The 57,067-nt window shown below is 72.9% G+C and carries 50 protein-coding genes and 1 pseudogene (2 of these 51 cut by a window edge); 21 read left to right on the plus strand and 30 right to left on the minus strand.

The window, feature by feature from the left end:
- Positions 1 to 294 carry the end of a carbohydrate-binding module family 20 domain-containing protein gene (locus ABT084_RS09855; RefSeq protein WP_351040266.1) on the plus strand. It extends 1,413 nt beyond the left edge of the window, so 294 of the gene's 1,707 nt are visible here — the last part of the coding sequence; its start codon lies beyond the left edge, outside the window; it ends in the stop codon at positions 292 to 294.
- A 94-nt stretch (positions 295 to 388) separates the two neighbouring features.
- Complete coding sequence (gene pulA / locus ABT084_RS09860; protein WP_351040269.1) at positions 389 to 5,767, plus strand: pullulanase-type alpha-1,6-glucosidase; 5,379 nt, start codon at positions 389 to 391, stop codon at positions 5,765 to 5,767.
- Between the two features lie 13 nt (positions 5,768 to 5,780).
- On the opposite strand, the gene ABT084_RS09865 is transcribed toward pulA, so the two are convergent.
- Both ABT084_RS09865 and ABT084_RS09870 read right to left on the minus strand, forming a co-directional pair.
- A complete protein-coding gene (locus ABT084_RS09865; protein WP_351040271.1) occupies positions 5,781 to 6,317 on the minus strand; it encodes a GNAT family N-acetyltransferase in 537 nt (178 codons plus the stop codon).
- Positions 6,318 to 6,327: 10 nt separating this feature from the next.
- Positions 6,328 to 7,050: a TetR/AcrR family transcriptional regulator gene (locus ABT084_RS09870; RefSeq protein ID WP_351040274.1), complete on the minus strand. Its 723-nt coding sequence runs from the start codon at positions 7,048 to 7,050 to the stop codon at positions 6,328 to 6,330.
- A 97-nt stretch (positions 7,051 to 7,147) separates the two neighbouring features.
- Between ABT084_RS09870 and ABT084_RS09875 the strand changes: the two genes are divergently transcribed.
- Positions 7,148 to 7,630 (plus strand): hypothetical protein, encoded by a 483-nt coding sequence (locus tag ABT084_RS09875; RefSeq protein WP_351040276.1) that lies wholly within the window; start codon positions 7,148 to 7,150, stop codon positions 7,628 to 7,630.
- A 14-nt stretch (positions 7,631 to 7,644) separates the two neighbouring features.
- On the opposite strand, the gene ABT084_RS09880 is transcribed toward ABT084_RS09875, so the two are convergent.
- The 5 genes from ABT084_RS09880 to ABT084_RS09900 form a co-directional block, all read right to left on the minus strand.
- Entirely contained in the window at positions 7,645 to 8,688 is a 1,044-nt protein-coding gene (locus ABT084_RS09880) for a PDR/VanB family oxidoreductase (protein ID WP_351040279.1), read from the minus strand.
- Positions 8,688 to 9,587 carry a metal-dependent hydrolase gene (locus tag ABT084_RS09885; protein ID WP_351040282.1) on the minus strand — a complete coding sequence of 300 codons (900 nt, stop codon included), beginning with the start codon at positions 9,585 to 9,587 and terminating at the stop codon, positions 8,688 to 8,690. Before ABT084_RS09885 ends, ABT084_RS09880 begins: the two co-directional genes overlap by 1 nt.
- A gap of 133 nt (positions 9,588 to 9,720) precedes the next feature.
- Positions 9,721 to 11,658: a hypothetical protein gene (locus ABT084_RS09890; RefSeq protein ID WP_351040285.1), complete on the minus strand. Its 1,938-nt coding sequence runs from the start codon at positions 11,656 to 11,658 to the stop codon at positions 9,721 to 9,723.
- A 432-nt stretch (positions 11,659 to 12,090) separates the two neighbouring features.
- Positions 12,091 to 12,885, minus strand: a complete 795-nt coding sequence (locus ABT084_RS09895; RefSeq protein ID WP_351040288.1) for a tyrosine-protein phosphatase — start codon at positions 12,883 to 12,885, stop codon at positions 12,091 to 12,093.
- Positions 12,886 to 12,922: 37 nt separating this feature from the next.
- Complete coding sequence (locus ABT084_RS09900) at positions 12,923 to 13,513, minus strand: rhomboid-like protein (protein WP_351040291.1); 591 nt, start codon at positions 13,511 to 13,513, stop codon at positions 12,923 to 12,925.
- Positions 13,514 to 13,690: 177 nt separating this feature from the next.
- Between ABT084_RS09900 and ABT084_RS09905 the strand changes: the two genes are divergently transcribed.
- Both ABT084_RS09905 and ABT084_RS09910 read left to right on the plus strand, forming a co-directional pair.
- A complete protein-coding gene (locus ABT084_RS09905; RefSeq protein ID WP_351040294.1) occupies positions 13,691 to 14,428 on the plus strand; it encodes a hypothetical protein in 738 nt (245 codons plus the stop codon).
- A gap of 62 nt (positions 14,429 to 14,490) precedes the next feature.
- Positions 14,491 to 15,990: a PepSY-associated TM helix domain-containing protein gene (locus ABT084_RS09910; protein ID WP_351040296.1), complete on the plus strand. Its 1,500-nt coding sequence runs from the start codon at positions 14,491 to 14,493 to the stop codon at positions 15,988 to 15,990.
- A gap of 126 nt (positions 15,991 to 16,116) precedes the next feature.
- Here the strand turns inward: ABT084_RS09910 and ABT084_RS09915 are convergent, their stop codons facing one another.
- The 3 genes from ABT084_RS09915 to glnII form a co-directional block, all read right to left on the minus strand.
- Positions 16,117 to 16,761 carry a winged helix-turn-helix domain-containing protein gene (locus ABT084_RS09915; protein ID WP_351040299.1) on the minus strand — a complete coding sequence of 215 codons (645 nt, stop codon included), beginning with the start codon at positions 16,759 to 16,761 and terminating at the stop codon, positions 16,117 to 16,119.
- Positions 16,762 to 17,105: 344 nt separating this feature from the next.
- A complete protein-coding gene (locus tag ABT084_RS09920) occupies positions 17,106 to 18,095 on the minus strand; it encodes a DUF6891 domain-containing protein (RefSeq protein ID WP_351040302.1) in 990 nt (329 codons plus the stop codon).
- Positions 18,096 to 18,245: 150 nt separating this feature from the next.
- Positions 18,246 to 19,265, minus strand: a complete 1,020-nt coding sequence (gene glnII / locus ABT084_RS09925) for a glutamine synthetase (protein WP_351040305.1) — start codon at positions 19,263 to 19,265, stop codon at positions 18,246 to 18,248.
- Between the two features lie 241 nt (positions 19,266 to 19,506).
- On the opposite strand from glnII, the gene ABT084_RS09930 reads away from it, so the two are divergent.
- Positions 19,507 to 20,448 (plus strand): Gfo/Idh/MocA family protein, encoded by a 942-nt coding sequence (locus tag ABT084_RS09930; RefSeq protein WP_351040516.1) that lies wholly within the window; start codon positions 19,507 to 19,509, stop codon positions 20,446 to 20,448.
- A gap of 57 nt (positions 20,449 to 20,505) precedes the next feature.
- Here ABT084_RS09930 and ABT084_RS09935 read toward each other — a convergent pair whose 3' ends face one another.
- From ABT084_RS09935 to ABT084_RS09955, 5 genes are all read right to left on the minus strand, one after another.
- On the minus strand, positions 20,506 to 21,072 hold the full coding sequence (locus ABT084_RS09935; RefSeq protein ID WP_351040307.1) for a hypothetical protein: 567 nt from the start codon (positions 21,070 to 21,072) through the stop codon (positions 20,506 to 20,508).
- Positions 21,073 to 21,187: 115 nt separating this feature from the next.
- Positions 21,188 to 22,210, minus strand: coding sequence for a phosphotransferase family protein (locus ABT084_RS09940; protein WP_351040309.1), 1,023 nt, complete (start codon positions 22,208 to 22,210; stop codon positions 21,188 to 21,190).
- Positions 22,207 to 23,166, minus strand: a complete 960-nt coding sequence (locus ABT084_RS09945; protein ID WP_351040312.1) for an SMP-30/gluconolactonase/LRE family protein — start codon at positions 23,164 to 23,166, stop codon at positions 22,207 to 22,209. Before ABT084_RS09945 ends, ABT084_RS09940 begins: the two co-directional genes overlap by 4 nt.
- Positions 23,167 to 23,308: 142 nt before the next feature.
- On the minus strand, positions 23,309 to 24,814 hold the full coding sequence (gene pdxR, locus ABT084_RS09950) for a MocR-like pyridoxine biosynthesis transcription factor PdxR (protein ID WP_351040315.1): 1,506 nt from the start codon (positions 24,812 to 24,814) through the stop codon (positions 23,309 to 23,311).
- Positions 24,811 to 25,302 (minus strand): MarR family winged helix-turn-helix transcriptional regulator, encoded by a 492-nt coding sequence (locus ABT084_RS09955; protein WP_502968883.1) that lies wholly within the window; start codon positions 25,300 to 25,302, stop codon positions 24,811 to 24,813. Before ABT084_RS09955 ends, pdxR begins: the two co-directional genes overlap by 4 nt.
- A gap of 117 nt (positions 25,303 to 25,419) precedes the next feature.
- On the opposite strand from ABT084_RS09955, the gene ABT084_RS09960 reads away from it, so the two are divergent.
- The gene (locus ABT084_RS09960; protein ID WP_351040318.1) at positions 25,420 to 26,247 is read left to right on the plus strand and encodes an alpha/beta fold hydrolase; all 828 of its coding nucleotides are present in this window, start codon (positions 25,420 to 25,422) and stop codon (positions 26,245 to 26,247) included.
- A 476-nt stretch (positions 26,248 to 26,723) separates the two neighbouring features.
- Here the strand turns inward: ABT084_RS09960 and ABT084_RS09965 are convergent.
- From ABT084_RS09965 to ABT084_RS09975, 3 genes and pseudogenes are all read right to left on the minus strand, one after another.
- Positions 26,724 to 27,260, minus strand: a pseudogene (locus tag ABT084_RS09965) (hypothetical protein); the annotation flags it as partial.
- A gap of 15 nt (positions 27,261 to 27,275) precedes the next feature.
- A complete protein-coding gene (locus ABT084_RS09970; RefSeq protein WP_351040321.1) occupies positions 27,276 to 27,776 on the minus strand; it encodes a GNAT family N-acetyltransferase in 501 nt (166 codons plus the stop codon).
- 77 nt (positions 27,777 to 27,853) lie between these two features.
- Entirely contained in the window at positions 27,854 to 28,225 is a 372-nt protein-coding gene (locus ABT084_RS09975) for an ArsC/Spx/MgsR family protein (protein ID WP_351040324.1), read from the minus strand.
- A 106-nt stretch (positions 28,226 to 28,331) separates the two neighbouring features.
- On the opposite strand from ABT084_RS09975, the gene ABT084_RS09980 reads away from it, so the two are divergent.
- Positions 28,332 to 28,586: a hypothetical protein gene (locus tag ABT084_RS09980; protein WP_351040327.1), complete on the plus strand. Its 255-nt coding sequence runs from the start codon at positions 28,332 to 28,334 to the stop codon at positions 28,584 to 28,586.
- Positions 28,587 to 28,589: 3 nt separating this feature from the next.
- On the opposite strand, the gene ABT084_RS09985 is transcribed toward ABT084_RS09980, so the two are convergent.
- Entirely contained in the window at positions 28,590 to 28,856 is a 267-nt protein-coding gene (locus ABT084_RS09985; protein WP_351040330.1) for a hypothetical protein, read from the minus strand.
- A gap of 112 nt (positions 28,857 to 28,968) precedes the next feature.
- The gene (locus tag ABT084_RS09990) at positions 28,969 to 30,081 is read right to left on the minus strand and encodes a PP2C family protein-serine/threonine phosphatase (protein WP_351040332.1); all 1,113 of its coding nucleotides are present in this window, start codon (positions 30,079 to 30,081) and stop codon (positions 28,969 to 28,971) included.
- A 66-nt stretch (positions 30,082 to 30,147) separates the two neighbouring features.
- Between ABT084_RS09990 and ABT084_RS09995 the strand changes: the two genes are divergently transcribed.
- From ABT084_RS09995 to ABT084_RS10005, 3 genes are all read left to right on the plus strand, one after another.
- Positions 30,148 to 30,849, plus strand: a complete 702-nt coding sequence (locus tag ABT084_RS09995; RefSeq protein ID WP_351040334.1) for a VIT1/CCC1 transporter family protein — start codon at positions 30,148 to 30,150, stop codon at positions 30,847 to 30,849.
- A 365-nt stretch (positions 30,850 to 31,214) separates the two neighbouring features.
- Complete coding sequence (locus tag ABT084_RS10000; RefSeq protein ID WP_351040337.1) at positions 31,215 to 32,114, plus strand: TIGR01777 family oxidoreductase; 900 nt, start codon at positions 31,215 to 31,217, stop codon at positions 32,112 to 32,114.
- A gap of 201 nt (positions 32,115 to 32,315) precedes the next feature.
- The gene (locus tag ABT084_RS10005) at positions 32,316 to 33,572 is read left to right on the plus strand and encodes an FAD-dependent oxidoreductase (RefSeq protein WP_351040340.1); all 1,257 of its coding nucleotides are present in this window, start codon (positions 32,316 to 32,318) and stop codon (positions 33,570 to 33,572) included.
- A 90-nt stretch (positions 33,573 to 33,662) separates the two neighbouring features.
- Here ABT084_RS10005 and ABT084_RS10010 read toward each other — a convergent pair whose 3' ends face one another.
- A complete protein-coding gene (locus ABT084_RS10010; protein WP_351040342.1) occupies positions 33,663 to 35,102 on the minus strand; it encodes an NsdA family TPR-like regulatory protein in 1,440 nt (479 codons plus the stop codon).
- A 172-nt stretch (positions 35,103 to 35,274) separates the two neighbouring features.
- Here ABT084_RS10010 and ABT084_RS10015 point away from each other — a divergent pair, with 172 nt between their 5' ends.
- From ABT084_RS10015 to ABT084_RS10035, 5 genes are all read left to right on the plus strand, one after another.
- Positions 35,275 to 35,580 (plus strand): hypothetical protein, encoded by a 306-nt coding sequence (locus tag ABT084_RS10015; protein WP_351040345.1) that lies wholly within the window; start codon positions 35,275 to 35,277, stop codon positions 35,578 to 35,580.
- Positions 35,581 to 35,676: 96 nt separating this feature from the next.
- Positions 35,677 to 36,474 (plus strand): lipoyl(octanoyl) transferase LipB, encoded by a 798-nt coding sequence (lipB, locus tag ABT084_RS10020; protein WP_351040347.1) that lies wholly within the window; start codon positions 35,677 to 35,679, stop codon positions 36,472 to 36,474.
- Between the two features lie 130 nt (positions 36,475 to 36,604).
- Positions 36,605 to 37,552 (plus strand): lipoyl synthase, encoded by a 948-nt coding sequence (gene lipA / locus ABT084_RS10025; RefSeq protein ID WP_351040350.1) that lies wholly within the window; start codon positions 36,605 to 36,607, stop codon positions 37,550 to 37,552.
- Between the two features lie 266 nt (positions 37,553 to 37,818).
- Entirely contained in the window at positions 37,819 to 38,016 is a 198-nt protein-coding gene (locus ABT084_RS10030; protein WP_214937012.1) for an SCO2195 family GlnR-regulated protein, read from the plus strand.
- Between the two features lie 10 nt (positions 38,017 to 38,026).
- Positions 38,027 to 38,728: a DUF4191 domain-containing protein gene (locus ABT084_RS10035; RefSeq protein ID WP_351040353.1), complete on the plus strand. Its 702-nt coding sequence runs from the start codon at positions 38,027 to 38,029 to the stop codon at positions 38,726 to 38,728.
- 106 nt (positions 38,729 to 38,834) lie between these two features.
- Here the strand turns inward: ABT084_RS10035 and ABT084_RS10040 are convergent, their stop codons facing one another.
- Positions 38,835 to 39,302 (minus strand): RDD family protein, encoded by a 468-nt coding sequence (locus ABT084_RS10040; RefSeq protein ID WP_351040356.1) that lies wholly within the window; start codon positions 39,300 to 39,302, stop codon positions 38,835 to 38,837.
- 188 nt (positions 39,303 to 39,490) lie between these two features.
- Here ABT084_RS10040 and glnA point away from each other — a divergent pair, with 188 nt between their 5' ends.
- Positions 39,491 to 40,900, plus strand: a complete 1,410-nt coding sequence (gene glnA, locus ABT084_RS10045) for a type I glutamate--ammonia ligase (RefSeq protein ID WP_351040359.1) — start codon at positions 39,491 to 39,493, stop codon at positions 40,898 to 40,900.
- Positions 40,901 to 41,265: 365 nt separating this feature from the next.
- Here glnA and ABT084_RS10050 read toward each other — a convergent pair whose 3' ends face one another.
- Positions 41,266 to 41,922, minus strand: a complete 657-nt coding sequence (locus ABT084_RS10050; protein ID WP_351040362.1) for a TetR family transcriptional regulator — start codon at positions 41,920 to 41,922, stop codon at positions 41,266 to 41,268.
- Positions 41,923 to 42,008: 86 nt separating this feature from the next.
- Between ABT084_RS10050 and ABT084_RS10055 the strand changes: the two genes are divergently transcribed.
- Entirely contained in the window at positions 42,009 to 42,779 is a 771-nt protein-coding gene (locus ABT084_RS10055) for an SDR family NAD(P)-dependent oxidoreductase (RefSeq protein WP_351040365.1), read from the plus strand.
- 28 nt (positions 42,780 to 42,807) lie between these two features.
- Here ABT084_RS10055 and ABT084_RS10060 read toward each other — a convergent pair whose 3' ends face one another.
- The 7 genes from ABT084_RS10060 to ABT084_RS10090 form a co-directional block, all read right to left on the minus strand.
- Positions 42,808 to 43,245, minus strand: coding sequence for a cytidine/deoxycytidylate deaminase family protein (locus ABT084_RS10060; RefSeq protein ID WP_351040368.1), 438 nt, complete (start codon positions 43,243 to 43,245; stop codon positions 42,808 to 42,810).
- Between the two features lie 77 nt (positions 43,246 to 43,322).
- Positions 43,323 to 43,841 (minus strand): DUF4240 domain-containing protein, encoded by a 519-nt coding sequence (locus tag ABT084_RS10065; protein ID WP_351040521.1) that lies wholly within the window; start codon positions 43,839 to 43,841, stop codon positions 43,323 to 43,325.
- Between the two features lie 138 nt (positions 43,842 to 43,979).
- On the minus strand, positions 43,980 to 46,664 hold the full coding sequence (aceE, locus tag ABT084_RS10070; RefSeq protein ID WP_351040371.1) for a pyruvate dehydrogenase (acetyl-transferring), homodimeric type: 2,685 nt from the start codon (positions 46,662 to 46,664) through the stop codon (positions 43,980 to 43,982).
- Positions 46,665 to 46,921: 257 nt separating this feature from the next.
- Entirely contained in the window at positions 46,922 to 47,545 is a 624-nt protein-coding gene (locus ABT084_RS10075; RefSeq protein WP_351040524.1) for a GntR family transcriptional regulator, read from the minus strand.
- Positions 47,546 to 47,719: 174 nt separating this feature from the next.
- The gene (gene sucB / locus ABT084_RS10080; protein WP_351040374.1) at positions 47,720 to 49,522 is read right to left on the minus strand and encodes a 2-oxoglutarate dehydrogenase, E2 component, dihydrolipoamide succinyltransferase; all 1,803 of its coding nucleotides are present in this window, start codon (positions 49,520 to 49,522) and stop codon (positions 47,720 to 47,722) included.
- A 57-nt stretch (positions 49,523 to 49,579) separates the two neighbouring features.
- Entirely contained in the window at positions 49,580 to 50,968 is a 1,389-nt protein-coding gene (lpdA, locus tag ABT084_RS10085; RefSeq protein ID WP_330330062.1) for a dihydrolipoyl dehydrogenase, read from the minus strand.
- 311 nt (positions 50,969 to 51,279) lie between these two features.
- Entirely contained in the window at positions 51,280 to 52,809 is a 1,530-nt protein-coding gene (locus tag ABT084_RS10090; RefSeq protein WP_351040378.1) for a leucyl aminopeptidase, read from the minus strand.
- 359 nt (positions 52,810 to 53,168) lie between these two features.
- On the opposite strand from ABT084_RS10090, the gene ABT084_RS10095 reads away from it, so the two are divergent.
- The 3 genes from ABT084_RS10095 to ABT084_RS10105 form a co-directional block, all read left to right on the plus strand.
- Complete coding sequence (locus ABT084_RS10095; protein ID WP_351040381.1) at positions 53,169 to 55,196, plus strand: hypothetical protein; 2,028 nt, start codon at positions 53,169 to 53,171, stop codon at positions 55,194 to 55,196.
- Positions 55,197 to 55,359: 163 nt separating this feature from the next.
- The gene (gene pelF / locus ABT084_RS10100; protein ID WP_351040384.1) at positions 55,360 to 56,886 is read left to right on the plus strand and encodes a GT4 family glycosyltransferase PelF; all 1,527 of its coding nucleotides are present in this window, start codon (positions 55,360 to 55,362) and stop codon (positions 56,884 to 56,886) included.
- Positions 56,883 to 57,067, plus strand: the 5' portion of a protein-coding gene (locus ABT084_RS10105; RefSeq protein WP_351040386.1) for a hypothetical protein. It continues 1,348 nt past the right edge of the window; 185 of the gene's 1,533 nt are visible here — the first part of the coding sequence; the start codon lies at positions 56,883 to 56,885; its stop codon lies beyond the right edge, outside the window. The genes pelF and ABT084_RS10105 overlap by 4 nt, the downstream gene beginning before the upstream one ends.

Consider the following 57,067-nt stretch of genomic DNA (forward strand, 5'->3'; position numbering starts at 1 on the left):
GCGGCCGGGGCCTCCTTCGCCGTCAACGCCACCACCGTGCCCGGCCAGAACATCTACGTCACCGGGGACCAGGCCGCCCTCGGGAACTGGAACGCGGCCTCCGCGCTCAAGCTCGACCCGGCCGCCTACCCGGTCTGGAAGCTCGACGTCACCCTGCCCGCGGGGACCTCCTTCGCCTACAAGTACGTCCGCAAGGACGCCGCCGGCAACGTCACCTGGGAGAGCGGCGCCAACCGCACGGCCACCGTCCCCGCGAGCGGCAAGGTCACGCTGAACGACACCTGGCGCGGCTGACCCGGTCGTCCGCCCCCCCGATCCGGGGCCGCCCGGCGCCTTCATCCCCGCCACCGCCGGGCGGCCCTCACCCCGTACCCGAGGAGACCCCGCCTTGATACGCCCAGCCGCAGGAATCGCCGCCGCCGCCCTGGCCGTGGCCTTCCTGCCCGCCCTGCCCGCGGCGGCCGCCGTCAAGGCTCCCGCCCCGCCCTCGGACGCGCAACTGGCGGCGCGGCCCACCCGGCACGACCTGACCCGGGAGCAGTTCTACTTCGTCCTCCCGGACCGGTTCGCGAACGGCGACCCGCGCAACGACCGCGGCGGCCTGACCGGCAGCCGCTCGCAGACCGGTCTGGACCCGACGGACAAGGGCTTCTACCAGGGCGGTGACCTCAAGGGGCTGACCGACCGGCTCGACTACATCAAGGGGCTGGGCACCACCGCCATCTGGATGGCCCCCGTCTTCAAGAACCAGCCGGTACAGGGCGAGGGGGCGAACCAGTCGGCCGGCTACCACGGTTACTGGATCACCGACTTCACCCAGGTCGACCCGCACTTCGGGACCAACGCCGACCTGGAGCGGCTGATCGACAAGGCCCACGGGAAGGGGATGAAGGTCTTCTTCGACGTCATCACCAACCACACCGCCGATGTCATCAACTACCAGGAGAAGTCCTCCTCCTACCTCTCGAAGGGCGCCTTCCCCTACCTCACCAAGGACGGGGTGCCCTTCGACGACTCCGACTACGCGGCGGGGAAGAAGGGCTTCCCGAAGGTCCGGGCGGCCTCCTTCCCGCGCACTCCGCTCGTGCCCGCGGACCGGCGCGCCGCCAAGGTCCCGGCCTGGCTGAACGACCCCGCGATGTACCACAACCGCGGTGACTCCACCTTCGCGGGCGAGTCCGCCGAGCAGGGCGACTTCTCCGGCCTCGACGACCTGTGGACCGAGCGTCCCGAGGTGGTCGGCGGGATGGAGAAGATCTACGAGAAGTGGGTGCGCGACTTCGAGATCGACGGCTTCCGGATCGACACCGTCAAACACGTCGACCTGCCGTTCTGGACGCAGTGGGCCACCGCCCTCGACGCGTACGCCGCCGCGCACGGGCGCTCGAAGTTCTTCATGTTCGGCGAGGTGTACTCCGCGGACCCGGCCGTCAACTCCCCGTACGTCACCCGGGGCCGGCTGGACGCCACCCTCGACTTCCCGCTCCAGGACGCGATCCGCGCGTACGCCGCCCAGGGCGCCGGAGCCGGGCGGCTCGCCTCCGTCCTCGGCGCCGACTACCGGTACACCAGCGACAAGGCCAACGCCTACGAGCAGGTGACCTTCCTCGGCAACCACGACATGGGGCGCTTCGGCTCCTTCCTGAAGCAGGACCGGCCCGGCGCGGGGGAGCAGGAACTGCTCGACCGCTACCGCCTGGCGAACGAGCTGCTGTTCTTCTCCCGCGGCAACCCGGTGATCTACTACGGCGACGAGCAGGGGTTCACCGGCGCGGGCGGCGACAAGGACGCCCGCCAGTCCCTCTTCGCCTCCAAGACGCCCGACTACCTCGATGACGACCAGCTCGGCACGGCGCGCACCCACGCGAGCGACGCCTACGACCCGGGACACCCGCTCTACCGGCAGATCAGCGCCCTCTCGCAGCTGACCAAGGCCCACCCCGCCCTGCGCGACGGCGTCCAGAGCGAGCGCCTCGCCGACGGCTCCGTCTACGCCTTCGCGCGTACGGACCCCCGCACCCGCACCGAGTACCTGGTCGCCGCCAACAACGGCACCGCCCCGCGCACCGTGGAACTCGACGCTCCGGCGGGCGCCGCCTACCGCGTCCTCTACGGCGGCGGGTCCACCACCACCGTCTGGGCCTCCTCCGCGGGCAAGCTCTCCGTCACCGCCCCCGCCCTCGGCAGCGTGGTCCTCATGGGCACCAGCCCGCTCCCCGCCCCCGCCACCCGGCCCGCCGTGACCCTCACCCCGCCCGCCCCCGGTGCCACCGGCACCGTCGAGCTGTCGGCGGACGTCAGCGGCGGCGGCCTCAACCGCGTCGTCTTCGCCACCCAGAGCGGTGACGAGAAGTGGCAGGTCCTCGGCACCGCCGACCACGCCCCCTACAAGGTCACCCAGCAGGTCACCGCCCCCGCGGGCACCCCGCTGCGCTACAAGGCCGTCGTCGTCGACGCCTCCGGCCGAACCGCGAGCGCCCTCGCCGCCTCCGTCGCCGGGCAGGCCCCGGCCCCCGAGGTCCCCACCGCCACCCAGCGCGACTACGCGGTGGTCCACTACCACCGCCCCGACGGCGACTACACGAACTGGCGCCTCTACGCCTGGGGCGACCTGGCCGAGGGTGAAGCCACCACCTGGCCCGCCGGGCACGACTTCACCGGCCGCGACGCGTACGGCGCCTTCGCGTACGTCAAGCTCAAGCCCGGTGCGAGCAGCGTCGGTTACCTGGTCATCGACAAGGACGGGTCGAAGGACGTCGCCGCCGACCGCACCATCGACGTGACGAAGACCGGCGAGATCTGGCTGGAGCAGGGCAAGGAGCCCGCCCGCACCGACCGCCCCGCCCAGCCGCCGCAGGACCAGTCCAAGGCCGTCCTCCACCTGAAGCGCGCCGACGGCGCCTACGACGGCTGGGGCCTGCACGTGTGGACCGGCGCCGCCACCCCCACCGACTGGTCCAAGCCCCTGCTCCCCACCCGCACCGACTCCTACGGCGCCGTCTACGAGGTCCCGCTCGCCCCGGGCGCCACCTCGCTGAGCTACATCCTGCACAAGGGCGACGAGAAGGACCTCCCCACCGACCAGTCCCTCGACCTCAAGGCCACCGGCCACGAGGCCTGGCTGCTCGCCGGGCAGCAGAAGTACCTGCTGCCGCAGCCCGCAGGATCCGCCGCAGCCCTGGACCTCACCAAGGCCGAGGCCGTGTGGATCGACCGCGACACCCTCGCCTGGAACGCGCCGCCCGCCGCCGCGTCCGTCCAGCTCCTGGCCTCCCGCGAGGGCACCGTCAAGGCCGAGGGGGGCGTCCTCACCGGCGCCGAGCGGGCCGCCTGGCTGCGGCTGACCCCGGGCGCCCTGAGCGCCGTACAGAAGCAGAAGTTCCCGCACCTGGCGGCGTACACCGCCTTCACCGTCGACCCGCGCGACCGCGACCGGGTCCGCGAGGCGCTGCGCGGGCAGCTCGTCGCGAGCGCCCGGAGCGCGAACGGCGCCGTCCTCGCCGCCACCGGGGTCCAGCTGGCGGGCGTCCTCGACGACCTGTACGCGAACACGACCCCGCTCGGCCCCACCTTCTCCGCCCGCGGCCCGAAGCTCGCGCTCTGGGCCCCCACCGCCCAGCAGGTCGCCCTCGAACTCGACGGCGGCGCCCGCACCGTCCCCCTGCACCGCGACGACGCCACCGGCGTCTGGTCGGCCGACGGCGACCGCTCCTGGACCGGCAAGCGCTACCGCTACGCGGTGACCGTCTGGGCCCCCAGCGTCCAGCGGGTCGTCCGCAACCTGGTCACCGACCCCTACTCCACCGGCCTGACCACCGACTCGACGTACAGCCTGGTCACCGACCTGGCCGCGGCCGCGCTCCAGCCGCCCGGCTGGCGCGACCTGCGCAAGCCCGCCGCCGTCCCCTTCACCTCGGCCCAGATCCAGGAACTCCACATCCGGGACTTCTCCGTCGCCGACCCCACGAGCAAGCACCCCGGCCAGTACCTGGCCTTCACGGACACCGACTCGGCCGGCATGAAGCACCTGCGCTCCCTCGCCGCCGCCGGCACCTCCTACGTCCACCTCCTGCCGGCCTTCGACATCGCCACCATCCCGGAGAACCCCGCCGACCGCACCACCCCCGCCTGCGACCTCAAGGTCTACGCCCCCGACTCCCCGGAGCAGCAGGCCTGCGTCGCGGCCGCCGCCGCGAAGGACGCCTACAACTGGGGCTACGACCCGCTGCACTACACCGTCCCGGAGGGCTCGTACGCCAGCGACCCGAACGGCACCGCCCGCACCGTGGAGTTCCGCCGCATGGTCCAGTCCCTCAACGGCGCGGGCCTGCGCACCGTGATGGACGTCGTCTACAACCACACCGCGGCCTCCGGCCAGTCGGACCTGTCCGTCCTGGACCGCGTGGTGCCCGGCTACTACCAGCGCCTGCTCGCCGACGGCTCCGTCGCCACCAGCAGCTGCTGCTCCAACACCGCCACCGAGAACGCCATGATGGGCCGCCTCGTCGTGGACTCCGTGGTCACCTGGGCCAAGGAGTACAAGGTCGACGGCTTCCGCTTCGACCTGATGGGCCACCAGCCCAAGGCGAACATCCTGGCCGTGCGCGCGGCCCTGGACCGGCTGACCCCCGCCAAGGACGGGGTCGACGGAAAGAAGATCATCCTCTACGGCGAGGGCTGGAACTTCGGCGAGGTCGCCGACGACGCCCGCTTCGTCCAGGCCACGCAGAAGAACATGGCGGGCACCGGCATCGCCACCTTCTCCGACCGGGCCCGCGACGCGGTCCGCGGCGGCGGCCCCTTCGACGAGGACCCGCGCGTCCAGGGCTTCGCCTCCGGCCTGTACACCGACCCCAATACGGCCACCGCGAACGGCACGCCCGAGCAGCAGCTGGCCCGGCTCCGGCACGCCCAGGACCTGATCAAGGTCGGGCTCACCGGCAACCTGGCGGGCTACACCTTCACCGACGCCACGGGCCGTACGGTCACGGGCGCGCAGCTCGACTACAACGGCCAGGGCGCCGGTTACGCGGCGGCGCCGGGCGACGCCCTCGCCTACGCGGACGCCCACGACAACGAATCGCTGTACGACGCCCTCAAGTACAAGCTCCCGCCCGCCACTTCCCCCGCGGACCAGGCCCGGATGCAGGTCCTGGCGATGGCGACGGCCACCCTCTCCCAGGGCCCGTCCCTCTCCCAGGCCGGGACGGACCTGCTGCGCTCCAAGTCCCTGGACCGCAACTCCTTCGACAGTGGCGACTGGTTCAACGCCATCCACTGGACCTGCGCGGACGCCACCGGCAGCGGCAACGGCTTCGGCCGGGGCCTGCCGCCCGCCGCCGACAACCGCGCGAAGTGGCCGTACGCCACTCCGCTGCTGACCACCCCCGGCCCGTCCTGCACCGACATGACCGGCGCCTCGGCCGCCTACCGGGACCTGCTGGGCATCCGCACCACGGAACCCTCCTTCGCCCTGACCAGCACGGCCGCGGTCCAGGCGCGGCTGGCCTTCCCGCTCGCGGGCCCGGCGGAGACCCCCGGGGTCATCACCATGACCCTCGGCGACCTGGTCGTGGTCTTCAACGCCACGCCCACCGCGCAGCACCAGCGCGTCGCCTCCCTGGCGGGGCGGCCGTACGCCCTGCACCCGCGCCAGGCCGCGGGCGCCGACCCGGTGGCCAAGTCCTCGGCGTACGAGGCCACGACCGGCGAATTCACGGTGCCGGGGCGCACGGTGGCCGTCTTCACCGCGAAGGGAGCCCGCTGAGCCCTCCGGGGGATCACACCACGGTGAGGCGGTCGAGCCGCTTCTCCAGCAGGATCACCCCGTACACCCGCCCGTCCGCGCTCTGCTTGGACGGGAACTCCCCGACCACCCGGTAGCCCGCGTCCTGGTAGTACGCGAGCAGCCGGGGGTTGGTGGAGACGCAGTCCAGCCGCGCCCGCTCCAAGCCGGCCCGGGCGATGCGCCGCTCCGCGTGTTCGAGCAGCCGCCGCCCGGCCCCGGCGGGCGCGGCTTCGCGTTCCACCATCAGCCGGTGCACGTACCCCGCGACCGGCGGCTGTACGCCCCAGGCCTCCTCGTCGGACCACCACAGTTCGTACGCCCCGCACACCCGCCCGTCGGCGTCGGCGCCGATCCACACCTCGCCGTCGCGCATCCGGGCACGGAAGTGCGCGGTGTCCTTCTCGCCCGGCTTCCACTGGTCGATGCCCTGCGCCCGCATCCACGCGGCGGCCTGGTCGTACAGGGCCACCAGCGTGCCGGCGTCCTTCTCCTCGGCCTGCCGGAACAAGATCCCGTCGTCAATGATCACGCGGTCATTATCACCGCGGGCGGGGCACCTGCTGGTCCGGCAGCGCGGGCACGAACGCCGCGAGCCGGTACACCAGTTGACCGAACGGACCGTCCGCGGGCTCGTCCGCGAGGATCCGCATCAGAAGGTCGGCCATCTCCTCGTCGTAGGCGGCGCTCACGGCGGCCAGCGCCGCGAAATCGTGCACCAGCTGGAGCTCCAGCTCGGCGCGCGGGATCCGGCGGCCGTCGAGCCAGATCAGCGCGGTGGACTCGGCGAGCGAGACCCACGAGCGCACGACCAGCTCCAGCCGCGCGGGCGGCCGCTGGACGCGCAGGTGGCTGAGGATCTGCTCGTACGCGGCCTGGCGGACCTCGTCGATCATCGCGTTCGTGCGGGTGGAGCCGACCGCGGGACCGCCGCGCATCAGGGCGGAGAAGCCGGGCCCGTGCTCCTCGACGAAGGCGAAGTACCGGCCCATGACCCGCAGCAGCCGGGCGCCCAGGGGCCCTTCCTGCGGCTCGGTGAAGCGCGCGGCCAACTCGTCGGCGGCCCGCCGCAGCGCGGCCTCGTACAGGCTCAACTTGCCCGGAAAGTAGTGGTAGACGAGCGGCCGCGATATCCCGGCGGCCGCCGCGATCTCGTCGATGGACACGTCGTCGGGCGACCGGTGGCTGAACAGGTCGAGCGCCACCCCGATCAGCTGCTGCCGCCGCTCCTCGACACCCATCCTGCGTCGCACCCCGGTTGTCATGCCAACACCCTACGGGTAGTGCGCGCCTGGCGGCATCCGCTATGTTGAACGCGTTCAACTGAACGTGTTCAACAATCAGGGGCAGGGGGGTGCGGCGATGACCGGCATGTCGGAGGCCGTGACGAGGTTCTGGTACGTCGGAAGGTTCCGCCACCTGCGCCGGCCGCGGCACTCCACCGACCGGATCCACTGGCTGCAGCGGGCGTTGGCCCTCGCCGCCGCGCTGGAGGCGCTCCTCGTCGTCGTGAGCGTGCTGCGCCTGGCCGAGTGGGGCCAGGCCTACACCTGGGCCACCCTGGTGACGGCCGCTGCGGTCGTGGCGCCTGCCTTCCTCGGCGGCCGCCGCGAGGCCTTCGTCGGCACCTGCCTGGCCCTCACCGCCGCCCTCGTCGCGTGGGCCGTGGCGGGCTGCGCGCTGGGCGGGATCTTCTTCCTGCCCGCGGCGCTGCTCCTGCTGTTCGCGGCGCTCGCCGATCCGCGCCGCCGCCCGGTCGGGGCGTGGGTGGCCTGCGTTCCCGGCGTCCTGCTGACGGCGCTCGTGCTCTGCGCCGCCAAGTACCTCCTCCTCGACTGGCGGTAGGCGCGGGCGCGGCGCTACAGGTCCAGGGTCAGGTGCCCGCCCCGGGCCCGGGACACGCACAGCAGCATCGACGTCTCGCGCTCCTCGTCCGTGAGCAGATCGTCGCGGTGGTCCACCTCGCCCGCCAGTACCCCGTGCCGACAGGTGCCGCAGAAACCCTGCTCACAGGAGTACGGGGTGTCCGGCAGCTCCCGGCGGACCGCCGCCAGCGTCGTACTGTCCGCCGGGACCCCGATCGTGCGGCCCGAGCGCCCCAGGGTCACCGTGAACGGCTCCCCGCCCGCCACCCCCGCGGGGGCGAACCGCTCCAGCCGGACCTCCACCCCGGGCGGGGCCACCGCCGTCACCGCCGCCATCAGCGGTTCGGGGCCGCAGCAGTAGACGAGGGTGCCCGCCGGGGCGTGGGAGAGCGGCGTCAGGCCGGGCAGCCCCGCCTCGTCCTCGGGGACCACCGTGACCCGCTCCCCGTACGCGGCCAGTTCCTTCAGGAACGGCATCGACGCCCGCGTCCGCCCGCCGTAGAGCAGGGACCACCGGGCCCCCGCCGCCTCGGCCGCGCGCAGCATCGGCAGGATCGGCGTGATCCCGATCCCGCCCGCGACGAAGACGTACGACGGCGCCGGGAGCAGCGCGAACCGGTTGCGCGGCGGCCGCAGTTCCAGCTCCGCGCCCTCCGCCAGCCGCGCGTGCGCCTCGCGCGAACCGCCGCGCCCGTCCTCGACCAGCCGGATCGCGATCGAGTAGCGGCCGGGGACCGCCGGGTCCCCGCACAGCGAGTACGAGCGCACCAGCCCCGACGGCAGCGTGATGTCGATGTGCGCGCCCGGGGCCCAGGCGGGCAGCTCCGCCGATTCCAGGACCAGTTGGAGCACCCCCTCGGCCGGCTCCGTACGCGAGACGATCACCGCGCGCAGGCTCCGGCGCGGCGAATACCCGGACACCGGGTGCTCCAGAGCCGGCAGCGGCCACAGCGGCGAGCGCTCGATCCGGCGCCGCAGAGCCCGCCGGGCCAGCCAGGCGGCGCCGGCCGCGGCGGTCACCGTGGCCGCGCGCCGCATCACCGGGCACCGCCGTTCGCGCCCGGCGAGGAGGCCAGGTATGCCGCGGCCTGGGCCGTCGAACCCTCCTGCGAGGGGTGGTACGTACGGGACAGATAGGAGGGGATCGACTTCAGCATCGCGCCCGTCGAGGGCAGGACGCCCTGCTGTCCGGCCCGGAAGAACTGGCCGAAGGAGGCCTTGGCGCGCGGCAGGGCGGGGTCGTTCTCCATGAAGAAGCGGGCGCCGCGCTGCCACAGGAACACCAGTGCGGTGAAGGCCGTCGCCCAGGTCCTGGCCCGGCGCCGGTAGCCGCCGTCGATGTGCATGAACAGCTCGAAGGCCACCGCCCGGTGCTCGACCTCCTCCGCGCCGTGCCAGCGCAGCAGGTCCAGCATCACCGGGTCCGCGCCCCGCCGGTCCAGCTCGTCGGCGTTGAGGATCCAGTTGCCGAGGAAGGCGGTGTAGTGCTCGATCGCCGCGATCGTCGCCACCCGCTCCTTGAGCCACCACTCGCGGGCCCGGCCCGGCGGCAGCGTGCGGTCCCCGAGCAGCTTCTCGAAGAGCCAGTCCACCTGCGCGGTGTAGGGGGTGGGGTCCAGGCCGAGCCGCTTGAGGTGGGGGAGCACGTCGTCGTGGGCGGCCGCGTGCATCGCCTCCTGGCCGATGAAGCCGATCACGTCCGCCCGCAGCCGCTCGTCCGTGATGTACGGGAGCACCTGCTTGTACACGTGTACGAACCAGCGTTCGCCCGCCGGGAGCAGCAGGTGCAGCACGTTCATGGTGTGCCCGGCGAACGGGTCGCCCGGCAGCCAGTGGAGCGGGGTGTTCTCCCAGGAGAAGGACACGTTCCGGGCCTTGAGCGGTATGTGCTCCGACGCCACGGGTGCGGGTGCAGGTGCGGACGGCGTATTAGACATGGCGTCAATGTACTGATGGGTAGTGCCCGCGCAACACCCCCGTGCACCACCCCGGTGCACCGATTCCACCGCAGCGCGCGCCGGGGCTGCCACCGCGGCGCGCGCCGGGCCACCGGCGCCGCTCGTGCCGGGGCTACCGCAGGACACCCGCCTTCGTGCCGTCCGTCAGCTTTCCGGACAGCTCCACCTGCGCCCCCTCCGGCGCCTTCACCGCCAGCCGGTTCCCGGTCGCCGACCCCGTGGCCCCGCCCGACACCGACAGGGACGCGAACTGCGCGGTGCCCGCGGCCAGGACGTACCAGTGGCCGCCCTGCGACTTCCACAGCACGCCCGCCAGCACCCGCGGCTCCCGCGGCCCGCACGCCGGGGAGCCCTCCGCCTTGGCCGCCTGCGCCGCCACCGGCGCGCCCGGCGCCAGGAACTGCGCCTGCACCCGGTCCGCCGCGCCCCGCCAGGTCTCGGCCCGGGTGCACAGCCACTCCGCCGTACCGTTGTTCTCGGGCAGCGGCTGGCGCGCGTACGCCCACGAGTTGACCGTACGCACCCCGTGCGAGCGGACCGCCGGGAGCAGGCACGCGATCCGCGACCACTCGCTCAGCTCCGCCGCCTGCGTCACGTCCCGCGCCGCGCCCGGGGCGCCCGACGTCAGCCGGGCCGGGGTCAGTTCACCCAGGTCCGTCACCAGCCGGGGCCCGGCGGCCGTCTCCAGCGACAGCGCGTTCCAGGCGGTACAGGAACCCCCCGGAGCCGGACCCGCCACCGGGGCGGTCATCCCCTCCGGGGTCAGCCGCAGCGGGGTCGGCGCGTCGGCGGGCTTGAGCAGGTCCCGTACGGACGCCCCCGTCACCCAGGGCGCCGTCAGGTACCGGACGTTGCCGTCGACCCGGCTCAGCACCAGCGCGGTCGCCGACTCCGCCGCCGCCCCGTCGGTCCGGGCGAAGTCCAGGGCCGCACCGGCGGTGCCGGACAGCGGCTCCGCGTACCGCACCACGCGCAGCCCGTCGTACATCAGCACCACGACCGCCTGGTCCACCGCGCCCGCGAACAGCAGCTGCGGCGGGCCCATCGGCGGGCCCGACGGGGTGCCCGGGGTCGCCGAGACCACCACGGACGCGCCGGGGCGGGCCCACACGGCCAGCGCGCGGCGCAGCAGCTCCGTGTCCTGCGTGCGGTCGCCCCGCGCGGGCCAGACCGCGAAGTCGGCGCGGTCGGCGCTGCGCCAGTCCGCGGCGCCCGCCCGGGTCACCTTCGCCGGGTCCAGGGCCTGCTCGGCGGCCGCGTTACGGGCATACGCGGGGGCGGCGGCGCCATCGGAACCCCAGCCTCCGCCCGGCAGCCCGAGCAGCGCCCCGCACACCAGCAGCGCGGCGCCCGCGGCGAGGGAGCCCCGCACCCAGCGGCGGCGGCGCAGCAGGTCCGTGGGGCGGGCCTGCAGCACGCAAGGATCGAACTCCGGGGAGGCGAACAGGGCGTCGTTCTCCGGCCCCCCGGCACCGGCGAGCGCGGCCTCCGGGTCCACCACCCCGGCCTCGGTCAGCACCAGCACCACCTCCGAGCCGTCCAGCCGCTCCAGCGCGCGCAGCGCACAGGCGGCGCGGGCGGGGCCGTCGAGGGTGGCCAGCCACTGGTCCAGCGCCAGCTCCTCGGCGCCGCCGGAGCGCGGGAACAGCCGCAGCCCCCAGACCTGCGGCAGCGCGGGGGGCAGCTGCGCGCGGCGCGGCAGGGACCGGAAGGTCAGCGGCAGCCCGGCCTCCAGCGCGGCGCGCAGCACCCGCAGCCGGACGTAGGCGTACCCGGCGTCGGTGCCCGCGTCGGCGTCCTGGCCGCCGCGCTGGAACGGTACGAGGCCCTGCGCGCCGGAGGCCTCCCGGCCGCGCGGCAGAGCCCGCTGGACCAGTGCGTGCGCGGTCAGCACCCGGCGGTTGCGCCCGAGCGCGGGCGGCAGCACGAGGTAGGCGAGGCGCACCAGCCGTGGATAGTGCTCGACGATGGCGGCCTCGGCGCGCTCGACGTCGACCCCGGCGTCGAGGGGGTGCGGGCGGGGGCGGGTGGCGGTGTCCGGCGCAGTCACGTTCAGCAGAACGAGCGAATCCCCGTATGGTCACCCGCCCACCCGGCCCAACCCGCCCCGCAGGCCCGGCCCGGGGCCGGCCATCCCAGCCCCGCCGACGTGTGAGGCCCCTCGGGCGGGGCCATCTCAGCCTCGCCGGCGTTTGAGGCCCCCCGGGCGGGGCCGCCCCAGCCTCGCCGGCGTGTGAGGCCCCTCGGGCGGGGCCATCTCAGCCTCGCCGGCGTGTGAGGCCCCTCGGGCGGGGCCATCCCAGCCTCGCCGGCGTGTGAGGCCCCTCGGGCGGAGCCATCCCGGCCCCGCCGACGTGTGGGGCGACCCCCTGGGCGGGGCCATCTCAGCCTCGCCGGCGTTTGAGGCGCGGGTCTGGGCGGAGCCCAGGGGGTGGCTACGGCCTCGTCGGCGTTTGAGGCGGGCCACCGGGCGGGGGGCGGGTCAGGTGGTGAGGCGGGTGCGGAGGGCGGAGACCGTGTCGTCGGAGACGCCCAGGCCTTCGCGGACGTACTTCTCCATCGACCCGTACCGCACCGCCACCTCATCCAACGCCGCCGCCAGGTACTCCGGCACGACCCCGATCAGCGCCAGCGCGATCTCCGGGTCGCCACCCGCCGCGGTGAAGCCCTCGATCAGCGGAGCGAAGGCGGCCCGCACGGCCGGGTTGACCGAGAGGTACTCCGCCATCAGCGTCTCCTCGTCCGCCCCGAGCAGCGAGAGGACCACCGTCGCCCCCCACCCGGTCCGGTCCTTGCCCGCCGTGCAGTGGAACAGCAGCGGCCCCGACTCCTCGTCCGCCAGCGCCGTCAGCAGCATCCGGTACGCCGCCTGCCCCGAGGAGGAGCTGACGAAGGAGCGGTAGGTCTCGGCGAACAGGGCCTGCGCCTTGCCGCCGCCCAGGTGCTTCTCCGCCACCGCCGGGTCGGACAGCAGGTCCTTGAGCTGCGCGGCGGCCGGCATGCGACCCGAGTTCACCTTGTCGGCCAGTACGTCGCCCACCAGCATCCGCACCCCCTCCGGCACCACGTCCGGGTGGTCGGCGCGCTCCGCGTCGGTGCGGAAGTCGATGACCGTCCGCAGCCCCAGGGCCGCCACCGCGGGATCCGCGGCGAGGTCGAGCCGGTCGAGCTGGCCGGAGCGCAGCACCAGACCGGGCCGCACCGTGCGGCCACCGGCTGTGCGGGTGCCGCCGAGATCGCGGAGGTTGGCGACGGTGGTGGACTGGGTGACGGACATCGTGGGCAACTCCAACGTGGGACGGGCGACTGGATTCTTAGCCTATTTTCGGATGTTTTGGGCGTGAAAGGTAATCGTCGGCCAGCGAGAGCCCGACCCCGATGCCCAGCGCCGCCAGGTGCCCGGCGTCCGTGAAGGTCCGCTCGCGCCGCAGCACCGGCCGCAGGCCCAGCGCCAGCAGCCCCGCCCGGGCGACGCCGCGCACGGCCCCGCGCGGCAGCGCCGAGGTGAGGGCCCCCAGGACCGCGTTGAAGCCGTAGCTGGTCCCCACGTCCACCGCCCCCCGGGCCTGCGGCCCGGCCCGGCGCACCCGCAGCGTTCCGTAAACGAGCAGCGTGGCCCCGGCGTGCCCGAGCAGGAACACCCCAGCGGTCCACCAGACCCCGTACGCGTACTCGGCGTACCCGAGGACGGCGAGCAGCAGCAGCGCGTAGGGGAGCGGCATCGGCTCCTCCACGACGAAGGCACTGCTCAGCAGGGTCTCCCAGCGCCCGGCGGCGAGATTGTCGACATTGGTCGAGCAGCCCCGCAGCACCCGCTCGCGCTCCCGCTCGTCCAGGCGCTCCAGCGCGTACGCGCCGAGCTGCACCCCGCCGGCGTAGACCGGCCCCAGCAGTAGTGGATTCACCCGATCATGATCGGCCATGGGTGCGTGGCCCGCACAGCCGGTACCGGCGTTCCCCGCCCGCCGGCCGGGTGGGAACATGTTCGGACCATGTCACCTGCTCCCGCGCCGATGCGCCGTACGCGGGCCGCGATGTTCGCGGCGGTGTGTGTGGCATTGGCTGCTCTGGGGCATTCGTACATGTCTGGCCATGACATCCCGCTTCCGGGGCTTCTGACCGCTTTCGGGGTGACCGGCGCCCTCGCCTGGCTGGGCGCCGGGCGGCGCCGCGGGGGCGTGGCCATCGGGGGCGCGCTGATCGCCGTCCAGGGCGTGCTCCACCTCCTCTTCTCCGCGATGGGCGAGCCGCACCGGACCCCCACGGCGACTCCGGCGCAGGCCCACGGGCACGCGGACATGGCCGGGATGACCTCCCTGGCCGATATGCCGTCCATGCCGTCCATGCCGTCCATGCCGTCCATGCCGTCCATGCCGGAGATGCCCGGGATGGCCTCCATGGCCGACATGGATCACGGTGCCGGCGCGGACGCCATGTCAGGCATGGCGTCCATGCCCGGGATGCCCGGGATGCCCGGCATGGACGCCATGGCCGGGCACGGCGGGCTCGGCATGATCGCCGCCCACGTGCTCGCCGCACTGTTCTGCGCGGTCTGGCTCGCCTGGGGCGAGGCCGCCGTCTTCCGGCTCGCCCGCGCCCTGGGGGCGCTCGCCGTGGTCGCGGCCGCGCCGCTGCGCCGGGCGCTGGGGCTCGTACGGGCGCACCGCCCCCACACGCCCGCCCGCCTCGCGCGCCCCCGCACTCCCGAGCCGCCGCGCGCGCTGCGCGGGGCCGTCCACGCCTTTGACGCCGTCAGGCGGGGACCGCCCGGGCCTTCGTTCACCCGCGCCACGGCCCCCGGCCGTCCTGCCTGCGCCTGACCGGCGATCCGGCGAGACCTGGGGCCGGTTTCCCCATGTCTTCGCCAACCCCTAGGACCGTCATGTCCATTGAGGAAATCAGGGACAGCCATGTCCCTGCACCCGCCACCACCGCCCCTGCACCCGCCACCACCGCCACTGCTCCGGCCGCCGAGCCCGGCCCCACCCCCGGGACCCGCCGGCGCGGCGCCTGGGCGGCCGTGCGCCCGCTCGTGCTGCGCATGCACTTCTACGCCGGGCTGCTGATAGCACCGCTGCTCTTCGTCGCCGCCGCGACCGGGCTGATGTACGCCCTCTCCTTCCAGGCGGAGAAGGTCGTCTACTCCGACGAGCTGACCGTCGCCCACGTCGGCGAGCGCGTACTGCCGCTCAGCGAGCAGATCGGCGCCGCCAAGGAGGCCGCGCCCCGGGGCGAGGTCACCGCGGTCTGGCCCGCACCCGAGGCGGACGCCACCACCCGGGTCATCATGAAGAGCCCGGGGCTCGCGGACGGCGAGACGCTCACCGTCTTCGTCGACCCCTACACCGGTGAGGTGCGCGGCCGGCTGACCACGGCCGGGGACGCGCTGCCGCTGCGGGCCTGGCTCAGCGAGTTCCACTCCAACCTCCAGCTCGGCGAGACCGGGCGCAACTACAGCGAGCTCGCCGCGAGCTGGCTCTGGGTCGTCGCGCTCGGCGGGCTGGCGCTGTGGACAGGCCGGGCGCGCAAGCGTCGGGCGGACCTCGTCCGTCCGGACCGCAAGGCCACCGGGCGACGCCGGACGCTGTCGTGGCACGGCACCGTCGGCCTGTGGGCCGTGGTGGGTCTGGTGGCCCTGTCGGCGACCGGTCTGACCTGGTCGAAGTACGCCGGTGAGAACATCGGGCAGCTCCAGGACCGGCTCGGCGGCGCCACCCCGTCCGTGTCCGCGAAGCTCAAGGGCGGCGCCGACGACGGCGGTGACGAGCACGCCCAGCACCAGATCGACGCCAACGGCCAGATGATCATGCCGGTCGGCCCGGACGTCGGGATCGACAAGGCCGTCGAGGCCGCCCGCGCGGCCGGGGTCACCGAACAGCTCCAGGTGACCCTGCCCGCCCAGGGCAAGGGGTACGTCATCAAGGAGCGGGACCGCACGGTCCCGGTCCACCTCGACGCGGTCTCCGTCGACCCCGCCAACGGCGCGGTGATGGACGAACTGCGGTTCGCGGACTACCCGTTGCTCGCCAAGCTGACCCGGTTCGGCATCGACGGGCACATGGGGCTGCTGTTCGGCCTGGTCAACCAGCTCGCGCTCGCGGCGCTCGCCCTCGCGCTGATGTTCCTGGTCTTCTGGGGCTACCGCATGTGGTGGCTGCGCCGGCCGACCAAGGACCGCGCGCTGTCCGTGGGCCGTGCCCAGCCGCGCGGGGCCTGGCGGAAGGCGCCGGTGACGGTGCTGCTGCCGCTGGCCGCCGTCACGGCCGTGGTCGGCTGGTTCGTGCCGCTGCTCGGGATCAGCCTGCTGGGGTTCCTGGCGGTGGACATGGTGCTCGGCGCCCTGGCCCGCCGGAAGGCGCCCGCCACCGCTGACCCGGCCTAGCCGAGGCCTGGCCGAGGCCTGGCCGTCTGGCGCACGACGAACGGTGGACCCGTGCCTCCCCTCGCGAAGCACGGGCCCACCGTCGGTACCAGTCTCAGTTCACTTGCGCCGACCGCGCACGAGCGCTCAGGGGGCGTACTTGTAGCCCACCCGGCGCACGGTCTGGATGGCGCCGCGGTGCGCCGTGCCCAGCTTGCGGCGCAGCCGGGCGATGTGGACGTCCACGGTCCGGCCGTCGCCGACATGGCCGTAGCCCCACACGGTGGTGACCAGCTGGTCACGGCTGTGCACCCGGTGCGGATGCGCCACCAGGTGCGCCAGCAGCTCGAATTCCAGGTACGTCAGGTCCAGCACCTCGCCGTCGACCTCCGCCGTGCGCTGCTCGGAGTCGATCCGGACGAGCGCGTCGCCGGTGATCGCCGAAGCCGCGGCCGGGACGCCCGGGCCGTAGGAGGCCGGCGCGAAGGGAGCCGTGCCGAAGGGAGGCGCGCCGAGGGGGGAGGGCGCGAGGGCGAGCTGCGGCTGCTGGTGATCGGCCGGTACGAGCACCAGGTAGCCCACCATCGGCGGCTGGCCCGGCAGCGTCGGCACGGTGTGCTGGGGCGCGGGCAGCCAGGTCGCGCCGGGCGGCAGGAAGTCCACCACGCGGGCGACCTCGTCCCGGTCGACGGCGCGCAGCCGGTGGCGGGCGGCGGGAGCCGTACTGGGCGGGTAGGGGCGGTGCGCGGTCGCGGTGGAGGCAGCGGTGGAGAAGGAACGGGTGCTCGTCATGAGTGGTCAGCTCTTTCACGCGGGGAGTCGGCAGGAGACGTGCGTCGTCGTACCGCGCAGACCGAAGGCCTTCGGGAAGGTCTGGTGCAGAGGTTCCGGAAGGCTTTAGAGGGCCGGCGCGTTCTTCGCGCGGCAACACACCCGGTCGAAGTCGTGATCCTGACGGGAAGGCCAGAACGGCTCGAGGTCGCTGCGACCTGTCGAGGAGTTGTGCGGGTAGCCGGCCATGCGGCCATTCAAGCAGATGTCGCGGGCCCGGGGCAGGTCCCGTCTCACTTGCTGGATCGGAATCTCAAATTCCGCGATCATGGCCGCACAGCACCCGCCCAATACCGGACAAACAGTCAGCGCGTCAGCCGCTTCCGCCAGTCCAGCCCGGTCACGCGTATCGCATCCTGGGCGGATCCTTCCCAGCGCCACTCCAGCCCCACCGCGTCCAGAGCGGCGGTCACCTCCCGGCCCACGGCCACGGTGAGCTCGCCGCTCTCCTCCTCGCCCTCATCGCTCTTCCCGCTCTCCTCGCCCTCCGGAGCGAAGCCCCCGTACAGCAGGAAGAGGTCCCCGCCCTGCGCCGCGCCCTCGGTGCACTGGCTGTGGAAGAACACGAACCCCCGCGCGTCCTCGGCCCCGTCCCCCCGGATCTCGGCCAGACCGCAGCCACGGCAGCAGGCGAAGTTCTCCCGGGCCGTGATCCCCGAGGCCTCCAGCGCCGCGAACGCCCGGGACACCCGGTCGGGATCGGTCTCGCCCTCCCAGTCCACCTGCTCCGCGAGCCGCTCCCGCCACAGCCGCACCGCCAGGGCCTGGGCCTGCGCGGCGGAGACCGGGCGGACCTGGTCCGCGCCCCTGCCGGTCACCAGGTAGTCCTCGGCCAGCTCGGCCAGTTCCTCCCGCCCGGCATAGCCGCAGCGCAGCGACAGCCGGAGCCGCTCCTCCAACTGCTCGCGCACGGCGGCGTCGAGCGGCGGCGGCGGCTCCTCCGCGGGGAAGGACACCCGCTCCCACCGCGCACCCAGCTCCCACCCCTCGTCCTCGCGGGCCCAGCCCGTCATCACCGCGGCGACCTCGGCGGCGGTGCGCGGATGGGCGCGGAAGTGCCGGTCGGCGGAGCCGTCCCGGTACTCCAACTGGTAGGCCTCGGGACCGCCGTCCTCCCCCTCGTGCCAGACCTGTATGTAGACGTCGGGGTCGCTCGGGATCCGCTCGACGATGAGGAAGTGGTCCCCCTCCGCGCCGATGCGCTCCGCCAGCCGCGCCAACTCCCCGGGCACGGGCCGCACATAGGCCTCGCCGCGCTCGGTCTCGATCCTGATCGCCATCGCTGTCCCCGTCATGAGAACCACCGTGGCACAGCCCACTGACAACGGCGCCGCCGGGCCCGGGAGGGCTCGGCGGCGCCGTTGTCAGTGCTCGTCTGGTGCGGGGCGGGCCCGGACCGGACCGGTCCGTCGGACCGGACCGTCGGGTCGGACCGGTCCGTCGGATCAGATCAGGCCGTCCTTCTCCAGGGCGGTGCAGCAGGTGTCCACGATCAGGCGGGTCACGACGTACGGGTCGACGTTCGCGTTCGGACGGCGGTCCTCGATGTAGCCCTTGCCGTCCTTCTCCACCTGCCACGGGATGCGGACCGACGCGCCGCGGTCGGAGACGCCGTAGCTGTACTCGTTCCACGGGGCGGTCTCGTGCAGGCCGGTCAGCCGCTCGTCGATGCCCGCGCCGTAGTGCTTGACGTGGTCCAGCGGCTTGGAGCCCTCGCCCAGGGACTCGCACGCGCAGATGATCGCGGCGTACTCCTCGCGCATCTTCTTCGTCGAGAAGTTGGTGTGCGCGCCCGCGCCGTTCCAGTCGCCCTTGACCGGCTTCGGGTTGAGGGTCGCCGAGACGTTGAAGTCCTCGGCCGTGCGGTAGAGCAGCCAGCGCGCGATCCACAGCTGGTCGGAGACCTCCAGCGGACCGACGGGGCCGACCTGGAACTCCCACTGGCCGGGCATGACCTCGGCGTTGATGCCGGAGATGCTCAGGCCCGCCGCGAGGCAGTGATCGAGGTGCTTCTCGACGATCTCGCGGCCGAAGATCTCGTCCGCGCCCACGCCGCAGTAGTAACCGCCCTGGGCGGCGGGGAAACCCCCGACGGGGAAGCCGAGCGGGCGGATCCCGTCGAAGAAGGTGTACTCCTGCTCGATGCCGAAGATCGGCTCCTGCGCGGCGTGGGCCTCGGCGACCGGGCGCAGCAGGGCGCGGGTGTTCGACTCGTGGGGAGTCATGTCGATGTTCAGTACCTCGCACAGGACGAGGAGGTTGTCACCGCCGCGGATCGGGTCCGGGCACGAGAAGACCGGCTGGAGCACCCGGTCGGAGGCGTGGCCCTCGGCCTGGTTCGTGCTCGATCCGTCGAAGCCCCAGATCGGCAGGTCGTCGCCGTCCGACATGATCTTCGTCTTGGAGCGAAGCTTGGCCGTCGGCTCGGTGCCGTCGATCCAGATGTACTCAGCCTTGTAGCTCACGGGACCGTCCTCAGACTCTGCGGGCACTGCGATGACTGCGGTGATGACCGCAGCGTGCCCGCTCGCGATTTCCCTTCCGTTGCCCGTGTGTGAACCCCGTGTTACCGGCGTTTACGGCGCTGGTCGGGCGGGCTGTGCGGGCTGTGCGGGCGCGACGTACGGGCGGGGGTGACGCGCGCGGGGGTGTGGCGACGGGGTTCGTCCGGGCGGCGGCCGCGTGGGGCAGACTGGGCGCGTGAGCATTTCGTATGATTTGACTTCCGCAAGCGGCGACTCCGGCCTGCCCGGCGGGCGCCTTCCCCGAGTGGGCCTCCTCGGTACGGGCCCCTGGGCCCACCGCACCCACGCCCCCGCCCTCGCCGCGCACACCGGTTCCGAGTTCGCCGGAGTGTGGGGCAGGCGCCCCGAGGCCGCCGCCGAACTGGCGGACCGGTTCGGGGTGAAGGTGTACGAAGACCCCGACGCGCTGTTCGCTGACTGTGACGCCGTGGCCTTCGCCCTGCCCCCCGACGTCCAGGCCCCGCTCGCCGTCCGGGCCGCGGCCGCCGGATGCCACCTGCTCCTCGACAAACCGGTCGCCACCGACGTGGACCAGGCCCGCGCCGTCGCCGACGCGGCCGCCCGGCACCAGGTCGCCTCCATCGTCTTCCTCACCCTGCGCTTCGCCCAGCCGACGGCGCGGTGGGTCGACGAACAGGCCGCCCGCGACGGCTGGTTCACCGCCAGCGCCCACTGGCTCGGTGCGGTCTTCCCGCCCGACGGCACGCCCAGCGCCTACGCCGACTCGCCCTGGCGCAAGGAGAAGGGCGGCCTGTGGGACGTCGGCCCGCACGCCCTGTCCGTCCTCATTCCGGTCCTGGGCGACGTGGTCCACATCAGCGCCACCCGCGGCCCCTCCGACGTCGTCCAGCTGGCCCTGCGCCACACCTCCGGCGCGGCCAGCACGGCCACCCTCAGCCTGGGCGCCCCCACCGCCGCCGCCGGGGTGGGCCTGGAGCTGCGCGGCGCGGCCGGGGTCCACGGCCTCCCGGACTGGAGCGACGTACCGGGTGCGTACGGTCGCGCCCTGGACGCCCTCCTGGACTCGGCGCGCACGGGGGTCCCCGACTCCCGGGACGCGGCCTTCGGGGCCCGGCTGACGGAGATCCTGGCGGAGGCGGAGGCGCAGACGGGCCCGGAGTAGGCGGGCCCGGGGGAGGCGGGCCCGGGGGAGGTGCAGCCCTGGCCCGAGTACTCCCGGCTACTTGATGAGCGCGTTCGCCACGATGATCACCAGCCCGATCGTGGCGTCCGCTGCTCCGATCAGCATCGCCGAGGCCAGCCGGTAGCCGACCCGGAGCGCGACCAGCGACCCCCACGCGAACAGCAGCGCCGTGTTCAGCCCGAGCCCGACCGCCGTCACCCCGTACGAGTCCCAGTGGGTCGCCCCGGACAGCACCAGCAGGAGCACGGTGGGCAGGGTGGCCGCGATCATCGGCCACTCGTGGAACAGCGCCAGGCCCAGCAGCCGCCAGCGGTGGCCGGCCGAGCCGTCCTGGTGGGTGGTCATGTGGTGCGAGTACCCGTGCGCGAGAGCGGCGGTCGCGGCGGTCACGAGCACCCAGCTGGCGTCGTAGTACGGGGTGTACGTGCCCCCCTTCTGGTCCAGCGCGGCCAGCAGCCCACTGGCCAGCACCGTCCCGTACACCCCGCCGAACATCCAGTCGGCGCCCCGGCGGGGGCGGGGGAGCGGCGGCGGGGACGCGGGCCCGGGCTCGGCGGAGGGCGGCGGCGGAGGCGAGGGCGGGGGCGCGGCAATGTCGCTCATGGTGGTCCTTTTGTGGGTAGAGGTCCCCTTTGTGGTGGTCAGCGTACGAGGTCGGGCGTAGGGAACGGATGGGTGCGGCCGGGCTGCGGCCGGGCTGCGGCCGGGTTGCGGCCGCCTAGCCGTACCGGTCGAAGAGGGCCCGGAGGTACCCCTCCAGCCGCCCCGTCAGTACCGCCGGCGTCAGATCGGTGCGGCCCAGCTCCCGCCAGGGCACGGCCACCTTCTCGGCGTCCGGCGCGAAGGCCAGCGCGTCCAGCAGCCGCCAGTAGAGGTGCGCGGCGCGGTCCTCGGCCAGGGCGCCTCCCGCCGCCGTGTACCGGTCGGCGAAGGCGAGGCCCGCCGGGACGCCGTGCAGCAGGGCCAGGGCCGTCGAACAGTGGGCCACGTCCAGGTCGGCCGGCCCCCAGGAGGTCTCCACCCAGTCGACGACCCCGCTGATCCGCGTCCGCGCGCCGCTCCCCGTGAAGAGGACGTTCCCGGGGTGGAAGTCCCGGTGCAGGAAGCAGGACCGGTGCTCCGGCGGGTCCCGGCGGATGACGTCCACGGCCCGCTCCCACAGGTCCGGCCGCCGGGTGTCCTCGGGCGTCCGCACCCGCTCGGGAGCGGTCCACGCCTCGTAGGCGCGGGGCCGCGCCGCCGCCGTCACCGGCAGGCGGTGGACGCGCACCAGCTGACGGGCCAGCAGCCCGGCACGCCGGTCGGCGTCCGCGTCGTCCATGCGGACGGTCCCGGGCAGCAGGGTCATCAGCAGGGACGGGTGGTCGCAGTGGCGCGCCGTCGCGTCCACGGCCACGAGCCGGGCCGCGGGGACGTCCGTACCCTCCAGCAGGCGCAGGACGTCCGCCTCGCGTCGCAGCAGGCCCTCCGCGTGCCGGACGTAGAACGGCTTGACGAAGGAGCGCAGCACGAGCGTGCGCCGCCCGCCGGGCCCGACGACGTCGACTCGGCGCATGTCCGAGGTCCAGCCGCCGCGCAGCCGCCCGGCCGCCTCGATGCGCTCGCCCTCGGACAGCGCACCGGCCACCCAGGCCCGGGTGGCGTCCCAGTCCGGTCCGCCCGGGGTACCGCCGGTCCGCTCGGTCCGCCCGCCAGGCCCGCTCGGCTCGGTCTGCTCGGTCCGCCCGCTCTCCGAGGTCATCGCGCGTGCGCGTCCAGCCAGGGGCGGTGGCCCGGGCCGGTCGGGTGGGTGCCGGTCACGGCCATGACCACCGAGTAGAGGCTGGTCTCCGCCGTGATGAAGAGACGGTTGCGCTTGGCCCCGCCCCAGGCGATGTTGGACACCGGCTCGGGGATGTTGAGGCGCCCGATCCGGGTGCCGTCGGGGTCGTAGCAGTGCACCCCGTCGCTCATCGCCGCCGCCCAGAGCCGGCCGCCGTCGTCGAAGCGGAGGTTGTCGAAACGGGCCTTGCCGTCGGCCCCGGCCTCGGCGAAGACCTTGCCGTCCGAGAGGGTCCCGTCCTCGCGCACGTCGAAGACCCGGATGAAGCCCGCGCGGGTGTCGGAGACGAAGAGCCGCGTCTCGTCGGGCGAGAAGACGAGGCCGTTCGGGGCACCGAAGCCGTCGGCGGCCAGGCGGACTTCGCCGGTGACGGGATCGATCCGGTAGACGTTGTTCGCGCCGATCTCGCTCTCGGCGCGGTGGCCCTCGTAGTCGCTGGTGATGCCGAAGTCCGGGTCGGAGAACCAGATGGAGCCGTCGGAGCGCACCGTCGCGTCGTTCGGGCTGTTCAGGCGCTTGCCCTGCCAGCGGTCGGCCAGGACGGTGATCGTGCCGTCGTGTTCGGTCCGGGTCACCCGGCGGTTGCCCTGCTCGCAGGTGATCAGGCGGCCCTCGCGGTCGAGGGTGTTGCCGTTGGTGTGCCCGGCGGAGCGGCGGAAGACGCTGACGTCGCCGGTCTCCTCGTCCCAGCGCAGCATCCGGTCGTTGGGGATGTCGCTCCAGACCAACTGCCGCCAGGCGGGCAGGTAGAGGGGCCCCTCGGCCCAGCGGCAGCCGGTGTACAGGACTTCCAGGCCGTCATCGCCGTTCATGCACCTGCCGGTACGGAACCGCTCGTCGAACATCTCGTACAGCGCGGGGCGCTCGCTGGTCATGTGCGTCCATCCCATCCTGGCGCGGGGGCTGAATATTCTTCGGTGATGGAGCAAGATTGCAGGATGGGGTGCGGCCTCCGCAAGATCAATTCGAATGTGAGTGGTGAATGTGTGAGTGGTGAATGGTGGATCGATTCATGGGTCACAGGCCTCGATGGAGGGTGGACAGCGTGGCGGCCAGAACCTCCACCGCCTCCCCGAACCCCCGGTCGCCCAGGCCCGCATAGCCCACGACCAGGCCTTCCCGGGAGTCCTCGGCGGCCGAGGGGTGGCGGTACTCCGACAGCCCGTCCAGCAGGAGTCCCGCCTTCCGCGCGGCCGCGAGGGTCACGGCCTCGGTCCCCGGGGGGAGTTCGAGGACCGCGTGCAGGCCCGCCGCGATGCCCGTGACCCGGACCCCCGGGGCGCGCCGCGCCACGGCGGTGGCCAGGTGGTCGCGGCGGGCGCGGTAGCGCTGGCGCATGCGGCGGACGTGGCGGTCGTACGCGCCCGAGTCCAGGAAGTCGGCGAAGGTCAGCTGGTCCACCGCGCTCGTCCACGACTCCCGCAGCCCCTTCGCCGCCACCACCTGCGCGGCCAGGGCGTCGGGCAGCACCAGCCAGCCCAGCCGGAGCGCGGGGGAGAGGCTCTTGCTCAGCGAGCCCGCGTAGACCACCTGGTCCGGGGCCAGGCCCTGGAGGGCGCCGACGGGCTTGCGGTCGTAGCGGAACTCCCCGTCGTAGTCGTCCTCCAGGATCACGCCCCCGGTGGCCCGCGCCCACTCGACGGCGGCCGTCCGGCGGCCCGGGAGCAGGGGGCCGCCGGTCGGGAACTGGTGGGCCGGGGTGAGCAGGGCCGTACGCGCCCGGGCCGGGAGGGCGTCCGTGCGGGCGCCGTCCTCGTCGATGGGGACGGCGTGCGGACGCACGCCCGCGGCGGCCAGGATCCCGTGGTGGAACGGCAGCCCGTACGCCTCCACCGCCCAGTCCCGGGGCCGCAGCCCCGCGAGCAGCCGCAGGCCGTTGGCGAAGCCCGCGCAGACGACGATGTGCTCCGCGTCGGTACGCACCCCACGCGCCCGGGCCAGGTACTCGGCCAGCGCCCGCCGCAGCTCGGGGCGCCCGCGCGGATCACCGGGCCCGAAGGCCTCGGCCGGGGCCCCGGCCAAGGCCCGGCGGGCACTCGCGGACCAGGCGCCCCGCGGGAACGATGCCGGGTCCGGCTTGCCCTGGGTCAGGTCGAACCGGTGCGCCCGGGGCGCGGCCGACGGCCCGGGCGCGGGACGCGCGGGGCGCACCGGCATCCCCTCCGCGACCCGGGTGCCGGAGCCCTGCCGGGCGGTGAACCACCCCTCGGCCACCAGCTCGGCGTACGCGTCGGCGACCGTGCCCCGGGCCACCCCGAGGTCGGCGGCGAGCGACCGGTACGGCGGCAGCCGCGTCCCGGCCGCGAGCCGCCCGCCCCGCACGGCCTCGCGCAACGCCTGGGCGAGCGCGGTACGGCGGGACCCGTGCGGGGGGAGGTCCAGGTGGAGGTCGGTGCCGGTGGGGTGGGTGGGGGTGGGGGCCGCCGGGTGTGTGGGTGCATGGTCGGTCGGGCGGGTGGGTGCGTGGTCGGTCGGGTGGGTGGGTGCGTGGTCGTTCGGGTGGTCGGTCGGGTGGCCGGTCATGGGGTGAGTGCCGTTCGGGCGGTGGTCAGGAAGTGGCGGACGGTGGCGCGTTCGGCGGGAGTGAAGGTGCCGATCAGTTCGACCAGGCCGTCGAGCAGCGGGCCGAAGAAGGCCCGGCCCAGCCGGACGGCCTCGGGGGAGACCCGGACCAGCACCCGGCGCCGGTCGGCGTCGTCGCGGGTCCGGGTGACATGGCCGAGCTGCTCGAGACGGTCGATCACGGCGGTCGTACCGGCCGAGTGGAGACCGAGCCGGGCGGACAGCAGCCCGGCGGTGGCGTTCTCCCCCGCGCGCGCCGCGTCGAGCAGGCAGATGAGGGCCCGGACGTCGGTCGGGTGCATGCCGTGAGCGGCAGCGAACTCCGCTTGCCGCAGCCCGAATTCGACAGAGGCGGCACGGAGCAGGTGCACCAGGTCGAGGGGGTCGGAGGGTTCGGGAGAGTCGTGGGCCGCGGGGGTGGAGCTCGGACCGCCGGGGTTGTCGCGCACATCGCCTCCGTCTAGGGTCCGGGCCGGTTGCAGATCTCTTGTGCATCGAGATTATCGCTCAGCGAGATAAGTGCTGGGCGAGATAAGTGCTGGGCGAGATGGGGAGAGTTGATCGGGATGCCTGCTCCTTCCGCCTTCTATGCCGCTTACCAAGAGGCACTCCGCAGCTGGCCCGATCCGGTCGACGTACGCATGATCGCGACGCCGTACGGCCTCACCCGCGTCAACAGCACCGGCCCCGAGGGCGCTCCGCCGCTGGTGCTGCTGCCCGGGGGCGGGACCTCGTCGCTGGTGTGGGGCGTCTGCCTGCGGGCGGGGCTCGCGCGGGAACGGCGGGTGCATGCGGTGGACCTGGTGGGGGAGCCGGGGATGAGCGTCGCGGCCGAAGGGCGTGCGCTACGGACCCCCGCGGACCTGGCCGCATGGCTCGACGCGGTCCTCGACGGGCTGGTGGAGGGGGCCGTGGAGCTGGGCGGGTACTCCTACGGCGGCTGGATCGCCGCGCACTACGCGGCCCTGCGGCCCGAACGCCTGCGGCGGCTGGTGCTGCTCGACCCCACCCAGGTGTGCGCGGGGCTGCGCCCGGGCTACGTGGTGCGGGCCGTGCCCATGCTGCTGCGCCCCACGCCCGAGCGGATCCGCTCCTTCCTGGCGTGGGAGACGGGCGGCGCCGTACTCGATCAGGCCTGGCTGCGCCTGCGCGCAGCGGCGGCCGCACTTCCCACCGCGCGCCCCGTGACGGGCGCCCGGCCGGTACTGGGACCGGAGGTCCCGCTGCTGGCACTGTTCGCCGGCGCGGCCAGGTGCCACGACCCCGCCCGCGCGGCCCGAGCGGCCGCGCAGGCGGCGCCGGGCGCCGTGGTCGCCGTACTCCCGTCGGTCTCGCACCACGCCCTGCTGTTCGCGGGGGCGGGGGAGGTGGTGGGGTGGGTGGCGGGGGAGTAGGGGCCCGGCTGCGCCGGGTGCGGCTTCGCCGCAGGGGCTTGGGCTTCGAGCGCCCGGGGTCGGTGAGGTGCCCGGGGGCTGCCCGTCAGTTCAACTGTCTCTTCGCGCCGAGCCGCACTGTCAAGGGCGCTCCCTGCGGTCGCGTCGCTGCGCGATGGCCTGCGGCCACCCTTGACAGCACGACTCGACCCGAAAAGCCAAGAACTGTCGGGCGGCCCCCGGGGGAAGGCAGGGGGGAGGGTCCCCGAAGGCCCGGGTCCTGGGCGAGTGGCCAGGAGCCCTGGTCCGGCGAAGCCGCGCCCTCCGGGCGGAAAGGCCACAGACGACAAGCGACAAGAACGCCGGCAGATCGCTACGCGCTTCTCTGGGATCGGCGTCTGCGGCCTGTTCGGGGCTGTCCAGGACCTCAACTACGGCGAGACGGGCATGGAGACGGGTCAAGCGGCCGTCCGACCCATCAACCGGGTCTCAAATGGTCACAAAAGGGGCGTCTTGGTGGGGTGTTGGGTGTCGAGTCCGCCTTGATCCGACTCCATGCTCATGAGGGCGACTTTCCACCCTCCCGAACCGCCCATCAGGCACAAACAGGCCGCAGACGCCTGCCGGTCGCGGCTGTGTAGCGATCTGGCGCGTGTCTGTCGCTTGTGGCTTGTGGCTTGTGGGCTCTTCGCCCGGAGGGCGCGGCTTCGCCGGACCAGGGCCCCTGGCCACTCGCCCGGAACTCTGGGCCATGGTCGGCATGCCCCCTGCCGTTCCTCCGGGGGCCGCCCGACAGTTCTTGGCTTTTCGTGTCGAGTCGTGCTGTCAAGGGTGGCCGCAGGCCATCGCGCAGCGACGCGACCGCAGGGAGCGCCCTTGACAGTGCGGCTCGGCGCGAAGAGACAGTTGAACTGGCGGGCAGCCCCCGGAAGCCTCCCCGACCCCGGATGCTCGGAGCGCGGGCCTTCGCGGCGAAGCCGCGCCCGGCGAAGCCGCGCCCGGCGAAGCCGCGCCCGGCGAAGCCGCGCCCGGCGAAGCCGGGTTGCTCCTCACCGCCCTCGGCGCAGCACCCGCGTTGTGCCTCCGTTGTCCTCCTTGACGTCCCTGGTGTGGGTGAAGCCCAGGCGGGTCAGGAGGCGCAGGGAGGCGTCGTTTTCGGCGGCGACCGTGGCGTGGACTTCGGTGAGGCCGAGGGTGGTGAAACCGTGCGCGATGATCGCCTCGGCGATTTCCGTGCCGAGGCCCGACCCCCAGGCCTCGGGGGCCAGTGCGTAGATGATCTCGTGGCCGCCGGTCTCGGGGGTCGGTTTGATCTCCGCGTGCCCGACGAGCCGGCCATCCTGGCGGACGGCCCAGACGTCGAACAGCCCCTGGGCGTAGACCTTCGTGAAGATCCGCCCGAACAGGGCGCGGTCCTCGGCTTCCGGTGTCGGTCCGTCGCCCATCCACCGCGACACCCGCTCGTCCTGGAAGAGGGCGACGAAGTCGTCTTCGTCCTCGGGCGCGTACGGGTCCAGGGCCAGGCGGTCGGTGCGCAGGGAAGGTGTCATGTGCACGGACGTTACTGCTCGGGCGGGCGCGGCCGCCCGAGGTTTTCGGGCCCCCGGGCCCCCCGGCCGCCCGCGGGCTACGCCTTGCGGGAGAGGGCCTCGCGGACGGCCTCGTCCGTGCGGGCCACCACGGCCGTGCCGTCGTCGGCCGTGATGATCGGGCGCTGGATGAGCTTCGGGTGCGCGGCGAGGTGGCTGATCCAGCGGGCCCGGTCCGTGTCGGTCGCCTCGCGCGGCAGCTCCCGTACGCCGGTCTCCTTGGCGAGCGGGTCGGACGTACGCGTGATGTCCCAGGGCTCCAGGCCGAGGCGCTCGAGCACCGCGCGGATCTCGTCCTCGGACGGTACGTCGTCCAGGTAGCGGCGGACCGTGTAGTCGGCGCCCTCGGCGTCGAGCAGGGTGAGCGCGCTGCGGCACTTCGAGCAGGCGGGGTTGATCCAGATCTCCATGCGTTCCAGCCTAGCGAGGCCTGTCTGGCCAGGGGCTTTTGTCAGTGGTCCCCAGTAAAATCGAGGGAGCACGACAGGAAGCCAACTACCGTTTGGGAGGCTGTAGATGGCCGCTGCCGCGATCATTTCGATGCCCAAGAAGAAGCCACTGCCCGCGGGTCTGCCCCGTGAGTGGTACGAGAGCCACAACCGCCGTCTCAAGGCGATGCGGCTGGCGATATCCCTGCTCGACACGGGGACGTATGACGCCCAGCGGGCGACGAACCGGAAGATCCGGACGATGGCGGCGCGGGTGGGCATCCACCGGCCGTCCAACGTCACCTGCAAGATGGTCCGTTCCTTCATCCGCGCGGCGGGCTGAGCGTCACCCCGCCTCGGCGGTCGCGGGGGCCCCGGGGGTCGCGGGGCCCCCGGCGGCCCTGGCGATCCCGGTGTTCCGGGGGGTGAAGGCGCCGCCCGGGGCTTCGATGACCGAGGCGTTGGCGCCGGAGCCGCCCGGGCGGCCCGTCGCACCGTCACCGTCGCCACCCTCGTCCGTACCGAGGTACACCGCGCCCGTGAGCAGCGCGATGGCGGCGGCGGTCGCCGTGATGGCGCCGATGCGCCTGGTGTGCTTCTGCGGCGCCCGCATGGTCGGTCCCCGGCTTTCGGTTCGGTAGTGGGTGATCACCACCGACGGAAGCATGAGAATGCTGCCAAATGGGTGGTTGTCGTCGTTTGGTCACATGATCAGGACCGAGTGGTCATCGCCCTGGTGCGGAGCCCCCGGCCGGGCCCGGTACGGACAGGGTGAGCAGGGCCACGTCGTCCCGCGGGCCGCCGTCGGTGAAGCGGAGGAGGTCCCGCCACACCGCTTCCGCCAGGCCCGCGAGGTCCGCCGGGCCGCCCGCCAGGAGCGCCGGTACGCGGTCGGCCAGCGGGTAGAACGCGCCGATCGCGTCCCGGGCCTCCGTCACCCCGTCGGTGTACAGCAGCAGCCGGTCGCCGGGGCGCAGGGCCGTGACGGCGACCGTGGGCGGGGCCACGCCCGCGAGCCCCAGGCCCAGCGGAGGGCCCGGCTCCGCCTCCAGTTCCGTGACCGTGCCGTGGCGCAGCAGCAGGGCCGGGGGGTGGCCGCAGGAGACGATGCGTACGAGGTCCAGGGCGGGCGGGAACTCCAGCAGCAGGGCGGTGGCGAACACCTCGGCGTCCGCCGCGTTCTCCGCGTCGGTGCGCAGGCGGCGGTCCAGGCGGGCCGCGACCGCCGCCAGCCCGGCGTCGTCGAGCACCGCCTCGCGGAACGCGCCGAGCAGCGCCGCCACCGTGCCGACGGCGGCCAGGCCGTGGCCCTGGACGTCCCCGACGAGGGCGCGGACCCCGTGCGGGCCCGCCCGTACGTCGTACAGGTCGCCGCCGACCAGGGTCCCGCGCTGGGCCGCGCGGTACAGGCCTGCGCAGCGCACCGGGCCCACCTGGGGCGGTACGGGCGGGAGCACGGCGAGCTGGGCGGCCTCGGCCACCGTCCGTACGCTGACCAGCTGGGCGTCCCGGCGTTTTCGCACCCAGGCGATGACCACGCTGAGCAGCCCGATCGCGGCCACCGTCGCGAGGTCGGTGCCCCGGGCGTGGCCGACGCCGAGGCCCGGCAGGCCGAGCAGGGCCAGGACGAGGCCGGCGAAGAAGGCGGTGCCGGTCGCCCCGTACGAGAACGCCGCGACCGGGGGGAGCCCGGCCAGGAAGAACCCCAGCTCCACGTTGCCCGGGGTGAGGCCCTGGGCGGCCACCAGCGCCACCAGGGCCACGGCCGGCGCGAACCGGGCCCAGCGCGGCGGGGGCTCCCCGCGCAGCCAGCCCGGTTCCTCGCGTCCGCGTCTCACCACTCCACCCTCGTCCCAGGGGCGTGGGCGCGCACGCCGGGCCGTGGCGTGCCCGAGAGTGGACCCGTGACGGACAACGACGAGGGATCGCAGAGCGGGGCCATCAGCACCCGCCTCAACTGGCTGCGGGCCGGGGTGCTCGGTGCCAATGACGGGATCATCTCCACGGCCGGGCTGGTGGTGGGTGTGGCGGGGGCGACGACGAGCCGCTCGGCGATCCTGACGGCCGGGGTCGCCGGGCTGCTGGCGGGCTCGCTGTCGATGGCGGCCGGGGAGTACGTGTCCGTCAGCTCCCAGCGGGACTCGGAGCGGGCCGCGCTGGAGCTGGAGCGGCGGGAGCTCGCGGAGGAGCCGGAAGCGGAGCTCGCCGAGCTGGCGGGGCTGCTGGAGGCGCGGGGACTGAGCGGGGAGGTGGCCCTGGAGGCGGCGCGGCAGCTGACGGAACGGGACGCGCTGCGGGCTCATGCGCGGGTGGAGCTGGGGATCAACCCCGACGAGCTGGCGAACCCGTGGCACGCGGCGTTGGCGAGCCTGGTGGCGTTCACGGTCGGGGCGGTGCTGCCGCTGCTGGCGATCGTGCTGCCGGGGGCGGGGTGGCGCGTGCCGGTGACGGTGGGGGCGGTGCTGTGTGCGCTGGCGCTGTGCGGGTGGGTGAGTGCGAGGCTGGGGGCGGCGGGGGTGGGCCGTGCGGTGATCCGGAACGTGGGGGGTGGGGCCGTGGCCATGGCCGTCACCTACGCGGTGGGCACCTGGCTGGGCTCCACGTAACCCCGGCCCTGGCGGCGCCCTTGGCCGGGGCGGCTGGGGCCGGGCATCTCCAGCCTCGCCGGCGTTTGAGGCGCGGGTGGCGTGGGGGCGGCCTCCGGAACCCGGCCATCTCCAGCCTCGCCGGCGTTTGAGGCGCGGCGGCTGGGGCGGGGCTCCGGAACGCCGCCATCTCCAGCCCCGCTGGCGTTTGAGGCGCGGGGTCTGGGGCGGAGCCCCAGGGGCCCCGCAGGGGACAACGGCCCTGGCGGGCCGCATCGGGCTCTGCCCGGACCCGCGCCTCAAACGCCGGCGGGGCTGGAATGGCCCCCGGACTGAGGGTCGTGCCGGTGGCGGGGGTCGCGGCGGCGGGGAGGCAGGATGGGGGGATGCGGATCGTGGTTACCGGCTCGGCCGGGCTCATTGGGGCGGCGCTCGTTCGGTCTTTGCGGGCGGACGGGCACGACATCGTGCGCCTCGTCCGCCACACCCCCACCGCCGCGGACGAGGCGGAGTGGGACCCCCGGCGCGGCTACGTCGCCCCCGACGCCCTGACCGGCTGCGAAGCCGTCGTGCACCTCGCCGGGGCAGGGGTCGGCGACCACCGGTGGTCGCCGGCGTACAAGCGGGAGATCCGGGACAGCCGCGTCCTCGGTACCGCCGCCATCGCCACCGCCGTGGCGGAGATGGAGCGGCCGCCCGCGGTCCTGGTCTGCGGGTCGGCCATCGGCTACTACGGTGACACCGGGCAGCGCGCCGTGGACGAGAGCGCCCCGCCGGGCCACGGCTTCCTGCCCTCCGTCTGCGTCGAGTGGGAGGCGGCCGCCGCCCCCGCCCGGGAGGCCGGCGTACGGACCGTCTTCGCCCGTACCGGCCTCGTCGTCGCGGCCGAGGGCGGCGCCTGGGGCAAGCTCTTCCCGGTGTTCCGGGCCGGCATCGGCGGCCGCCTCGGCAACGGCCGCCAGTACTGGTCGTACATCTCGATGCACGACGAGATCGCGGCCCTGCGCCACCTGATCGTCACCCCGGAGCTGTCGGGCCCGGTGAACCTGACCGCCCCGGAGCCCCTGACCAACCGTGAGGTCACCGCGGCCATGGGGCGCGTACTGCGGCGGCCGACGCTGTGCGCCGTACCGGCTCCGGCGATGCGGCTGGTGCTGGGGGAGTTCGCCGGGGACGTGCTGGGCAGTCAGCGGGTGCTTCCCGCGCGGCTGCTGGAGTCCGGATTCGTCTTCCGCCACCCCGGGATCGACGAGTCGATCCGGGCGGCGCTGGCGGGCGGCCGCTGATCCCTGGCGGCGGGGGCGCGCCGGCGGGCGGACGGGCCGCGCCGTGCGACCGTTTGTGACCCACATGCGACCCGCGCGTGTCCGGAGTGCGACCTGTATGCAACCAGAACCGATCGAAAATGCGCGTCCAACTCGGGTTCTGCTGGAGCTGGTTGGGGGAAGGAGGACCAGACAAGCCGCGCCGACCTCGGGGAGGGGCACGTGCTCAGCAGCGCACACCATGCGGACGTAGTCATCGTAGGAGCCGGAGTCTCAGGACTCGCGGCGGCACACCATTTGATCGCAGCGGGGGTCAGCGTCACCGTCCTGGAGGCCGCCGGTGATCCCGGCGGCCGGATGGCCACCGAGCGGAGCGACGGATTCCGGCTGGACCGGGTCGGTCAGCTCCTCAACACCTCATACCCGGAACTCGCCCGTACACCCGGTCTGGAGGGCCTGGTCCTGCGGCCCTTCGCCCCCGGCGTCCTCGTCCACAGCGAGGGCAAACAGCTCCGGGCCGGAGCCCTCACCCCGGCCCGCGCCCTCGCCAGCGGCTCGCTCGACCAGGCCCGGCTCAGCGCCGCGCTCGGCCGCCTCGCGGCCCTGCCCGAGGAACGGATCCTGGCCCGGCCCGAGCGCACCGCGCTCGCCGCGCTGCGCACCCGGACCCTGCCCCCGCGCACGGTCGCCGGAGTGCTGCGGCCCCTGCTCGCCACCCTGCTCTGCGACCCGGACCTCGGCACCTCGAGCCGGGTCGCCGACCTCGCGCTGCGCCGCTTCGCCCGCGGCCGCCTCGCGGTGCCCGAGGGCGGGGCCGCGGCCCTGCCCGCGCTCCTCGCGGCCGGGCTGCCACCCGGCACCGTGCGCACCGGCGTGCGCGTGCGCTCGGTGGCCACCAACCTGGTGACCACCGAGGAGCACGGAGACTTCGCCTGCCGCTCCGTCCTGCTCGCCACCGGCGCCCGCGCCGCGGCCGAGCTGCTGCCCGGTCTGCGGGTGCCCCGCTTCCACCAGATCACCGTCATCCACCACGCCACCGCCGGCGCACTGCCCTGGGACGGCTCGCTCCTGCTCGACGGCGACCCCAGGTGGCCCGTCGCCCACACCACGGTGATGAGCGCCGTCGACCCGAGCCGCGCCCCGGCCGGGCGTTCGCTCGTCAGCACCACGGTCCTCGGACCGCCGCCGCCCGCCCGGACGGTGGCCTCCCGCCTCGCCCGGCTCTACGAGACCTCCACCCGGGACTGGGAGCTGCTCGCCGTCCACCACACGCCCGAAGCCGTCCCCGCCATGCCCGCGCCCTACGACACGCGACGCACGGTCCGCGTGCTGGCCGGTCTGTACGTCTGCGGCGACCACCGCGACACCAACACCGTGCAGGGCGCCCTGCACTCGGCGCGCCGCGCCACCACCGCCGTCCTGCGCGACTTCGGCATCCCGGTGCCGGCCGCGGCGCCCGTCCTGCCGGCGGCGGCCTGAAACCACCCAGTGCGGGGCCCGGTTCCCTTTGGGGAGCCGGGCCCCCGGTGCGTCCGGGGGCGCCGGAGCCCGACACGCCGATCCGGGGGCTCACGCCAGCGACGCCACCCGGTCCCGGTAGGTCCGTACGGCCGCCGCGTCCCGGTAGGGCTCCAGCCGCCGCTCGAAGTCCCGTACGTACTCCACCGCCCGCGCCGAGCGCATCTCCATCGCCTGCTGCGCCGCCTCCGCGCCGAGCGCGCACGCCTGGTCCAGCTCGCCCAGCCCCAGCCGGGCCGTGGCCAGCACCACCCGGCAGAACAGCCGGGAGCGCGCGAAAGCCGGGGCGCGCAGCTGGAGCGAGCGCTCCGCGTGCTGCGCCGAGGCCCGGTACTGCTGCAGATCGCGGTGGCAGTGCCCGAAGTCGTCGGCCAGCTCGGCCTCGTCGAAGGTGCGGGCCCAGTGCGGTACGTCGTCCCCGGGGCGCGCCGCACCGAGCGCGCGTTCCGCCCGGACGAGGGAGGCCGTGGCGGCCCGTACCTCGCCCAGCACCGCGTGCCCCCGGGCCTCCGCCGCGTGCAGCAGCCCCTGGACGACCTGGGGCGGCCCCGAGCCGACGCCCTGCTGGGCCACCCGCGCCAGCTGCACGGCCTCGCGGCCGTGGCCGAGGTAGACGGCCTGGCGGCTCATGGTGATCAGGACGTAGGCGCCGTAGGTCCGGTCCCCGGCGGCCTGGGCCAGGCGCAGGGCCTGGACGAAGTAGCGCTGGGCCAGCCCGTGGGCGGCGATGTCGTACGAGGTCCAGCCCGCCAGCCGGGTCAGGTCGGCGGCGGCCGCGAAGAGCCGCCGCCCGGAGCTCTCGCCGTAGGTGCCGCGCAGCATCGGCTCGGCCTCGTGCTCCAGGTAGCGCACCAGGGCCTGGCGGGCGTGCCCGCCGCCGTAGGCGTGGTCCAGGGCCCGGAAGAGTTCGCCGACCGATCTGAGCGCGGCGATGTCGCCGGCGGTGACCCGCTGGCCGGGCCCCCGGTCGAGCTGGCGCTGGCGGGGCACGGTGGCCGCGCCCTGGACCGGGATCCGGGAGGCCGCGGCGTCCGGGCCCCGGCCGACCCGCTCGTCGGCCCGGCCGATCAGCCAGTCCCGGCTGGGAACGACGAGCCCGGCCGGGGTGAAGGCGATCTTCCGCAGCTCGGCGTGCGAACCGGAGTCCTTGCGCCACAGCCCGCTCGCGATGTCCACGGCCTCTTCGGGGGTGGCCGCGAACTCCAGGCCCGCGTAGACCGGAGCGCAGGCGTCCAGCCCGAGGTCCTGGGCCGAGAGCCGCCGCCCGAGCCGCCGCGTGAACACCTCGGCGATCAGCGCGGGGGTGGTTCCGCGGGGCTGCTGCCCGCGCAGCCACCGGGTGACCGAGGTTTTGTCGTACCGCAGATCGAGACCGTGCTCCAGCCCGAGCTGGTCGACGCGGCGGGCGAGCCCGGCATTGGAGAACCCGGCCTCGGCGATCAGTGCCGCGAGCTGGCGGTTGGGCACGCGTTGGGCAGGTCGTTCCGTCATCGGCTCCACGGTCTCCTGACGTGACGGACCGGGGTCCCGGCCCTGTGAACGGCGTGAATGTAGCGGCGAACTTCGCCCGGACCGCCCGCTCTGTCCCACATTCATCCGATCGTGCGAAGAACCGGGCAGCCGCTTTACGGATGGGCCCCCTTACCCCGCATAAGCTGCGGGGATGACCCGCTGGCCCCACGAGGCGCATTCCGCACCGGAGCCCGCCCCGGACGCCGACCCGCGGGCGGGCGCGGAGTGCCCCACCGCCCCGCTCCCCGCGCCCGAGATCACCGAGGCCGAGTGCCGGAGGTGCGGCACGCTCATCGCCGGGCTCGACGGGCGGTATGCCTGCGGGGTGTGCGGCTGGGTGAACGACCACTCCGAGGGCCATCGGCGGCTGCCGAGGGCCGACGAGGACCCGGACCGGCCGCCGAAGGGCCGCAAGCAGCCCCGCCGACTCCCGGCCCCGCCACCGCCGCCCGCGTAGGGGCCCTGCCGGGCGGTCGCGGGGGCGCCGTACGCTGGGTGGGTGCGATATGGGTGCGATATGCACGCACAGCGGGTTCAACGAGGAGGCGCTGCGGTGGCTGAGCTGCGGTTTGTCCATCTGGGCTTCGGGCCGGATGCCGTCGAGTACACCGAGGCCTGGGAAGAGCAGCGGCGGGTCCACGCCGCGCGCTTCGCCGACGAGACCGTGGACACCTGTCTGCTGCTGGAGCACCCGCCGGTCTACACGGCGGGACGGCGCACGGCCGACAGCGAGCGCCCCCTCGACGGCACCCCGGTGGTCGACGTGGACCGCGGCGGGAAGATCACCTGGCACGGCCCCGGCCAGCTCGTCGGCTACCCGATCATGAAGCTGCCCCGGCCGGTCGACGTGGTCGCCCACGTCCGGCGGCTGGAGGACGCGCTGATCCGCACCGCCGCCGACTTCGGCCTGGAGACCACCCGGGTCGAGGGCCGCTCCGGCGTCTGGGTGCTCGGTGACCCCGTCGAGGACCGGCCGAAGGTCGGCGGCCTGTCGCTGGACTTCGACCCGCGGCTGGCGGACGAGGAGTTCGACCCCCGGCTGAACGGGCCGGAGTACGCGCCCTCCAACGCCGGGCAGCGCCGCGAGGACCGCAAGCTCGCCGCCATCGGCATCCGCGTCGCCAAGGGCGTCACGATGCACGGCTTCGCGATCAACGTGAACCCGGACAACACCTGGTTCGACCGGATCGTCCCCTGCGGCATCCGCGACGCCGGTGTGACCTCGCTCTCGTACGAACTGGGCCGCGAGATCACCATCGCCGACGTGCTGCCGGTCATCGAGGGCCACCTGAGGGACGTCCTGGAAGGCGCCGAGCCGCGAGCCCGCGTCATAGAGCCCGCGGCGCCGTAGGCGCGTGCCCCGGCGGGGAACCGTGCGGGGAATGCGTCCGGCCGCCCGCAGGTTGGCCGACGTAAGAACGTATGAAATTACGGGCGTACCCTGGTGGGCGCCGAAGAATCGAAGTCACAGGGAGCCGGTCGTGTCCGCAGTCGCACCCGACGGACGCAAGATGCTGCGCCTTGAGGTCCGTAACGCCCAGACGCCCATCGAGCGCAAGCCCGAGTGGATCAAGACCCGGGCGAAGATGGGCCCCGAGTACACCAAGATGCAGGCCCTGGTGAAGGGCGAAGGACTGCACACGGTGTGCCAGGAAGCGGGCTGTCCGAACATCTACGAATGCTGGGAGGACCGCGAGGCCACCTTCCTCATCGGTGGCGACCAGTGCACCCGGCGCTGCGACTTCTGCCAGATCGACACGGGCAAGCCCGAGGCCCTCGACCGCGACGAGCCGCGCCGCGTGGGCGAGTCCGTGGTCACCATGGACCTGAACTACGCGACCATCACCGGTGTCGCCCGCGACGACCTGCCGGACGGCGGTGCGTGGCTGTACGCCGAGACCGTGCGCCAGATCCACCAGCAGACGGCCGGCCGCGAGGGCGGCCACACCAAGGTCGAGCTGCTCGCCCCGGACTTCAACGCCGTCCCGGAGCTGCTGGAGGAGGTCTTCGCCTCCCGCCCCGAGGTCTTCGCGCACAACGTCGAGACGGTCCCGCGGATCTTCAAGCGGATCCGGCCCGGCTTCCGCTACGAGCGCTCGCTCGAGGTCATCACCAAGGCCCGCGAGTACGGCCTGGTCACCAAGTCGAACCTGATCCTCGGCATGGGCGAGGAGCGCGAGGAAGTCACCCAGGCGCTCAAGGACCTGCACGGCGCGGGTTGCGAACTCATCACGATCACCCAGTACCTGCGGCCCTCGCCGCGGCACCACCCCGTGGAGCGCTGGGTGAAGCCGGCCGAGTTCGTGGAGCTGGCGAAGGAGGCCGAGGACATCGGCTTCTCCGGTGTGATGTCGGGTCCGCTGGTGCGTTCCTCGTACCGCGCGGGCCGGCTGTACCAGCAGGCGATGGACCACCGGACGACTGTGTGAATTCGCGCACAAAGTCTTACTAGGCAGTAATACCACGGCGACGCGGCCCCTAGGCTCTCTCAAGGGAGACACCTGGCGGGCCGCGTCAATGTTTCATCACCGTTTGACCAGTCGGTCATGCCCTGGTAACACCAATCAGTGACGCTGGGTCCACACACCGCACACGCACCGCGCGTGCGGCGCACGCGCGGGCCCACGCCACACCACGCAGAACCCACGCAGAACCCACGCAGCTCCACCGACGAGAGCACCAGAGAGGGATCGACATGCAGGCCGCGCCCGTTCGCGCCATCGCCATCCCGTCGTTCACCGATGCCTTCCGGGGCATCGAGTCGCTGCTCATGAGCGGCGCCCGTCGCAACGCCTGGACGGCGGTCCTGGAAGACCGTCGCAGGGCGAAGGACCGGGTCGAAACCGAGCACGTACTCGAGGCCGCGGCGACCCGGACCCCGCAGGCCACGTAAACTTCGCTGCATGGCGAGGAAGTCAAACGCAGAGACTGCTGCGAACCCCGGGCGACTGAAGCAGATCGCCCTCACGTACAAGATGACCCGTAAGGCCGACCCCAAGGTCGGTCTCATCGTCGCGGGCGTGGGAATCGTCACCCTTGGCGTCTTCCTCGGGATCGGCTTCCTGATCGGTCACCCGGTCTATGTGGGCATCCTGGGTCTCCTGGTGGCGTTCCTGGCGATGGCGATCATCTTCGGACGGCGCGCCGAGGCCGCCGCCTTCGGGCAGATGGAGGGCCAGCCGGGCGCCGCCGCGGCGGTACTGGACAACGTGGGGCGGGGCTGGACCACCACCCCCGCCATCGCGATGAGCCGCCAGCAGGACATCGTGCACCGCGCGGTCGGCAAGGCCGGCGTCGTGCTGGTGGCCGAGGGCAACCCGAACCGGGTCAAGAGCCTGCTCGCCGCCGAGAAGAAGAAGCTGGCGCGCATCATGCCGGACATCCCGGTGCACGACATCATCGTCGGCACGGGCGAGGGCGAGGTACCGCTCAAGAAGGTGCGGACGACGCTCCTCAAGCTCCCGCGCGTCCTGCAGGGCCCGCAGATCACCGCGGTGAACGACAAGCTCCGCGCCATGGGTGACCTGATGAGCAACATGCCCATCCCCAAGGGTCCCATCCCCGGCCGCGGCGCCCGGGGCGGTCAGCGGCCGCCGCGCGGCTGACCCGCGACGCGTATTGCATACAAGACATACAAGTGGGGCGCCCCCGGTCATCGACCGGGGGCGCCCCACTTGTATGCCGCGTCGTACGGCTCGTGTGCGGTGGCGCTCAGATGCGGACCTGGACCGCGCGGGAGAGGCGGTCGTGCAGGCCGCGGGCGTCGCGGTCCCAGATGACCGCCGGGACGACCAGGGCCAGCAGCAGGGTGCGCAGCACCACGCGGCCGAAGCCGAGGCGGCCGCCGTTCTCCGAGATCACCCGGAGGCCGAGGATCCGCTTGCCGGGGGTGAAGCCCACGGTGCCCACCGTCAGGATGGCCAGGGCCACGAAGAGCCCCAGGGTCCAGTTGCCCGTCGCGGTCATGTCACCCCGCGCGATCAGCCCGTACGCGATGACCTGGCAGCCGAACCAGTCGATGGCCACGGCGCCCAGCCTGCGGCCGAAGCGGGCCACGGAACCCGGGCCCTCCTTGGGGAGGCCGAGCTGCTGGCCCGGGTACCCGAAGTCGGCGCCCATGTCCTCGGCGGCCGCGCGCGGGCCGGAGAGCCACGATCCGATTGCTTGCCTGTTGTCCACCCGACCACGGTACCCGTGGTGTTCCCGCGGGCTTCGACGGGACCCTGGTTAACTTGTGCGAAACAAATGGGTCATGCTTGAGAAATCCCGTTTGCTTATGGTCGGGACCAGCGTGCGCCACCGCACTGGACGCACCACGAGCTATGCAGCCCGCCCCTGCCCGGGGGGTCGGGAGTAGGAGGAGTTGGATGTTCCAGAACGCCGACGAAGTGAAGAAGTACATCGCAGACAACGACGTCAAGATGGTCGACGTCCGTTTCTGTGACCTGCCCGGCGTGATGCAGCACTTCACGATCCCGGCCGGAGTCTTCAACCCGGACGATGAACTGGCGTTCGACGGCTCTTCGATCCGCGGCTTCCAGGCGATCCACGAGTCCGACATGGCGCTGCGCGCCGACCTGTCGACGGCCCGTCTGGACCCGTTCCGCAAGGACAAGACGCTCAACATCAACTTCTTCATCCACGACCCGATCACGGGCGAGGCCTACTCGCGCGACCCGCGCAACATCGCGAAGAAGGCCGAGGCGTACCTCGCCTCCACCGGCATCGCCGACACCGCGTACTTCGGCCCCGAGGCCGAGTTCTACGTGTTCGACAACGTGCGCTTCGCGACCTCCGCGAACGAGAGCTTCTACCACATCGACTCCGAGGCCGGCGCCTGGAACACGGGCTCGACCGAGAACAACCGCGGCTACAAGGTCCGCTACAAGGGCGGTTACTTCCCCGTCGCCCCGGTCGACCACTTCGCCGACCTGCGCGCCGAGATCTCCCTCGAGCTGGACGCCCAGGGCCTCCAGGTCGAGCGCCAGCACCACGAGGTCGGCACCGGCGGCCAGGCCGAGATCAACTACAAGTTCAACACGCTGCTCGCCGCGGCCGACGACCTGATGCTCTTCAAGTACATCGTGAAGAACGTCGCCTGGCGCAACGGCAAGACCGCGACCTTCATGCCGAAGCCGATCTTCGGCGACAACGGCTCGGGCATGCACGTGCACCAGTCGCTGTGGGCGAACGGCGACCCGCTGTTCTACGACGAGGCCGGCTACGCGGGCCTCTCGGACACCGCCCGCTACTACATCGGCGGCATCCTCAAGCACGCCCCGTCGCTCCTCGCCTTCACCAACCCGACGGTGAACTCCTACCACCGCCTGGTGCCCGGCTTCGAGGCCCCGGTCAACATGGTCTACTCGCAGCGCAACCGCTCCGCGGCCATGCGCATCCCGATCACGGGCTCGAACCCGAAGGCCAAGCGCGTCGAGTTCCGCGCCCCGGACCCGTCGTCCAACCCGTACCTCGCCTTCTCGGCGCTGCTCCTCGCGGGCCTCGACGGTGTGAAGAACAAGATCGAGCCGATGGAGCCGATCGACAAGGACCTCTACGAGCTGTCGCCCGACGAGCACGCGAGCGTCCCGCAGGTCCCGACCTCGCTCGACGCCGTGCTGCGCGCGCTGGAGGAGGACAACGAGTACCTCCAGGCCGGCGGCGTCTTCACGTCCGACCTGATCGAGACCTGGATCGACTACAAGCGCACCAACGAGATCGCCCCGATCGCGCTGCGCCCGCACCCGCACGAGTTCGAGCTGTACTTCGACCTCTAAGCCGTAGGTCAACCAGCCAGGGCCGCCACCCCGCACGGGGTGGCGGCCCTGGCCCGTTTCCCGTGGTACCGCAGGGCTCGTGCGGCGCTGGTGGCCGCGCGGGACGAAGGGCCCGAGGCGTTGCTCGCCTTCGTGGCCGTCGCCTCGGACGTGGACCTCCCGTGGGCCGGCGGGTCCGCCTTCACCCTGCGGGCGCGGTCCGAAGCGGTGGCGGAATTCGTTCGGCAGGTGGACGGCCGGGTCTGGTTCACCGCGGAGGTGACGCGTGAGCAGGGCCGGCGCGCGGCCCTGCTCCACCGGGCCTCCTCGGCCGCGTTCATGGCCCGCGGCCACTTCGGTATTGAGTCCGGGCCGTCGGCCCGCGCTCAGTGCAGCAGCGGCATGCCGCTCGTGAGGTCGTGGAGGCAGCGCAGGGCCAGGGCGGCGGGGGAGGCGGGGCCCTCGGTGGGGCCGTCGGTCGTGGACCAGACCTCCAGGGCGACCCGGATCGCGTCCGTGGCCGCCGCGGCGAGGAGGCGTACCGACAGGGCGTCCGCGTCCGGGCCGGCCAGCCGGGCGATCAGCGGGACCAGCTGTTCCTCGGACTCCTGGTTCACCCGGTACCAGACGGCCCGCAGGGCGGGGTCGCCCGCCGCCGCGCGCAGCAGGCCCCGGGTCACCTCCAGGCCCTCGCCGACGGAGAGCAGGTCGGTGAGGGAGCGGGTGACGGCGCGCTCCAGGGCCTCCGCGAGCGGGGTGCCGGGGCTCTCCTCGGCGAGCAGGGCCCGCCACTCGTCGCCGCCGCCCGCGAGCAGGGGCGCCACGGCCTCCTGTTTGTTGCGGAAGTAGCGGTAGAACGTGCGCAGCGCCACACCCGCGCGGTGCGCGATGTCCTCGGCGGTGGTGCCGTCGGGGCCGTGTTCGGCGAAGAGTTCGCAGGCGGCGCGGGCGATGTCCAGCTGGGTGGCGGCCTTGCGCCGTTCGGTCAGCGACTGCGCTCCGGGGCCGGGCTGCTGGGGAGAGTACGGACGGGGAGATCTCACCCTCGAAGCCTACCCGTGACCGTCGACCCGTGTGGCATTCATTGCCGTGCTGGCAAAACGTGTCATGGGGTCGTACGCTCGCTCCCATGAACCGTTACGAAGGACGTCGCGTCCTCATCACCGGCGGTGGCTCCGGCATCGGCCAGGCCACCGTCCACCGCATCCTGTCCGAAGGCGGCCGGGTCCACACCGTGGACGTCAACGAAGCCGGCCTGAAGGCCACCGCCGAGCGGGCCGAAGCCGACGGGCACGCGGCACGGCTCACCACCGCCGTCCTCGACATATCCGACGAAGCCGCCGTGCGGGCGGGCGTGGCCGCCGCCGTCGCGGGCCTCGGGGGTCTCGACGTACTCGTCAACGCCGCCGGGATCCTGCGCTCCGCGCACACCCACCAGACCACCCTCGACTTCTGGAACAAGGTCATCACGGTCAACCTGACCGGCACGTTCCTGATGATCCGTGAGGCCATCGGGGCCCTGATCGAGGGCGACCAGCCGGTCGTCGTCAACTTCAGCTCCACCTCGGCGTCCTTCGCCCACCCCTACATGGCCGCCTACGCGGCGAGCAAGGGCGGCATCCAGTCGATGACCCACGCCCTCGCCGCCGAATACAGCAAGCAGGGCGTGCGCTTCGTCGCCGTCGCCCCCGGCTCCATCGAGAGCGGGATGACCACCGGCAACGGCCCGGGCCTGCCCGAGGACACCGACTGGAGCCTGTTCGCCAAGCTGGCCCCGGCCCTCGGCCAGGGCTTCGCCGGTCCGCAGACCGTCGCGGGCGTCGTGGCGATGCTCGGCTCGGAGGACGGCGCCTTCATCACCGGTACGGAGATCCGCATCGACGGCGGTACGCACTACTGAGCCCGGGGCGTCCGCACCGGGCGGGGGGTCAGTCCGTGCCCAGCGGCGCGCCCTGCCCGGCGTCGAGCTGGTGGTCGGCCCAGACGTAGCTCTCCGGGAGCAGTTCGGCGACGGGCACGGCCCGCAGGCCGTCCTTCGCCCCGACGATGACCCGCACGGCGGGGAAGTAGTCGAGCAGGACCTGGCGGCACCGGCCGCACGGCGGGACGACGCCCCGGTCCCGGTCGCCCACGGCGACGATCGTCTCCAGGTCGTACGCGCCCTGCGCGGCCGCCGTGCCGATGAGGACCAGCTCGGCGCAGGGGCCGCCGGTGAAGTGGTAGGCGTTCACCGCGGTGACGATCCGGCCGTCGCGGGCCCGGGCGGCGGCCGCCATGGTGTGGTTGTCACCCCGGCACCGCGTGCGGGCGACGTGGGCCGCGGCCTCGATGAGTTCGTGGTCGACGGGGTGGCTGTGCGTGGTCATCTTCTGCTCTGCCTGCCTTCGTGAGGTGTCAGGCGAGACTGCCCGGGGCGACGACCGCGCGCAAGCGGCCCGGTCCGTCACCCGCCGAAGCGCTCCCACAGCCGGGGGAAGTGCTCCGCCAGCGCGGCCTCGTCCTCGAGGTCGATCACGGTGCCCGCCGGCTCCGCCGCCTGCTGGGGGACGCCCAGGTCCGGCGGCTCCGCGCCGGTGAGCTGCTCGTACGCCTCGTCCGCCGCGTACCCCAGCTCCTCGCCGTCCCCGTCGATCTCCTCGTCGAAGTCGTCGAGCAGCTCGGCGAGGTGGTCCGGGTCGTGCACCGCGCCCTCGAAGACCTCCCGGCCCTGGCCGATCAGCCAGCAGCGGAAGAAGTCGAAGGCGTCGTCGCTCGCCCCGTTCAGCAGGATGGCGGCGGCGCCCCACAGGTCCCAGGTGTACGCCCGGTTGTACCGGGACTCGAAGTGCCGGGCGAAGTCCAGTACGGAGTCCGGGTCGTGCCGCGTCAGCCGCTCCACGAGCAGGTCGGCGTGCTCCTCGGGGTCGCCGTCGGCGGCCGCGCGGGTGCTGTCGACGATCTCCCAGAACTCCGTCTCGTCCATCACGGATCCAGCATCCAGGCTGCGACCCCCACCCGCCACCGCGCGTACGGCGAAAGGCCGGTGTCCGCCCCTTCCGGGGCCGGACACCGGCCTTATGGCTCAGCGCGCGAGGGGCAGGAGGCTGGGCGCCCCTGGTGCTCAGAGGCCGTAGCGCTCGCGGGCTTCCTTCACGGACGAGGCCGGGACCTCGCCGCGGCGGGCCAGCTGGGCCAGCGCGGCGACCACGATCGACTGGGCGTCGACACCGAAGTGGCGGCGCGCGCCCTCACGGGTGTCGGAGAGGCCGAAGCCGTCCGTGCCCAGCGAGGTGTAGTCCTGCTCGACCCACTGGCTGATCTGGTCCGGGACCTGACGCATCCAGTCGGAGACGGCCAGGACCGGGCCCTGGGCGCCTTCCAGCGCGCGGGTGACGTACGGGGTGCGCACCTCGCCGCGCAGCAGCGCCTCGTCGCACTCCAGCGCGTCGCGGCGCAGCTCGCCCCACGAGGTGGCGGACCAGACGTCGGCGGAGACGTTCCAGTCGGCGGCGAGGAGCTTCTGCGCCTCCAGGATCCAGTGGATCGCGGTGCCGGACGCCATGAGCTGGATCTTCGGCGCGTCGGCGGCCGGGGCCGCCTCCGCCAGGTCGGCCGCCGTGTTGAAGCGGTAGAGGCCGCGCAGGATGCCCTCTTCCACGCCCTCCGGCATGGCGGGCTGCACCTTCGGCTCGTTGTAGACCGTCAGGTAGTAGAAGACGTCCTCGGGCTTCTCGCCGTACATCCGGCGCAGACCGTCCTTGACGATCACCGCGATCTCGAACGCGAAGGCCGGGTCGTAGTTGAGCGACGCCGGGTTCGTGGACGCGATCAGGTGCGAGTGACCGTCCGCGTGCTGGAGGCCTTCACCGGTCAGGGTGGTGCGGCCGGCGGTGGCGCCGACGATGAAGCCCTTGCCGAGCTGGTCGGCGAGCTGCCACATCTGGTCGGCGGTGCGCTGCCAGCCGAACATCGAGTAGAAGATGTAGAACGGGATCATCGGCTCGCCGTGCGTCGCGTACGACGTGCAGGCGGCGATGAAGTCGGCCATGGCGCCGGCCTCGGTGATCCCCTCGTTGAGGATCTGGCCGTCCTTGGCTTCCTTGTAGTACATGAGCTGGTCGCGGTCGACCGGCTCGTACGTCTGGCCCAGCGGCGAGTAGATGCCGGCCGACGGGAAGAGGGACTCCATACCGAAGGTGCGGGCCTCGTCGGGGACGATCGGCACCCAGCGCTTGCCGGTCTCCTTGTCGCGCATCAGGTCCTTGACGAGCCGGACGAAGGCCATGGTGGTGGCCATCTCCTGCTTGCCGGAGCCCTTGAGCAGCGGGGCGAAGGAACGGTCCGCCGGGGCGGGCAGCGCCACGTGCTCGACGTTGCGGGCCGGGGCCGGGCCGCCGAGCGCCGCGCGGCGCTCGTTCAGGTACCGGACCTCGGGGCTGTCCGCGCCCGGGTGGCCGTAGGGCACGACCCCGTCGGCGAAGGCGCTGTCCGGGATCGGGAGGCCAAGGAGGTCACGCATGTCCTTGAACTCGTCGATCGTCAGCTTCTTCATCTGGTGGTTCGCGTTCTTCGACTCGAACCCGGCGCCCAGCGTGTAGCCCTTGACGGTCTGCGCGAGGATGACCGTCGGCGCGCCCTTGTGCTCCAGGGCGGCCTTGTACGCGGCGTAGACCTTGCGGGGCTCGTGGCCGCCGCGGGAGCTGTGGAAGCACTCGGCGATCTTCGCGTCGGAGAGTACGGCCGCCAGCTGCACCAGGTCGGCGTTCGCGCCGAAGAAGTGGTCGCGGATGTAGGCCACGTCGCGGGTCGCGTACGTCTGGAACTGCGCGTCGGGTACCTCGCGCAGGCGGCGTACCAGGGCGCCCGTGGTGTCGAGCTGGAAGAGCTCGTCCCAGGCGGAGCCCCACAGGGACTTGATGACGTTCCAGCCGGCGCCGCGGAACTGGGCTTCCAGCTCCTGGACGACGCGGAAGTTCGCGCGGACCGGACCGTCGAGGCGCTGCAGGTTGCAGTTGATGACGAAGGTCAGGTTGTCGAGCTGCTCGCGCGAGGCCAGGGCCAGGGCGGCGGTCGACTCGGGCTCGTCCATCTCGCCGTCGCCCAGGAAGGCCCAGACGTGCGAGTTGGCGGTGTCCTTGATGCTCCGGTTGTGCAGGTAGCGGTTGAAGCGCGCCTGGTAGATCGCGGAGAGCGGGCCGAGGCCCATGGAGACCGTGGGGAACTCCCACAGCCACGGCAGGCGCCGCGGGTGCGGGTAGGACGGGAGGCCGTTGCCGCCCGACTCCTGCCGGAAGTTGTCGAGCTGCTGCTCGGAGATCCGGCCGTCGAGGAAGGCGCGGGCGTAGATGCCGGGGGAGGCGTGGCCCTGGATGTAGAGCTGGTCGCCCGATCCGTCGGCCTCCTTCCCGCGGAAGAAGTGCTGGAAGCCGGTCTCGTAGAGCCAGGCCGCCGAGGCGAAGGTGGCGATGTGGCCGCCGACGCCGTGCTTGGAGCCGCGGGTCACCATGGCGGCCGCGTTCCAGCGGTTCCAGGCGGTGATCCGGGCTTCCATCGCCTCGTCACCGGGGAACTCCGGCTCCGCGGCGGTGGGGATGGTGTTGACGTAGTCCGTCTCCAGCAGCTTCGGCAGCGCGAGGCCGGCGGCCTCGGCGTGCTGCAGGGTGCGGCGGAGCAGGTATTCGGCGCGGCGCGTACCGGCGGCCTGTGCGACGGCGTCGAGGGAGGCCGCCCATTCGGCGGTCTCCTCGGTGTCGCGGTCCGGGAGCTGGTCGAGCTCGCTCGGAAGCTTTCCTACGGGGTCGGACATCGGAATGCGCCGCCTTCCGGACAAGGAGAGGTGGTGGAGAAAAAATCCCTGACGGGCAGGACAGGGTCGTGTGGACCCGGTTGGGGTCCGCGGACGACTGTAAAGCGCTGATCGATGATCGATCAAACAAAAGTGGCGAAAAAATGGCCGTAAGACAAAAGTCGGCACTGCGTGCCAATGAACAAGGCACGCAGTGCCGATCAAAGCGGGATGAATCGGTCGGCTGTCGGGGGGTGTCAGGCCGGTGCCGGGCGGCGTCAGGCGCGCGGAGCGCACCCCAGGACGTGCCGCTTCACCAGCAGACCGATCTCCGGATCGCGGTTGCGGAAGGCCTCGACGAGTGAGGCGTGCTCCTCGGCGTACGACTTCTGTACGGTCCCCAGCCAACGGATCGACAGGGCCGTGAACACCTCGATGCCCAGGCTCTCCCAGGTGTGCAGCAGCACGCTGTTCCCGGCGGCCCGCACCATCTCGCGGTGGAAGCCCACCGTGTGCCGCACCTGGGCCGTACCGTCCTCGACCCGGTCGGCCTCCCACAGGGCCGCCACGTGGGGCTCCAGGGCCGTGCAGTCGGCCGCCAGGCGGGGCGCCGCCAGCTCGGCGGCGATCTGCTCCAGGCCCGCGCGGACCGGGTAGATCTCCTCCAGGTCCGCGGCGGAGAGGTTGCGCACCCGCACGCCCTTGTTGGGCGCCGACTCGATCAGCCGGAGGATCTCCAGCTCGCGCAGGGCCTCGCGGACCGGCGTCTGGCTGACCTCCAGCTCGACGGCGATCCGGCGCTCCACGATGCGCTCGCCGGGCTTCCAGCGCCCGCTGACGATACCCTCCACGATGTGCTCGCGGATCTGCTCGCGCAGCGAGTGCACCACGGGTGGCGTGATCATCGGGTCTTCATCTCCTGATGGGTGTGCAGGGCCGTGCGGACCGGACTCGGGCGCCCGGGGCGGGCGGGCACCTGATGCCTAGACAATACGGCGGCGCCCCCGCCCGGAAGTATTCCGGACGGGGGCGCCGACGGTGAGGCTCGTTACAACAACGGGCCCGCAACGGCACTGCTAGAGGCCGAGTTCGACCTCGAACTCGCCGGCCTCGAGGATCGCCTTGACGGCCGAGAGGTACCGGGCCGCGTCCGCGCCGTCCACCAGGCGGTGGTCGTACGACAGGGTCAGGTACGTCATGTCGCGGATGCCGATGTTCGTGCCCTCGGCGGTCTCGATGACCACCGGGCGCTTGACCGTGGCACCGATGCCCAGGATGGCGACCTGGTTCGGGGGCACGATGACCGTGTCGAACAGCGCACCGCGCGAGCCGGTGTTGCTGATGGTGAAGGTCGCGCCCGACAGCTCGTCCGGCGTGATCTTGTTGCCGCGGACCTTGGCGGCCAGCGAGGCGGTCGCCTTGGAGATGCCCGCCAGGTTGAGGTCACCGGCACCCTTGATGACCGGGGTCATCAGGCCCTTCTCGGAGTCCACGGCGATGCCGATGTTCTCCGAGTCGAAGTAGGTGATCGTGCCCTCGTCCTCGTTGATCCGGGCGTTGACGACCGCGTGGGCCTTCAGCGCCTGGGCCGCTGCCTTGACGAAGAACGGCATCGGCGAGAGCTTGACGCCCTCACGGGCCAGGAACGAGTCCTTGGCCTGGCCGCGCAGCTTCATGATCTTGGTGATGTCCACCTCGACCACGGAGCTGAGCTGCGCCTGCGAGTGCAGCGCCTTCATCATGTTGTCGCCGATGACCTTGCGCATGCGGGTCATCTTGACCGTCTGACCGCGCAGCTCCGAGACGGCGGCCGCGGGGGCGGCCTTCGCGGCGGGAGCGGCGGCGGCCGGAGCCGCGGCGGCGGCCTTGGCGGCCTCGGCGGCGGCCAGGACGTCCTGCTTGCGGATACGGCCACCGACACCGGTGCCCGTGACCGCGGACAGGTCGACGCCGGACTCCGAGGCGAGCTTGCGCACCAGCGGGGTCACGTACGCACCCTCGTCACCGGCGGAGACCGGCGCGGCGGGGGCGGGGGTGACCGGAGCCGGAGCGGCGACCGGGGCCGGAGCGGCCACGGCGACCGGAGCGGCCGGGGCGACGGGAGCCGGAGCCTGGACGGCCGGAGCCGCCACGGGAGCCGGAGCCGCCACAGGAGCCGGAGCGGCGACCGGAGCCGGGGCCGGGGCAGCGGCCGGGGCGGCGGCCGGAGCCGGAGCCGGGGCAGCGGCGGCCGGAGCGGCCGCGGGAGCCGCGCCCGCCGCGCCGATGACGGCCAGACGCGCGCCGACCTCGGCGTTCTCGTCCTCGGCGACCAGGATCTCCAGCAGGGTGCCGGAAACCGGCGCCGGGATCTCGGTGTCGACCTTGTCCGTCGAGACCTCGAGCAGCGGCTCGTCGGCCTCGACCGACTCGCCGACCTGCTTCAGCCAGCGGGTGACGGTGCCCTCGGTGACGCTCTCGCCCAGGGCGGGGAGAACGACGTCCGTGCCGGAAGCGGCGGGGGCGGCGGGAGCCTCGGCCACGGGGGCCGGAGCGGCCGGAGCCTCGGCAGCAGGCGCCTCGGCGACCGGAGCCGGGGCCGCGGGGGCCTCGGCGGCGGCCGGCTCGGCGGCGGGGGCCGCGGCCGGAGCCGGGGCGCCCGAGCCGTCGTCGATGACGGCCAGCTCGGCGCCGACCTCGACGGTCTCGTCCTCGGCGACCTTGATGGAGGCCAGGATGCCCGACACGGGGGAGGGGATCTCGGTGTCGACCTTGTCGGTCGAGACCTCAAGCAACGGCTCGTCGGCCTCGACGCGCTCGCCCTCGGCCTTCAGCCAGCGGGTGACAGTGCCCTCGGTGACGCTCTCACCGAGCGCCGGAAGGGTTACGGAAACCGACATGGTTTCAGTTGCTCCTAACGAAAGTGCGGAAGTGGTCGTCGCGCCCGTGACTGTGGATTAGTCGTGGGAGTGAAGCGGCTTGCCGGCCAGGGCCAGGTGGGCCTCGCCGAGCGCTTCATTCTGGGTCGGGTGCGCGTGGATGAGCTGCGCGACCTCGGCCGGCAGAGCTTCCCAGTTGTAGATCAGCTGGGCCTCGCCGACCTGCTCGCCCATCCGGTCGCCGACCATGTGGACGCCGACCACGGCACCGTCCTTGACCTGGACGAGCTTGATCTCGCCCGCGGTCTTCAGGATCTTGCTCTTGCCGTTGCCCGCGAGGTTGTACTTGAGGGCCACGACCTTGTCCGCACCGTAGATCTCCTTGGCCTTGGCCTCGGTGATACCCACGGAGGCGACCTCGGGGTGGCAGTACGTGACGCGCGGCACACCGTCGTAGTCGATCGGGACGGTCTTGAGACCGGCCAGACGCTCCGCCACCAGGATGCCCTCGGCGAAGCCGACGTGCGCGAGCTGGAGGGTGGGGACGAGGTCACCGACGGCCGAGATGGTCGGCACGTTGGTCTGCATGTACTCGTCGACCAGGACGTAGCCGCGGTCCATCGCGACGCCCTGCTCCTCGTAGCCCAGGCCCTGCGAGACCGGGCCGCGGCCGATGGCGACCAGCAGCACCTCGGCGTCGAAGGTCTTGCCGTCGGCCAGCGTGACGCGCACGCCGGTCTCGGTGTACTCGGCCTTCTGGAAGAAGGTGCCCAGGTTGAACTTGATGCCGCGCTTGCGGAACGCGCGCTCGAGGATCTTCGAGCTGTTCTCGTCCTCGACCGGCACGAGGTGCTTGAGGCCCTCGACGACGGTGACGTCGGTGCCGAAGGACTTCCACGCCGAGGCGAACTCGACGCCGATGACGCCGCCGCCCAGGATGATCGCGGACTCCGGAACGCGGTCCAGGACCAGCGCGTGGTCCGAGGAGATGATGCGGTTGCCGTCGATCTCCAGGCCCGGCAGCGACTTCGGCACGGAGCCGGTCGCCAGCAGGACATGGCGGCCCTGGACACGCTGGCCGTTCACGTCGACGGAAGTCGGGGAGGAGAGGCGGCCCTCTCCCTCGATGTAGGTCACCTTGCGCGAGGCGACCAGGCCCTGCAGACCCTTGTACAGGCCCGAGATGACCTCGTCCTTGTACTTGTGGACACCGGCGATGTCGATGCCCTCGAAGGTGGCCTTGACACCGAACTGGCCCGCTTCGCGAGCCTGGTCAGCGACCTCGCCCGCGTGCAGCAGGGCCTTCGTGGGGATGCATCCGTTGTGCAGGCAGGTGCCACCGAGCTTGTTCTTCTCGATCAGGGCAACGTCGAGACCCAGCTGGGAGGCCCGCAGCGCCGCGGCGTAACCGCCACTGCCACCGCCGAGGATCACTAGGTCGAAAACGGTGCTGGCGTCGTTCGCCACGTCACGTCCTCCATGCATGTGCGCCGGGCGCCGGCCCTCTGGGACCGGGCGGCGGCTGGTAATCGGCCGCTTTTCTTCGGCCCTGTGGTGGGGGCCCTGTCCTGCCGAGAACCCATCTTCGCATTTGTCGGGGGAACGCGGGACGCCGGGCCCGGCCTGCGACGGGTCGTTCCGCCCGAACCGACGGTTACCGAAGCGTAGGAACCTACGGATCCGGGCGGAATTCCGTCGAGAGTGAACGCGCCCCCGGGACCTGGCTCAGGTCCCGGGGGCGCGCCGTCACCGTGGGCCGACCACGGATCGGCGGTACGTCAGCCCAGGTCGCCCGTGGCCGTACGCTCGGCCAGCCGCACCAGGGTGCGGACGGCGGAGCCGGTGCCGCCCTTCGGGGTGTAGCCGTAGGGCGCGCCCTCGTGGAAGGCCGGGCCCGCGATGTCCAGGTGCGCCCAGGTGATGCCCTCGCCCACGAACTCCTGCAGGAAGAGGCCGGCCACCAGGCCGCCGCCCATGCGCTCGCCCATGTTCGCGATGTCCGCGGTGGGGGAGTCCATGCCCTTGCGCAGGTCGGCGGGGAGCGGCATCGGCCAGGAGGCCTCGCCGACCTCCTCGGCGATCTCGTGGATCGAGGTGCGGAACGCGTCGTCGTTGGCCATGATGCCGAAGGTCCGGTTGCCCAGGGCCAGCACCATCGCGCCGGTCAGGGTCGCGACGTCGACGATCGCGTCCGGGTTCTCCTCGGAGGCCTTGGTCAGCGCGTCGCCCAGGACCAGACGGCCCTCGGCGTCCGTGTTGAGGACCTCGACGGTCTTGCCGCTGTACATGCGCAGCACGTCACCGGGGCGGGTGGCGGAACCGGAGGGCATGTTCTCGGCGAGCGCGAGCCAGCCGGTGACGTTGACCTGCAGGCCCAGCTTGGCGGCCGCGACGACGGCGGCGAACACGGCGGCGGCGCCGGACATGTCGCACTTCATCGTCTCGTTGTGACCGGCCGGCTTGAGCGAGATGCCGCCCGAGTCGTAGGTGATGCCCTTGCCGACGAAGGCGAGGGTCTTCTCCGCCTTGGCGTGGGTGTAGGAGAGCTTCACCAGGCGCGGCGGGTTCTCGGAGCCCTTGCCGACGCCCATGATGCCGCCGTAGCCGCCCTTGAGGAGCGCCTTCTCGTCCAGCACCTGGACCTTGATGCCGTGCTCCTTCGCGGTCGCGGAGGCGACCGCGGCGAAGGCCTCGGGGGTCAGGTCGTTCGGCGGGGTGTTGATCAGGTCGCGGGCGACGTTGACCTCGGCCGCGACGACGACGGCGCGCTCGGCCGCGGCCTTGTGCTCCTTGTCACGCGGCTTGGCGCCGAGCAGGGCCACCTCGGCGAGGGGCTGCTTCGGACCGCCGTTCTTGGCGCCCTTCTTGTCGCCGCCCTGGTACGCGGTGAACGCGTACGCGCCGAGCAGCGCGCCCTCGGCGACCGCGGTCACGGCGGAGGCGTCGTCGAGGGGGAGCGCGAAGGCGGCCTTCTTGGTGCCGTGCAGCGCGCGGGCCGCGGCGCCGGAAGCGCGGCGCAGCGCCTCCTCGTCGTAGGACTCGTCCGTGTCCGGGACCGAGCCGAGCCCGACCGCCAGCACGACCGGGACCTTCAGGCCGGCCGGGGCGGGGAGCTTGGTGGTCTCGCCTTCGGCGCCGGAGGCACCGAGGGCTTCGAGCACGGCGGCCAGCTTTCCGTCGAACGCCTTGTCCACGGCCTCGGCGCCGGCGGCGACTACGGGGCCCTTGGGGCCCTTCGCCACGCCGACCACGAGGGCGTCGGCGCGCAGCGTCGCAGCGCCGGCAGTGCTGAGAGTCAGAGCAGTCACGGTGGTGAAGTCTCGCTTCCGTCTATGTGGTGTGGGGCTTCGGTCGGGTCGGGGTCGCCGGCCGTTCCGGCAGCGATCGTATTCCGGCGCGGCGGCCGCCAGAAATGAGCCTACGCGTACGGACTCGTCCGTACGCCACTCGAAGGTTTGGCAACTTGTTCGATCATCACGGCTGCGGGTTCACCCATCTGTGGTCTGTGTTCCAGGTTTGCCGCTTAGACCTGACGAGGTCCGAGAGACTCGAGCCACTCTCGCAAGGGGACGCGGGGTCCCTTTGCATGATTTCCACAGAGCCTCCCCGACCCGGCCGACCGCCACAGGGCCGACGTCGCGGGATGCCTGCGGGGGGAAAGGCCGAAATGGTCAACAAGAACCGGATGAACAGGGTCGCCGCCGCCATGGCCGCGGCAGCCCTGGTGTCCGTCGCCGTACCCGCCGCGACCGCCCAGGCGGTCACGGCTCCACGGATCGACCTGAAGGTGCTGGTCGTCGACGACGGCGGCAGCTCCGTCCAGGCGATCACCGCGGAACTCACCAGCAGCGGAGTTCCGTTCACCCGCGTCGACCTGGGCAGCAGCGGCCGCCCGGTGATCAACGCGGCGTACCTCGCGGACACGGTCGACGGCCGTCCGCGCGCCAAGTTCCAGGGCGTCGTGCTGCCGAACGAGAACCCGTTCGGCGCGGGATCGGCCGAAATGGCCGCCCTCAGCGCCTACGAGACGACGTACGGCATCCGTCAGGTGGACGCCTACACGTGGGCGCACCCGGAGGTCGGCCTCGAGTACACGGACAACGGGGGGTACAGCGGGACGCTCGACGGCACGCAGGCGGCCGTCACGGCGGCCGGCAAGACCGGCCCCTTCGGATACCTGGGGGGTCAGGTCGCGTTCGAGGACAACTCTCCGCTGATTCCGGAGAGTTACGGCTTCATGGCCAAGCCGCGGGCGGGCTACACCAGCTACCTCGACGCCCCGGTCGGGGCGGGGCGGGCCTCGCTCGTCGGCGAGTACGCCCACGACGGGCGCAAGGAACTGGTGGTCACCTTCGGGTACAACCAGTACCAGCAGCAGTTCCGGCTGCTGGCGCGGGGCATCGTCGAGTGGCTCACCCAGGGCGTGCACCTCGGCCAGAGCCGCAGCTACTTCGCGGTCCACGTCGACGACGTCCTGGCGCCGGACGCGCGCTGGAGCAAGGACCTCAACTGCACGCCGGGTGACTACGCCTGCGCGGGCGGCGCGGGCCAGGAGAGCGACATCCGGATGACGGCGGCCGACGCGCAGTTCCTCGCGCAGTGGCAGACGAGCAAGAACTTCAAGCTCGACATGGTCTTCAACGCCGGGGCGGGGGAGGAGTGGAAGACCGAGCACGCCAACACCGACGCGCTCGCCGCCCAGCTCATCGCGGACAAGGCGAAGTACCGCTGGGTGAACCACACCTACACGCACCTGTTCCTCGGGTGCCTGCAGAACGTCACCACGAATCCCTGGACCTGCACGACCAACGCCCAGGGCGCCATCCAGTGGACCACCCGCGCCGACATCTCGAAGCAGATCAGCGACAACAACAACTGGGCCGCGTCCAAGGGCATCACCACCGACCGCTCCGAACTGGTCACCGGTGAGCACTCGGGCCTCAAGGTGCTGCCGCAGCAGCCCGTGGACAACCCCAATCTGGCCGGGGCCCTCGCCGACAACGGCGTGAAATGGACCGCGAGCGACAACTCGCGCGAGCCGGACATGCGGGCCGTCGGCGCCGCCCAGACCGTCCCCCGGTACCCGATGAACGTGTACTACAACACGGGCACCAACGCGGAGATGGCCGACGAGTACAACTGGATCTACACCAGCCGCGCCGACGGCGGCAGCGGTCTGTGCGAGGACAACCCGGCCACCTCCACCTGCCTGCCCGGCGCCCTCGACCCGAACACCGGCTACCTGAACTACATCGTCCCCCAGGAGGCCCGGACCGCCCTGCGGCACGTGCTCTCCAACGACCCCCGCCCGCACTACGTCCACCAGGCCAACCTCGCCGAGGACCGCACCCTCTACCCGGTGCTCGACCAGGTCCTCGACACCTACCGGACCCTGTACGCGCCCAGCGCCCCGATCGTCAACCAGAGCCAGAAGGACTCCGGCGTGGAGCTGAGCCGCCGGGCCGCCTGGGACAAGGCGCTCGCCGCGGGCCAGGTCACGGCGTACCGCATCGGCACCGACGTCACGGTCAAGGCCCCCAGCGGGGTCGTCGCGCCCCTCACCGCCCCCGAGGGCACCAAGAAGCAGATGCTGCTCGGTACCTCCGTCTTCGGCACCGCCTACGCGGGCAACCGCTCCGCCTGGACCGCGCCGGAAGTCCTGCAGTCCGCGGTGACGCTCAAGCTGCCCAGCTGAGCCGGCGCACCTGAGCCGGCGCACCTGAGCCGGCGCACCTGACCCGGCGCACCCGACCGGGCGCACCACCCCGCACCACCCGCACCGCACGCAGCACCACAGCGCCGGCGCTCCGCGAACCCACGGGCGCCGGCCCCTTTTCCGTCCTGGGGGGACACACCGCATGAGCCGTGGGCGTCATGTCACCATGCTCACCGAAGGCACCTATCCACACGTTCACGGGGGCGTCAGCACCTGGTGCGACCAGCTGGTCCGCGGGATGCCGGAGGTCGACTTCAACGTCATAGCCCTGACCGGCTCCGGTCGCGAGCCGGTGACCTGGGAACTGCCGCGCAACGTCTACCGGCACACCGCCGTGCCGCTCTGGGGACCGGCACCCGGCCGGGGCCTGCGCCGGCCCCTGCGGGGCAAAGCCCACCGCCGCTTCACCGAGACGTACGAACAGTTCCTGCTCTCCCTGCTCGCCCCGCCGTCCGGTCCCGGCAACGCCGCCTTCTCCGCCGCCCTGCACGAACTCGCGCTGCACGCCCGGGCGGGCCGGCTCGCCACCGCCCTGCGCTCCGAGTCCGTCCTGCGCACGCTCATGACCGTGTGGACCCGCCCGGGGATGCCCACCGCGGGCGCCGCGCCCACCATCCACGACGCGCTCACCGCCACTGACCTGCTGGAACACGCGCTGCGCCCGCTCGCCGTGCGGATCCCGCCCGACAGCGTCGCGCACGCCGTCAGCAGCGGCCTCGCCACTCTCCCCGCGCTCGCCGCCAAACGCCTCGACGGGGTCCCGTTCCTGCTCACCGAGCACGGCATCTATCTGCGCGAGCGCTACCTCGGCTACCGCACCGCCGCCCAGCGCTGGCCCGTCAAGGCCCTGCTGCTCGGCTTCTACCGCGAGCTGAACTCCGAGGGGTACCGCCAGGCCGACCTGATCACCCCGTGCAACCAGTACAACCGGCGCTGGGAGGAGCGCGGCGGGGCGCCCTCCGAGAAGATCCGTACGGTCTACAACGGCGTCGACCCGCACGCCTTTCCCGAGGCCGGGCCCGAGCCCGAGGTCCCCACCCTCAGCTGGTGCGGACGCATCGACCCCATCAAAGACCTCGAAACCCTCATCCGCTCCTACGCGTTCATGCGCGAGGAGCTGCCCGCCCTGCGGCTGCGGCTCTTCGGCCCCGTCCCCGCGGGCTGCGAGGACTACCGGCTGCGCCTGGAGAAGCTCGCCGCCGAACTCGGGGTCACCGACGGGATCTCGTACGAGGGCCGCATCGCAGAGGTCGCCAAGGCCTACGCCGCGGGCAGCATCGTGATGCTCTCCAGCATCAGCGAGGGCTTCCCCTTCAGCATCATCGAAGCGATGTCCTGCGGGCGCACCACCGTCTCCACCGACGTCGGCGGGGTCCGCGAGGCCGTCGGCGACACCGGGCTCGTCGTACCGCCCCGCGAACCGGAGCTGATGGCGAAGGCCACCCTCGCGCTGCTGCGCGACGACGCCCGCCGCGCCGAGCTGGGGCGGATGTCGCGCAAGCGCGTGGTGGAGAAATTCACCCTCCATCAGTCCGTGGACGGCTTCCGGCACATCTACCGCGAACTCGCCGGACAGCCGGTGCCGCCCCTCCACGCGGGCGAGGACTGGACCCGGCGCCTCGCCGACCCCTGGTACCGCGAACTCGCCGCCGACGGGAGCCTGTGGTGAGCGGTTCCCTCTGGCTCAAGATCCCCGGCGGCGACACGCTGCCCGCCATCCCCCGGCCCCGGCGCACCGGGCCGGGGGTGGCCGCCGCCGACCCGATGGACGAACTCGTCGACCGGCTCGGCCCGTTCATCGCCGCCGCCGTGCACCCCGACGAGATCGCCGCCGTCCTCGAATCCGACGG

The sequence above is a fragment of the Streptomyces sp. NPDC002138 genome, from assembly GCF_040296485.1.
Taxonomy (GTDB): domain Bacteria; phylum Actinomycetota; class Actinomycetes; order Streptomycetales; family Streptomycetaceae; genus Streptomyces.

Bases quoted from the DNA above. Each gene is read 5' to 3' on its own strand.
- ABT084_RS09870 (WP_351040274.1), bottom strand. From the start codon at position 7,050: ATGACAACCGGGGTGCGACGCAGGATGGGTGTCGAGGAGCGGCGGCAG.
- ABT084_RS09875 (WP_351040276.1), top strand. From the start codon at position 7,148: ATGACCGGCATGTCGGAGGCCGTGACGAGGTTCTGGTACGTCGGAAGG.
- ABT084_RS09880 (WP_351040279.1), bottom strand. From the start codon at position 8,688: ATGCGGCGCGCGGCCACGGTGACCGCCGCGGCCGGCGCCGCCTGGCTG.
- ABT084_RS09885 (WP_351040282.1), bottom strand. From the start codon at position 9,587: ATGTCTAATACGCCGTCCGCACCTGCACCCGCACCCGTGGCGTCGGAG.
- ABT084_RS09895 (WP_351040288.1), bottom strand. From the start codon at position 12,885: ATGTCCGTCACCCAGTCCACCACCGTCGCCAACCTCCGCGATCTCGGC.
- ABT084_RS09905 (WP_351040294.1), top strand. From the start codon at position 13,691: ATGTCTGGCCATGACATCCCGCTTCCGGGGCTTCTGACCGCTTTCGGG.
- ABT084_RS09910 (WP_351040296.1), top strand. From the start codon at position 14,491: ATGTCCATTGAGGAAATCAGGGACAGCCATGTCCCTGCACCCGCCACC.
- ABT084_RS09915 (WP_351040299.1), bottom strand. From the start codon at position 16,761: ATGACGAGCACCCGTTCCTTCTCCACCGCTGCCTCCACCGCGACCGCG.
- ABT084_RS09920 (WP_351040302.1), bottom strand. From the start codon at position 18,095: ATGACGGGGACAGCGATGGCGATCAGGATCGAGACCGAGCGCGGCGAG.
- ABT084_RS09935 (WP_351040307.1), bottom strand. From the start codon at position 21,072: ATGAGCGACATTGCCGCGCCCCCGCCCTCGCCTCCGCCGCCGCCCTCC.
- ABT084_RS09940 (WP_351040309.1), bottom strand. From the start codon at position 22,210: ATGACCTCGGAGAGCGGGCGGACCGAGCAGACCGAGCCGAGCGGGCCT.
- ABT084_RS09945 (WP_351040312.1), bottom strand. From the start codon at position 23,166: ATGACCAGCGAGCGCCCCGCGCTGTACGAGATGTTCGACGAGCGGTTC.
- pdxR (WP_351040315.1), bottom strand. From the start codon at position 24,814: ATGACCGGCCACCCGACCGACCACCCGAACGACCACGCACCCACCCAC.
- ABT084_RS09960 (WP_351040318.1), top strand. From the start codon at position 25,420: ATGCCTGCTCCTTCCGCCTTCTATGCCGCTTACCAAGAGGCACTCCGC.
- ABT084_RS09970 (WP_351040321.1), bottom strand. From the start codon at position 27,776: ATGACACCTTCCCTGCGCACCGACCGCCTGGCCCTGGACCCGTACGCG.
- ABT084_RS09975 (WP_351040324.1), bottom strand. From the start codon at position 28,225: ATGGAGATCTGGATCAACCCCGCCTGCTCGAAGTGCCGCAGCGCGCTC.
- ABT084_RS09980 (WP_351040327.1), top strand. From the start codon at position 28,332: ATGGCCGCTGCCGCGATCATTTCGATGCCCAAGAAGAAGCCACTGCCC.
- ABT084_RS09985 (WP_351040330.1), bottom strand. From the start codon at position 28,856: ATGCGGGCGCCGCAGAAGCACACCAGGCGCATCGGCGCCATCACGGCG.
- ABT084_RS10000 (WP_351040337.1), top strand. From the start codon at position 31,215: ATGCGGATCGTGGTTACCGGCTCGGCCGGGCTCATTGGGGCGGCGCTC.
- ABT084_RS10010 (WP_351040342.1), bottom strand. From the start codon at position 35,102: ATGACGGAACGACCTGCCCAACGCGTGCCCAACCGCCAGCTCGCGGCA.
- ABT084_RS10015 (WP_351040345.1), top strand. From the start codon at position 35,275: ATGACCCGCTGGCCCCACGAGGCGCATTCCGCACCGGAGCCCGCCCCG.
- ABT084_RS10030 (WP_214937012.1), top strand. From the start codon at position 37,819: ATGCAGGCCGCGCCCGTTCGCGCCATCGCCATCCCGTCGTTCACCGAT.
- ABT084_RS10035 (WP_351040353.1), top strand. From the start codon at position 38,027: ATGGCGAGGAAGTCAAACGCAGAGACTGCTGCGAACCCCGGGCGACTG.
- glnA (WP_351040359.1), top strand. From the start codon at position 39,491: ATGTTCCAGAACGCCGACGAAGTGAAGAAGTACATCGCAGACAACGAC.
- ABT084_RS10055 (WP_351040365.1), top strand. From the start codon at position 42,009: ATGAACCGTTACGAAGGACGTCGCGTCCTCATCACCGGCGGTGGCTCC.
- ABT084_RS10060 (WP_351040368.1), bottom strand. From the start codon at position 43,245: ATGACCACGCACAGCCACCCCGTCGACCACGAACTCATCGAGGCCGCG.
- ABT084_RS10065 (WP_351040521.1), bottom strand. From the start codon at position 43,841: ATGGACGAGACGGAGTTCTGGGAGATCGTCGACAGCACCCGCGCGGCC.
- aceE (WP_351040371.1), bottom strand. From the start codon at position 46,664: ATGTCCGACCCCGTAGGAAAGCTTCCGAGCGAGCTCGACCAGCTCCCG.
- sucB (WP_351040374.1), bottom strand. From the start codon at position 49,522: ATGTCGGTTTCCGTAACCCTTCCGGCGCTCGGTGAGAGCGTCACCGAG.
- ABT084_RS10095 (WP_351040381.1), top strand. From the start codon at position 53,169: ATGGTCAACAAGAACCGGATGAACAGGGTCGCCGCCGCCATGGCCGCG.
- pelF (WP_351040384.1), top strand. From the start codon at position 55,360: ATGAGCCGTGGGCGTCATGTCACCATGCTCACCGAAGGCACCTATCCA.